Here is a 56289-nt window from a genome sequence, read left to right on the forward strand (position 1 = left end):
CAGCTCGAGCAGCTCGGCGTCGTCGACCATGTCAGCCTTGTTCAGGAACACGACGATGTACGGCACGCCGACCTGACGCGACAGCAGGATGTGCTCGCGGGTCTGCGGCATCGGGCCGTCAGCGGCCGAGCAGACCAGGATCGCGCCATCCATCTGCGCAGCACCGGTGATCATGTTCTTGACGTAGTCGGCGTGGCCGGGGCAGTCAACGTGGGCGTAGTGACGGGTGGTGGATTCGTATTCGACGTGCGCGGTCGAGATCGTGATACCACGAGCCTTTTCTTCCGGCGCGGCGTCGATCGCCGAGTAGTCCTTGAACTCACCACCGAAACGCTCGGCACCGATCTTGGTCAGTGCGGCGGTCAGCGTGGTCTTGCCGTGGTCGACGTGACCGATGGTGCCGACGTTGACGTGCGGCTTGGTGCGCTCGAACTTACCCTTGGCCATGGCTGCTTATCTCGAATTCGTCTGATGTGGTGCTGAAGATGGTGCTCACGAAAGGAATCGAACCTTCGACCTCTTCCTTACCAAGGAAGTGCTCTACCGACTGAGCTACGTGAGCCAAGTTTTGCATTATGGCATGAACTGGATAATATTCAAAGTTCACTCAATGGAGCGGGAGACGGGAATCGAACCCGCACCATCAGCTTGGAAGGCTGAGGTTCTACCATTGAACTACTCCCGCACCGGGAATGTGCCACAACATGAAACTGGTGGAGGGAGGTGGATTCGAACCACCGAAGGCGTAAGCCAGCAGATTTACAGTCTGCCCCCGTTGGCCGCTTGGGTATCCCTCCTTACCGCCCCGTTCCGAGCCGCCGAAGCGGTGCGTTGCGTGGTGGTGAGCCCGCAATTCTGCTGATCGGAGGGGGGTCTGTCAACACTCTTTTTCACTTTTTTCACGCGTCGTCGCAAAGCCATTGATACGCAAGGCGTTTGCGCTGGTACTGCCTGGTCGACCGGGTCTGTCATCCGGCCCTCACCACTCTGACTGCGCGGAATCCGGGAAGATATCCGGCGTCCTGACGCATGCGGGGTGGTGGTGGCGCGGCGGACCGTCGTTGCTGCGCCGCGTACCGCCGTCCTCGCGGCTGGACATGGGGCCCGAGGCGATCCGCGTCACACGGCAAGCGCGGCGTGGTGCGCGCTACCCCCAGACCACGCTCACACTTGTCAGGAAATAGGCTGCGTCCGATAGGTGATTCACCGCCCCACTGTCGTGCTGCTTGATCGCCAACGATCATGGAGACCCGCTGCAATGCCCCTTCCCTGCCCCACCGGCCACACACTGAGGCCGCGCCCTGTCGTGCGCCTGTTGCCGCTCGCCCTGGCCATGGCGCTGCCCGCCGGCGCCGCCACCCATACCGGCCCGATCATCGTCGAAGAAGGCGAGCAGCGCCGCTTCGAGGGGGACCGTGTCGTGCTGGACCAGAACGGCACCGCGTTGCTCGTGCGCGGCGACGGCAGCCAGCTGACGCTGAGCACGTCCACCATCGCCGTTGGCGCCGAGGAGGGCGCGGCGCTGCGCGTGCACGCCGGGGCCGACGCTGCCCTGCAGGACACGGAGATCGACATGGGTACCAGCCGTGGCGCTGCGCTGCAGGTCAACGGTGCCGGCAGTACGCTGCGCGGCGAGGGCGTACGGATTCACGGCGGCACGGCGACCGGCAATGCACTGATCAGCGCCAGTGCCGGTGGTGTACTGAAGTTGCAGGGCAGCACGATTCACAGCGGTGGCCTGCTGCTGCAGGCGCTGGGTCAGGACAGCAGGCTGGGCCTGGACGGGGGTGCGATCACCGGCATCGGGGCCACCCGCCTGGAAGCCAGCAACGGCGGCGTGCTGGAGCTGCGCGACCTGGCCATTGACCTGGCCGGCAGTGGCCGCGAGCCGTTCAGCGGGCTCGCCGCCCGCAACGGCGGACGCATCGTGCTGGACAACGTACAGCACGCCAACGGCATGCTCAGCGTCAACGGTGGCGAGATCGTGCTGCAGAACAGCCAGGCGGAGCAGGCGGCCGCCGTGCTGCTGGGCAGCGCAGCGCAGCCGAGCACCCTGCGGCTGGAGAACAGCCGCCTGAGCAGCGACGCTGCCGATGTCGTCAACGTCAACAACCATGCGCAGCTGCTGGCGCGCGACAGTGTGATCAACCTGACGCCCGATGGCGCTTCTTACCTCCGTTTCCGCAGCGCGGTATGGCTGGCCGCCGACACCTCCCGCGCCGTCCTGGAGCGCAGCACCATCAACGTACACGACCGCGCGAACAGTGGCATACGCCTCTACGGCGGCGAGGCCACCCTCATTGACAGCACGATCGTGGTGCACGACCCGTGGAGCGACGGCATCGTCGCGACCGGCTCGACCGGGGCCACTGGCAGCCGCGTCAGCGTGGACGGCGGCCGTATCGAGCTGCGAGGCGAAGGCAACACCGGCGTCTTGATCGCCGGCAGCTCGACACGCGCGCGGCTGGACGGGCTACGTATCGAGGGCAGCGCTGCAGGCGGCACCGGGGTGTACCAGTTGAACGGTGCGACGGTCGAAACAAGCAGCGGTCTGGACATCGAACTGACGGGCACGGAGGCCGGCGGTTGGGATTCGTCCTACTCAGTGGCCGGTGACTTCATCAGCAACGCCACACTGGATGACGCTGACATCGATACGCCGCAAGGCGTCGCTTTCTTTGTGGACGGCAACAGCCATCGACTGGATCTGCGCGGCAGCCGGATCAATCAGCGAGGACGCCGTGGTGCGCTGCTGACAGTGGCCGATGGCCTCGCTGCCGATGACAGCATCATCCCGACCGACACGGTCGACTTCAACGCGTCCTCCAGCCAGCTCCTCGGTAACGTGTTTCTCGCCAGCGAGACGGCGGCACTGAACCTGCAGTTGACTGACGGCAGCCACTGGCAGGGCGCGCTGGTCAATCTGACCGACAACCGGAACAGCACGCTGACCATCTCGCGCGACAGCCGCTGGACACTGACGGGCGATTCGTCGGTGGGCACGCTCACCCATGCGGGGACGATCGATTTCGGCGCCGCGCACGATGCGCCGTTCCACCAGCTCACGGTGCACGGTGACTACCACGGCCAGGACGGCCTGCTGCTGCTCGACACCCGGTTGGAGGGCGACGACGCGCCCAGCAGTCGCCTGCACGTCGAAGGCGACAGCACGGGCAGCGCCCGTATCGGCATACGCAACGCCGGCGGCCGTGGCGCGGCCACGGTGGAAGGCCTGCGCGTGGTGCAGGTGGACGGCCGTTCCGATGCGACCTTCACCCTGCAGGGCCGCGCGGTGGCGGGTGCTTACGACTATTTCCTGCACCAGGGCAGCACCAGCGCACCACAGGATGGCCACTGGTACCTGCGGTCGTCGCTGGTCGATGAAGGGGGCGACAGCGGGCTGATCGAGCCACCAGAGGAACGTAATGGCGACAGTGGAATCCCGCCTGAGGGAGACACCATCGCCCCGCCGGACGACACCGGCAATGAAGAACGACCGACCCTGCCGCCCACCACCGGACAACCGCAGGTGCTGCGCCCCGAGGCCGGCGTATGGGCAGCCAATCTCGGCGCGGCGATGAGCCTGTTTGACCTCACCCTGCACGAGCGCAGCGGCGATGCCGACCTCGGTGAGCGGGGCCACACCGACGGCGACCGGCAGACGGCCAGCTGGGTACGCGGCTGGCAGCGCAACACCCGCAGTACGCTGGACAACCAGCTGCACAACCAGAGCCGACAGCACGTGCTGCAGGTCGGCACCGAGCTGCTGCGCTGGGGCAACGACGCGCGCAGCGGCGCCGGGGTGATGCTGGCCACCGCGCACAGCCAGCAGCAGGTGCGGTCCTCGGGCTCCGGCATTGGAGCGCAGGGACTGGTGCGAGGGCGCAGCGTCGGTGCCTACGCCACCTGGCGTGCCGATGCCGCCGCCAGCGACGGTCTGTATGTGGATGGCTGGGTGCAGGCGGCACAGCTGCGCAGCCGCGTGCAGGGCGACGCACTGCCCGCAGAGCAGACGCGCAGCCGCGGGCTGTTCGCGGCGATCGAAAGCGGACGCAGCGTGACCGTGCACGAGCGCGGCGCCCACGCGGTGTTCCTGCAACCACAGGTGCAGATGCTGTACGGGCAGCTGCGTCCGGCCCAGGAGAACCACGTGGAGGACAACGGCACCGTGGTGCGCCTGCGCACCGAGCGCCAGCTGCGCAGCCGGATCGGCCTGCGGCTGCATGGCCGCACCGCACTGGAGCAAGGCGCCATCGTGCAGCCGTTCCTCGCCTACGACTGGACGCGACGACATGGCAGCGCCGCAGGCGTATGGATGGACGAGGTGCAGATCACCGGTGGCCAGCCGCGCGACGTGCAGCGACTGCGCGCCGGTATGCAGGTGCAGGTGACCCCGCAGCTTGCCGGATGGGGCGAACTGCGGCTCGAACATGGCAGCGGCGGCCAGCGCGGCCAGGCCGCCCTGATCGGCGCCCGGTACAGCTGGTAGCCGACAGCCCACATCGGTAGGTGACGACCGTTGGTCGTCACGCCTCGGCGGCCCAGCGCGGCGTCATTGCGACCTGACCGTAGCGCCGGGCTCTGCCCGGCGAGCGCGCAGCGCGGCTTCATGCGATCTGGCCGGAGAGCTGCCGGGCAGAGCCCGGCACTACGCGGCGTCCCGGCATCGGGGTTTTCCACATCGGGCGTGGGCAGCGACGCGGACAACATGTGGATAAGCGGCGCAGAACGCTGCGCTGCAACCGATCCAATGACGTGGCTGTTTTTTCGCCATTGCCACTCCGTCCTGTGTCGGGCGGTTTTCCACACCCGGAGTGGACCGGCATGGGCATTACATGTGGACAACCGGGTGTAAACCTTGTGCGGCAACGCGCGCGCAGCATGGTGATTTTTTGTCCAGTTCAACCATCGCGCAAACATGGTGAAAAAAACACCATGGGTGGCAGACCTTGCCCACGCATGCTCTGCCCCGCTTATCCACAGTATTTCCGCGCGACACTCCACATGTCCTGTGGAGAACACCGGGCCAGGGCCAGAACGACGACGCCCCGCACGAAGGCGGGGCGTTGTGGACCACTGCAGCGTCGTGGATCAGACGTTGAAGCGGAAATGCAGAATGTCGCCTTCCTGCACGCGGTATTCCTTGCCTTCCAGACGCAGGCGACCTGCTTCCTTGGCGCCGGCTTCGCCCTTGTACTTGATGAAGTCGTCGTAGGCGATGGTTTCGGCGCGGATGAAGCCCTTTTCAAAATCGGTGTGAATCACCGCCGCGGCCTGCGGCGCCGTGGCGCCCTTGCGCACGGTCCAGGCACGCACTTCCTTGACGCCGGCCGTGAAGTAGGTCTGCAGGCCAAGCAGGCTGTAGGCGGCGTTGATCACGCGGTTCAAGCCCGGCTCGGTCAGGCCCAGATCGGCCAGGAAGGTATCGCGGTCTTCATCGTCCAGCTGCGACAGCTCTTCTTCGATCGCCGCCGACACCGGCACCACCTGCGCGCCTTCGGCAGCGGCACGGGCACGCACTGCGTCCAGATGCGGGTTGTTCTCGAACCCGTCTTCCAGCACGTTGGCGATGTACATCACCGGCTTCAGCGTCAGCAGGAACAGGTCGCGGACCAGCGCCTTCTCTTCGTCATCCAGACCCGCTGCGCGACCGGCCTTGCCGTCGGACAGCGCAGCCTGCAGCTTGGCCAGCACCGGCTTGCGCGCTGCTGCGTCCTTGTCACCGCCCTTGGCCGCGCGCTCGGCACGGTTGAGCGCCTTCTCCACGCTGTCCAGATCGGCCAGCGCCAGCTCGGTGTCGATGGTCTCGATGTCCGAGATCGGGTCGACCTTGTTGTTGACGTGGATCACATCGGCGTTTTCGAAGCAGCGCACCACGTGGGTGATCGCATCGACTTCGCGGATGTGGGCCAGGAACTTGTTGCCCAAGCCTTCGCCGCTGGCGGCACCGGCCACCAGGCCGGCGATGTCGACGAACTCCACCGCGGTCGGGATGACCTTCTGCGGGTTGATGATCGCCGCCAGCTCATTGAGGCGCGGGTCGGGCACCGGCACGATGCCGACATTCGGTTCGATGGTGCAGAACGGGAAGTTGGCCGCGGCGATACCCGCCTTGGTCAGTGCATTGAACAGGGTCGACTTGCCGACGTTGGGCAGACCGACGATGCCGCATTTGATACCCATGGTTGACAGCTCTCCGGGGTGAAAGTGATTGGTGAAGCAGCGCGCGCGCCGCTTGGCCAATCCGTCTCGGGTGACAGCACCGGCATTGCCGGGCAGAACGCACGCCTCAGGACGCCGGTCTATTTCGCGGTATGCAGGCGCTTCATTGCTTCGTTGAAATCACCCTGCACCGCCAGTGGCAGCACGTCGATCGCCTCGTCGATGGCGCGCTCGATCAGGATCTCATCGTCCTTCGAGGGCCGGCCGAGCACCCAGGGCACCACACGGTCCTTGTGACCGGGATGACCGATACCCACGCGCAGACGATGGAACCGACCATGACCCAGCAGGCGGATGGTATCGCGCAGTCCGTTCTGACCGCCGTGGCCACCATCGAACTTCAACCGGATGGTACCCGGCGCCAGATCCAGTTCGTCGTGGGCCAGCAGGGTTTGTTCCGGTTCGATCTTCCAGAAACGCTGGGCGGCGGTAACCGACTTGCCGCTGAGATTCATGAAGGTGGCGGGCTTGAGCAGCCACACCGGCTGGCCAGCGATCTCGACGCGGGCGGTTTCACCGAACAGCTTGCTGTCCAGGCTCCAGCGCGCACCGGCTTTTTCCGCCAGGGCCTCAACGAAATGAAACCCGGCATTGTGCCGGGTCCGGGCGTGTTCCGATCCGGGATTGCCCAGACCGACGATCAGTCGCAGTCCTGCCATTGCCTCTTCCTGCTACATGCAACAACGGCGCCTGCCCGGGGGCAGGCGCCGCGAGCGCATTACTCGGCAGCCGGTGCTTCTTCGGCGTCGGCAACGTCTTCCTTGCCATGCTTGGCGGTGACGATGGCGTCGTCGTGGTCCTTGCCCAGGGCCAGTGCCGGGATTTCAACACCCTTCGGCAGCTTGATGTTGGACAGGTACACGATGTCGCCGGCGTTCAGCTCGGCCAGGTCGACTTCGATCGACTCCGGCAGGTCCTTCGGCAGGCAGGTGATGGTCACTTCCTTCAGTTCGTGGGTGACCACGACGTCGGCAGCCTTGCCAGCCGGCGAGGTGTCTTCGTTGATGAAGTGCAGCGGCACCGAAGCGGTCAGGGCTTCGTTTTCGTTCACGCGCTGGAAGTCCAGGTGCATGATCAGCTGCTTGTACGGGTGACGCTGCAGGTCACGCAGCAGCACCTTCTGCACCTGGCCGTCCAGGTTCAGGGCCAGGATCGAGGAGTAGAACCACTCGTTCTGCTGGGCCAGCCAGATTTCGTTGTGGTCCAGGCTGATGGCCACCGGCTCGGCGTTGCCACCGTACACGATGGCCGGGATCACACCAGCGTGACGCAGGCGGCGGCTCGCACCCTTACGCTGCAGTTCACGCTTGGTGACCTTGATTTCATGGGTCTTCGACATTTTCGACTACTCAGGTTGTTGCCTCGCCCTGCGGCTTGGCGGTTGAAGATGCTTCCGCGACCAGAAGCACCCGGGATATGCCCCCCGCCGTTGCCGGCAGAGGGCAGTGAGATCAATCGACGTACAGCGAGCTGACCGACTCGCCGAAGGCGATGCGGCGCATCGTCTCGGCCAGCATTTCCGCCACGCTGAGCTGGCGGATCTTGCTGCAGAACCGCGCCGCGTCCTTGAGCGGAATGGTGTCGGTCACCACCAGTTCGTCGAGCTGGGAATTGGTGATGTTGTCCACCGCCGGGCCCGACAGCACCGCGTGGGTGCAGTAGGCGGCGACCTTGAGCGCACCGCGCGCCTTGAGGGCAGCGGCAGCGGCGCACAGGGTGCCGGCGGTATCGACGATGTCATCGACCATCACGCAGGTCTTGCCTTCCACGTCGCCGATGATGTTCATCACCGTGGAGACGTTGGCGCGCGGGCGGCGCTTGTCGATGATCGCCAGGTCGGCGTCGTCCAGGCGCTTGGCCACCGCACGGGCACGCACCACGCCACCCACGTCCGGCGACACCACGATCAGGTTCTCGGTGCCGTAGGCGCGCCAGATGTCGGCCAGCAGCAGCGGCGAGGCATACACGTTGTCGACCGGGATATCGAAGAAGCCCTGGATCTGGTCGGCATGCAGGTCGACCGTCAGCACGCGATCGGCACCGGCGGTGCTGAACATCTTGGCGGCCAGCTTGGCAGTGATCGGCACGCGCGAGGAGCGCATGCGGCGGTCCTGACGCGAGTAGCCGAAGTACGGCACCACGGCGGTGACGCTGGCCACCGATGCGCGCTTGAGCGCGTCGATCAGCACCAGCAGTTCCATCAGGTTCTCGGCGCTGGGCGCGCAGGTCGGCTGGATCACGAACACGTCCTGCTGGCGGACGTTCTCTTCGATCTCCACCTGCACTTCGCCGTCGGAGAACTGCGAGACCAGGCACTTGCCCGGGCGGACCCCCAGCTCCTTGCAGATGTTCTGTGCGAGGCGTTTGTTGGCGTTGCCGGAAAAGACCAGCAAATTGGGGGACTGTTGCATGTGGTGTGTCTCGGGCGGGGGCGAGTGGCGAATGATCTGGATTACAGCAGGGCCGATAACGGCAGGCGTCACCATGACCCCTGCTGCCGACAACAATGCAGTTGCCTGCGCATGCCACCCACGTCCCTGAACCACCGGGCGGGCCCGGTGCTTCCTGGGTTGCCAGGCCCGATGTCCCGGGTCCGGCACGGCTGGCACAGCCGCTAGTGGCAGGGGCGGTAGGATTCGAACCTACGAATGCCAGGATCAAAACCTGGTGCCTTGGGCCTCTTGGCGACGCCCCTGCATCGTTGAATCAGTGTCGCTCGAGTGCATCCAGCAGGGGCGAACGCGCAGCGCCCGCCACCACCCATGCCCGCAGCTCCTTCGGCAGCTTCGCCCTGCCCTGCTCGGCCGCAGCCAGCGAGGGAAACTCGACGAAACAACCTCCTCCAGACCCGGTCAGCCGCGCTGCACCAATGTCGCTCAACGCCCGGAGCACCGCCTCCACGGCAGGCTCCCGGCGGCGCAGCACCGGTTCAAACGCATTGCCGAGCAAGGACCCGGAAGCGAAGTCGGCTATTTTCGCCGCTGGGGTGTCCCGCGTCAAATCCGGCGATGCGAACAGCGCCGGCGTGGGTACGTGCACCCCCGGGTCGGCCAGCACATACCAGGCCGGTGGCAGGGCGATCGGCTGCAGCTGCTCGCCCACGCCCTCGGCCCAGGCATTGTGCCCACGCACGAACACCGGCACGTCCGCGCCCAGCTGCAGGCCCAGCGCCGCCAGCGCGTCCACATCCAGCCCGGCCTCCCACAGCCGGTTCAGCGCCACCAGTACGGTGGCTGCGTCGGATGAACCGCCGCCAAAGCCGCCACCGGCCGGAATGCACTTCTCGATGTGGATATCAACGCCGCGTTCAGCTCCACTCGCCTGCTGCAGCAACTGCGCGGCGCGCACGGTGAGGTCATCGGCCTCGGCCACGCCGGGCAGCGCCCCCCCTACCCTGCATACGCGCGCGTCGTCGCGCACGGCCAGACCGATCCGGTCGCCCCAGTCCAGCAAGCGGAACACGGTCTGCAGCAGGTGGTAGCCATCGGCACGACGGCCGGTGACGTGCAGGAACAGATTCAGCTTGGCCGGCGCCGGCCACCAGGACAACGAAGACGCACTCATGCCTGCGGCAGGTCCCACTGGTCGATGACCACACGCACCCGCGCGGCGCCGCGGCTGGCCTCCATCCGCCGCGGCAGTGCCGGGTTGCCATTCTGCGCCGGGTACCACTCCATGTACTGCACGTCCCAGCCATCCTGCTGCAGGTGGCGGGGACGGCCGTCGGCATCGCGCTGCAGGCCGTTCTCATCCACACCGGCCAGCACCAGGCCACGCACCCAGTCCGGCAGCTGCGCCACGGGCACGTCCCAGCCGGTGGCCTCCAGCAGCAGTTGGCGTGCATCGGCGCCGTCGCGGGGGCCGTCGCCGAGGCCGTCCAGACGGCCGCCGCCGGCACCATCGCCCTGCAGCACCCAGCTCTGCCGGGTGACCGGCGCGCTCAACTGCACCTGGTACATCGGGCCCTGCTGGTCCCAGTCGATGCGGCCGCTGCCGCCCTGGCGGCCGTTGCTGACCGCCACCCGGCCCTGGAAGCGCCAGTCGGGCACAGCGCGCAGCGTCTGCACGCGGGCGGCTTCGGCGCGCTCGGCCGCCGGCGAGACACTGTAGGCCACGGCCGGCGGCGCGGTTTTCTGCGACCCCACCGAGGTGCAGCCGGCCAGGGCCAGGGCCAGCACCAGCAAGGCGGATGAACGAGTGAACGGCTGGGTCATGGATTGAAGGTCTCGCGGACGCGCTGCAGCGCGCGGTTGTCCGGCTCGAGCCGGTTGGATTGTTCGAAGTAGTCGCGGGCCTCATCCCTACGCCCCATCACCCACAGCACTTCGCCGACGTGGGCAGCCATTTCCGCATCCCTGGACAGCTGGTAGGCGCGCTTGAGCTGCACCAGCGCCTCCTCGTTGCGGCCCAGGCGGTACAGCACCCAGCCATGGCTGTCGATGATCGCCGGGTTGTCCGGCTCGGCCACCCGCGCCCGGTCGATCAGCTCCAGCGCCTCGCGGTAGCGGTGGGTGCGGTCGGCCAGGGTGTAGCCGAGCGCGTTCAGCGCGGCCACGTTTTCCGGCTCGGTGACCAGGATCTTGCGCAGGTCGGCCTCGGCACGCGGAATGTCATCGCGCCGTTCCCAGGCCAGTGCGCGGGCGTACAGCAGCGCGTTCTCGTCCGGGTAGGCGGCCAGTCCGCGCGCCAGTGCATCCAGCTCGCCAGCGGCATCGTCGGCGCGCAGGCGCAGCTCGGCCTCCAGCAGATAGGCATCGCGACGCACCTCATCATCGACGCTGGCGTCGGACTGCATTGCATGCACTTCGGACAGGGCCAGATCCTGCCGGCCCAGCAGCGCCTGCGCATTGGCCGCGCGCAGGCGCGCCTCGCTGCGCTCCTCGCCGCCCGGCACGCTGTGGTACCAGTCCACCGCCTCGGCATAGCGCTTGAGATACTCGGCGATCTTGCCCAACAACAGGCGCTGGGCCGGGTCGGGCTTGCTGGCGGTGCGCGAGAACTCGCTGTACAAGGCCGCCAGACCTGCAGTGTCGCCCTGTTTGGCCAGCAGCGAAGCCCGCATGCCGAAGCTCTGCACGTCCTGCGGCCCAGTGGACAGCACGCGCTCGGCGGCACTGGGCTCGTTCATGCTGTCGTAGGCGATGGCCAGTGCGTTGCGCAGGTCGACATCACCGCGCACGCGCGGCTCCAGCCCGGCAAGCAACGCGCGCGCCTCATCGCCGCGCCCGGCCTGCTGCAGCTGGCTGGCGTGCAGCAGCGCCACCCGCGGCTCGTCAGGGAAACGGCGCACCACCTCATCCACCATGCGCCGCGCCAGCGCCGGGCGCTCCATCCGCAGCGCCAGCCGCCCGAACTCCTGCCACGCCTCGATCTGCGGCGGAATCGCATCGGCAGTGACCAGCGCATCGAGCACGTCGGCCGGCGTCGCCGGGTCCTGGCCGCCGCCAATGAGTGCGGCCAGCGCGAACTTCCAGCCGCGCGGGTCGGGATCGCGCAACAGCGCCTCGAGCTCACGCTCGGCCTGGTCGACCTTGCCCTGGCGTATGGCCAACGCCCCGGCGGCACTGCGCATGGCCAGCGAGCGCGGGGCGCGCTGCTGCCACAGCGCCAGACCCTGCACCGCACGGACATCGTCATTGGCGAGCATGGCGATGCGGGTGGCCCGTTCGGCCAGGCCGGCATCGTCGGTGCTGGCTTGAGCGGCGCGCAGGTAGTCCGCCGCCGCCTGTTCCAGCTTGCCCGCCTGCAGGGCAAACTCACCGGCGAGCGCAGGCTCGAGCGAAGGCTCCAGCGCGGCCTCCGCCTGGGTCAGCGCGCGGGCAGCTTCCTGCCCGGTCACAGGGGCGGCGGAGGCCGACAGGGCGGCCATTCCCAGCAACAGAACACTGGGGATGCGAATCAATGCGGGCATCGGCGGCATTGGGGCCTTAAAATGTCTTCCAATGGCCAGCAGCTTATCGCAAGCAACTGAACAATGACCCTGTGGGTGCTCGGACTGAATCACCAGACGGCGCCGGTGGAGCTGCGCGAACGCGCGGCCTTCGCCGGTGACGCATTGCCGCGCGCGCTCGGTTCGCTGCGCGATACGCCGCAGATCGCAGAGGCCGTGCTGCTGTCCACCTGCAACCGCACCGAGCTGTATGCCGTGGCCGACGACGCGCAGACGCTCAACGCCTGGCTGCGCAGCCAGGCGGGCGAGCTGGACGGCTACCTGTACCAGCATGCCGACGCCGAGGCCGTGCGCCACCTGTTCCGGGTGGCTACCGGGCTGGACTCGATGGTGCTGGGCGAGCCGCAGATCCTGGGCCAGGTAAAGGATGCCTGGTCCACCGCGCGAGGACATGGCCTGCTCGGCCAGCGCCTGGACCGCCTGTTCCAGCAGACCTTCTCGGTGGCCAAGCGCGCCCGCACGGATACCCAGGTCGGTGCCAACCCGGTGTCGGTGGCTTCGGCCGCCGTGCGCCTTGCACAGAACGCCTTTGCCCGGCTGGATGATTCCACCGTGCTGCTGGTCGGTGCCGGCGAGACCATCGAGCTGGCCGCACGCCACCTCAGCGAAGGCAAGGTGCGCCGCCTGCTGGTGGCCAACCGCACGCTGGCCAACGCGCAGGAGCTGGCCAGCCGCCATGGCGGCGTCGCGCTGCCGCTGGCCGAACTGGACCGGCATCTGGCCGAAGCCGATGTGGTGTTCTCGGCCACGGCCGCGCGCGAGCCGGTGATTCACCGTGACACCGTGGCGGCCGCGCTGCGCGCACGCCGGCACAAGCCGATGCTGCTGTTCGACCTGGCCGTACCCCGCGACATCGAAGCCAGCGTCGCCGAGCTGTCCGACGCGTTCCTGTATACGGTGGACGACCTTGAGCGGGCCGTCGAAGACAATCGTCGCGGACGCCGCCAGGCCGCCGAAGAGGCCGAAGCGATCATCGACCTGCAGGTCGCGCGTTTCGTCGAGACCCTGCACGCCGATGCACACCAGGCGCCGCTGCGGCAGCTGCGGGCCTTTGGCGAGGCCACCCGCGCCGAGCTGCTCGAGCGCGCCCGCCAGCAGCTGGCCAACGGCAAGCCGGCCGAGGAAGTGCTCGACCAGCTGGCGCACGGCCTGACCAACCGCCTGCTGCACCCGCCGACCGCCGCCCTGCGCGCCGCCGCACTGAGCGGCGACGCTGAACTGACCCGCGCCGCCGAGCGCCTGTTCCCGGCCACGCCGGGCTACCGACACCGCACTGTGAGAGCCGATGACGCCGACCCTGCGCCGTAAGCTGGAAGCGCTGGCCGAGCGCCGCGAAGAACTGCAGCACCTGCTGGCCGATCCCGAGGTGGTGGCGGACAACGGCCGTTTCCGCGATCTTTCCCGCGAGTTCGCCCAGCTCGAACCGGTGGCGGCCGCGCTGGCCGACGAAGCCCGTGCCAAGGCAGATCTCGCCGCTGCGCTGAGCCTGCGTGACGACCCCGAACTGGCGGACATGGCAGAGGAAGAAATCGCCAGCGCCACCGCGCGGCTGCTCGAGCTGGAGAACACCCTGGCCCTGCTGCTGGTGCCGCGCGACCCGCGCGATGAGGCCAACCTCTTTCTGGAAGTGCGCGCCGGCACCGGCGGCGACGAAGCGGCGATTTTCGCCGGGGATCTGTTCCGCATGTACGCCCGCTATGCCGAGCGTCAGGGCTGGAAGGTCGAAATCGAGTCCGACAGCCCCGGCGAACACGGCGGCTACAAGGAAATCGTGGCCCGCGTGGTCGGCCGTGGCGCGTTCTCGCGCCTGAAGTTCGAGTCGGGCACCCATCGTGTCCAGCGCGTGCCGGCCACCGAGTCGCAGGGCCGCATCCACACCTCGGCGGCGACGGTGGCGATCATTCCCGAAGCCGAAGAAATCGACGACATCCAGATCAACCCGGCCGAGCTCAAGGTCGACACGTTCCGCTCCTCCGGCGCCGGTGGCCAGCACGTCAACAAGACCGAATCGGCCATCCGCATCACTCACCTGCCGACCGGCGTAGTGGTGGAATGCCAGACCGAGCGCAGCCAGCACGCCAACCGCGACAAGGCGATGAAGCGGCTGAAGGCGCAGCTGCTGGAGGCGCAGCGGCAGCGTCAGGATGCGGCGCAGGCCGAATCGCGCCGGCTGCAGGTCGGCAGCGGCGACCGCAGCCAGCGCATCCGCACCTACAACTTCCCGCAGGGGCGGATCACCGACCACCGGGTAGAGGGTCTGACCCTGTACGACCTGCCCAACGTGATGACCGGTGACCTTGATGCCCTGCTGCAGCGGCTGACCCAGGAACACCAGGCCGATGCGCTGGCTGCGCTGGCCAACGGCGCATGAGCCTGTTGGCCGGCACCTCACAGCGGCATCAGCTGCAGCAGGCGGTCCGCCGCCAGCCCGGCGACTTCATTGCCTGGGTGATGCTGGCCGATGCCGAACTCGAAGCGGGCGATCTGCGCGCCGGCGAGCAGGCCGCGCGCCGCGCCCTGCAGCTGCGTCCACATCATCCCGAGGCGCTGGCCCGGCTGGGCCGGGTGGCCTGGATGGCCGGCGTGCATGCCGATGCGGTGCAGCTGCTGCGGCAGGCGGCGGCGGCGGCGCCGCAGCACCCCGGGATCGCGCTGTGGCTGGGGCATGTGCTGGAGGACGCCGGCCAGCCCGAGGAGGCCGCGCGGGCTTACCGCCGTGCCAACACGCTGCAGCCCGACCAACCCTATATCGCCGCCCAGCGTCTGGCCTGGCAGCGCCGGCTGTGCGACTGGCACGAGGTGGACCGCCTGTCCGGGCAGGTGCGCGCGGCGGTGAGCGCTGGCCAGGGCGCGGTCGAACCGTTCGCCTTCCTCAGCGAAGACGCCAGCGCGGCCGAGCAGCTCGCCTGCGCGCGGCTGCGGGCCCAGCAGCTGGCCGGGGTGCGCGCGCTGCCGCCCGCCTCGGTGCGCGCCAGCGGCCGCCTGCGCATCGGTTTTCTGTCCAACGGTTTCGCCGCCCACCCCACCGGTCTGTTGACGGTAGCCCTGTTCGAACAACTGCAGCACGATCCGCTGCTGGATGTGCACCTGTTCGCTCTCAACGCCGACGATGGCAGCCGCATCAGCCAGCGGCTGGCGGCAAGCACCACCCTGCATCGGGTCGATGGGCTGCGGCATGCCGAGGTCGCGGCCCGCATCCGTGGTACCGGCATCGACATCCTGTTCGACCTGCGTGGCTGGGGCGGCGGTGGCGCGCCGGAAGTGCTGGCCCAGCGCCCTGCCCCGCTGCAGGTGAACTGGCTGGCCTACCCGGGCACGTCCGGTGCGCCGTGGATCGGTGTGGTCCTGGCCGATGCGTTCGTGCTGCCGGCCGCGATGGAACCCCATTTCAGCGAGCGCGTGCTGCGCCTGCCGCGCGCGTTCCAGCCGTCGGACACCACCCGTGTGCTTGAGCCGCCACCGAGCCGCGCCGAGTGCGGCCTGCCGGCGCAGGGCGTGGTGTTCTGCTGTTTCAACAACAGTTACAAGCTCAACGCGCACAGCATGGGACGTGCCTTCGCCGTGCTGCACGGCGTACCCGGCAGTGTGCTATGGCTGCTGTCCGGACCCGGCAACGCCGACCAGCGCCTGCGCGAGGCGGCCGCTGCCGCGGGCCTGGACCCGGCACGGCTGGTGTTCATGGCCAAGCTGCCACACCCGCAGTACCTGGCACGCTATGCATTGGCCGACCTGTTCCTCGACACCCACCCCTACAACGCCCACACCACCGCCTCGGACGCGCTGTGGGCCGGATGTCCGGTGCTGACCTGCCCGGGTGCGACGTTTGCCTCACGCGTGGCGGGCAGCCTCAACCACCATCTCGGCATGACGCACATGAACGTGACTGATGATGCGGCCTTCATCGCGCACGCCACCGAGCTGGGCAATGCGCCTGCGGCGTTGCAGGCGGTACGCGCCGAGCTTGCGCAGGCGCGCGCCGACAGCAGTGTGTTCGACATGGCCGGCTTTGCCCGCGATCTGTCGGCGCTGCTTCAGCAGCTGGCCGGCGAGCATGGCTGGACGCGCGCCGTCCCGCACTGACGGTCAGGGCCAGCAGCGGTAGAGCCGACCCCACGGTCGGCTCCGCGCGCAGCGCCGCCGGTGGCACGACCGAAGAGCGCGCCCGTCTTATCTGGCCGCGATCTGCGCTTCGATCTCGGCGGCGGTCACCGGGCCCAGGAAGGTGTGTGCCACCTTGCCTTGCGGGTCGATCAGGTAGGTCAGCGGCAGGCCGCGCGGGGTCGCAAAGTCAGCTGGCGGGTCGTAAGGGTCGACGATGATGATCGGGTAGGTCACCGGCCGCTCGGCCAGAAATGCCTTCATCTCGTCCGGCTCGATCTCTTCGTAGGCCAGCCCCACCACCTCGATCGGGTCACGCAACGCGTGCAGCGCCGACAGTTCCGGCATTTCCTTGCGGCACGGCGCGCACCAGGTGGCCCAGAAGTTCACCACCACCCATTTGCCCCGGTGCGCGGCCAGGTCGTAGTCACTGCCATCGAGCGCCTTCATCTTCAGTGTCGGCTGCTCGGCCGTCACCTTCTCCGCCGTACCCTGGTCGCTGGTGGGCGCGTCCGCAGGCGCCGTGCCGGTTGCTGCGGCGGGGCCCGCCGGGTCAGCCGGGCTGGTGGTCGGCTCAGGCTTGCTGCAGGCCGCAAGCAGCAGGCTGGCCACCAGCAACAGGGGAACGGAACGCTTCATCGGGTGTCTCCAGTAGACGGGTAGATATCACTGACGCGACGCTTGAGCCGGTCACGCAGCGGCAGACGCAGCTCATCCAGAGCCGCCAGTGCGGCCTTGCCCAGGCTGTCTTCGTGGCAGGGCAGATACTGCTCGGCCACCGGAATACGCAGCTGAGTGCATTCGTAGAGGTCGGCCAGGCTGACCTTGTCCAGGTCGCGGGCCAGCAGCCATTCGCCACGCTCGTCACGGCGCAGCAGCGCGATGCGCTCCAGATCACAGGTCAACTCATGCAGCAGCGAGTCGGTCAGCAGCGGCTCCAACTGCAGGATCTCATCATCATCGAGCCCCTTGCCCTGGGCCCGCGCCTGCTGGAAACGGCCAAGCAGACGCAGCAGCCCGTAGAACTCGAAACCTGAGGGCAGACGCAGGTCGGCCGGCTGATAGCGGAAGGCTGCCATCGACGAGGCCAGCGAAGCCCCCAAAAGGACCGATATCCAGCACAGGTAGATCCACAGCAGCAGAATCGGTACGAACGCCACGGTGCCGTAGAGCTTCTGGTAGGACTGGAAACTGCCCAGGTAGGCGCCGATGCCCCACTTCACCAGCTCCAGCATCACCGCAGCCAGAATGGCACCGGGAATGGCGTGGCGCCATTTCACCGTGTGGTGCGGCACCACGCGGTACACCAGCGTGATGCAGACGAACTCGATCAATACCGGCGCCAACCGCAGTGACAGGTCAGCCAGCCAGCGCCCCTCCTGGGTGCCGAACAGTGGCAGCGCCAGCACGCGTGCGGACACCGCCAGCGAGGCGGCCGCGAGCATCGCGCCCAAGGTCAGCACGGTCCAGTAGACCAGGAAGCGGGTCAGTTTGGGCCGGCTGGAAGCCACGCGCCATATCTGGTTGAAGGTCTCTTCCACGCTGTTGAGGGTGATCAGCAGCGAGATGACCAAGGCAATGAAGCCGGCGGCGGTCAGCTGCCCGGCACTGGCACTGAACTGCCGCAGGTAGCCTTCGGCAGCGCGCGCGGCATTGGGCACGAAGTTGGAGAACACATAGTCGCTGAGCTGGTCGCTCCAGCGGTCGAACACCGGGAACGCCGAGAGCACACCGAACACCACGATGGCCAGCGGCACCAGCGCGAACACGGTGGTGTAGGCCAACGCCGCCGCCGCCTGGAACAGCCGGTCGTCGAGGAAGCGACGCCAGAGGAAGCGGCCGAAACTGGTGACCCGCGCCCGGTCGCGGGCGCGCTCCATCCACAGATTGAGCGTATTCAATGGTTCCATCGGCGAAAGGGTACCCGATGCGCAATCTGCGCAGGATAGCCATACTGATGTCCCCTGGATGAAAAGACCTGCACGCGATGGCCGAGATTCTGGTGCTTTACTACAGCCGCGGCGGCTCGGTGGCCCGCCTGGCGCGCCAGATCGCCCGTGGTATCGGCGAGGTGCCGGGCATGAGTGCGCGGCTGCGCACGGTGCCGCCGGTTGCCGCCGTCACCCAGGCGGCGCAGCCGCCGGTTCCCGACGAAGGCGCACCTTACGTCACCGCGCAGGATCTGGCCGACTGTGCCGGACTGCTGCTGGGCAGCCCGACGCGCTTCGGCAACATGGCCGCGCCGATGAAGCATTTCCTTGATGGTCTGGGCGCCGAGTGGGCCAGCGGCACCCTGGCAGGCAAACCGGCGGGTGTGTTCACCTCGACCGCGTCGATGCACGGCGGGCAGGAGGCGACCTTGTTGAGCATGCAGTTGCCGCTGCTGCACCACGGCTGCCTGATTGTCGGCATTCCCTTCACCGAACCGGCGCTGAGCCATACCACCAGCGGTGGCACCCCCTACGGTGCCAGCCATGTATCGGGTGCCGCCGACGATCCGCAGCCGAGCGAAGACGAAACCGTGCTCGCCCGCGCGCTGGGCCGGCGCGTGGCTGACATCGCCCAGCGACTGGCCCGATGAGCACACGCCGGCGGCATACCACGTTGATGCTGGCACTGATGGCGCTGGCCGCGCTGTATGCCGGCTGGTTCATCAACGACCGTCACTGGCTGGCGACCCAGCTGGTTTTCACTGTCCCGCCACTGGCATTGGCCATCGCGCTGCGGCTGGGCTGGCACAAGGCGGCATTCTGGTCAGGCGTGCTGGCGCTGGCCTGGTTCAGCCATGGGGTGATGAGCGCATGGACCCATCCTGGCACGCGCATGCTGGCGCTGCTGGAGGTTGGTCTGGCGCTGCTGGTGATCCTGTGCGTGAGCCTGCCCGGCCTGCGCGCGCGCTTTGCCCGGCGCAGGCACTGACGACCCACCGCCCAGCGCCGTATCATCTGCGCAGGTGGCGGGTGCAGCCTGGCCCGCCCGTTTTCTGCCCCGTTTCGCGTCCGTACCGCTACAAGCAGGTTTCTCGACAATGCACATGATGGAAGAGCTCCTGATCGTCACCACCGGTGGCACGATCGACAAGATCTACTTCGACGACAAGTCGGACTATCAGATCGGTGATCCACAGATCGGCATGATCCTGCGCGAGCTGGGCGTGACGTTCCGCTTCAACGTCATTCCGATCCTGCGCAAGGACTCGCTGCACATCAGCGACGAGGACCGCGAACTGATCCGCGCCACCATTGCAGCGCAGCCGACCCGGCATGTGCTGGTCACGCACGGCACCGATTCGATGGTGCAGACCGGCAAGGTACTGTCCACCATCGCCGACAAGACCATCGTGATGACCGGCGCGCTCAGCCCGGCCCGGTTCCGCGGCTCGGACGCCGAGTTCAACATCGGTTGCGCGATCGGCGCCGTGCAGTCGCTGCCCTCGGGCGTCTACATCGCGATGAACGGACGCATCTGGAACCCCGAACAGGTGCGCAAGAACGTGGCCGCCAACCGCTTCGAACCTGCCTGACGCCCAGCGGATCTCATCGTGCAGGAGCGATCCTTCGCCCCTGCACGTCGGCATGGCGCGCGCCATGCCCTGGTGCATCAACGTACGCTGGCCGTCAGGCTGACGCCGGAAAATGCCGTGGTGCCTCTGACACGTACGTGCCAGATGCCGAAGTCCGGGAACAGCCGGATGCAGCTTTTGCTGGTTCCGGTGCCCTTCGGCCTGCAGTTGAACTCGGTATCGGTCGGCGCCAGCTCGTAACGGGTAGCAAGATCGACATCGCCGTAGCCGCCACCCATCACGATGCTGAGCTGCTGCATGCCTGCCGGCACTTTGAAGGTGAAGGCAAACGTCTGGCCAGCTCCACCCTGCAGAGAGACCGGCACGCCCGGCTGCAGCTCGGTCGCACCGGGTTCCGGCGACGGATCCGGGTCCGGCTCGCTGCCCCCGCCCTGCGCCTTCACCACCGCCGCATACGCATCGACGATGCCTGCCCCGCAGCCGCCGGTGCAGGCGCCGGGCAGCGGCCGTGCGGTGTCTTTCAGAACCCCGGCCACAGCGGCCGGTGACAGCGGCCTGGGCGCGGCCGACTGGATCAACGCAACGACCCCGGCCACGTGCGGGGATGCCATCGAGGTGCCGCTCATTGCAGCGTAGCTCGGCGATGCGGGACGCTGCGTGCCGCTGTTATGGGTAGACAGGATATTCGTCCCGGGCGCGGACACCGTGATGCCCTGCCCGTAGTTGGAGAAGCCGGCACGACTTCCCGCTTCGGTTGTCGCCGCCACGGCGATGACCCCCGGGCAGTTGGCCGGCGTGAAGCGGCTCACCTCCATGTTGGAGTTGCCCGCAGCCACCACCACGGTCGCGCCATTGGCGGTGGCCATCGACACCGCGCGCCGGTACAGACTGTCACAGGTGCCCTGCCGACCCAGCGAAAGATTGATGACCTTGGCCGGGGTACGGTTTTCGGGCAGGCCTGCCAACGGCACGCCGGCCGCCCACACGATCGCATCGGCAATGTCGGAACCGAAGCCGCCGCCACGACCGAGCACCCGCACTGGCTGGATTTTCGCCTTGAACGCAGTACCGGCGCCCCCGGCGCCATTGCCGGTGACTGCGGCAACGGTGCCAGCGACATGCGTGCCGTGCCAGCTGGACCCCCTCCAACCTTCATGGTCGCCTTCATCGGACGGATCGGGGTCGCGCCCATCACCGTCGCCCGCCATCGAGCCGCTGCTGATGAAGTCGTACCCCGGCACCACGTTGGCATCCAGGTCGGGGTGACGCGTGATGCCGGTGTCCAGAACGGCCACCACGACGCCCTCACCGGCAGCCTTGTCCCAGGCCTTGCGGATGTTCATCGCCCCCGGACCGTTGCCGAAGCCCCACTGCTCGCCCAGCCGCGGATCGTCCGGTACCAGCGTCGGCTGCATCAACAGGTCCGGTGCGGCGAACTCGATCTCCGGTCCCGACGCCAGCGCGCGCAGCAACATTCCCGCTTCACTCTGGTCCAGTCCGCGGTCTGCACGCACCACCCATGCACCGAGTGCCGTCTGCCGCACCACCTGCAGCCGCAGTGAAGGGTCGCCCAGCGTCGACACCGCCGCCTGCAGCCGGTCCGGAAGCTGGGTGGAGGCACGCATCGCGCCGGGCTGGTAGCTGACGATGAACTGCTGGTGTTCCTGTTGTGCCGCCAGACCGGCCAGTTCTGCGGTGCCTGCCTGGGCCAACGGTGCCAGACCAAGGCTTATCGCCGTGCACAGCGTGCGCAGACGAGCGTTGGCGTTGATTGCAAGAATCATTGGGGTAATCTCCAGATGTGGACGTGTCCGCTCCCGCGGTTGCGCGCTGTACGCGGCCAGGCTTGCTGGCAGGGAGCGCTCTGCCCGCCCGCGTTGGGCTTGGGCTTGGGCAGCGCGGCATGGTCGCAACCAGTCGCCACCGTCACTATCGGGAAAACGGCAGGCCCGGCCCGGGAAACCTTCCTTTCTGTCACGATCTGCAAGTGGGCTCCCACCCTGCAGCTGATCCTGCGCACGCGTCTTCCAAAAAAAAACCCGCCACGAAGGCGGGTCTCTCTGCTGCGCGCACCCCGGTCGATAGGGCGCGTGCGGCGGTGGCTCAGTACAGGCGCACCAGCCAGCCATGGCGGTCGGGTGCACGGCCGTACTGGATGTCGGTCAGCTCCTTGCGCAGCGACAGGGTCACTTCGCCGGCCGGTGCGTTGATGTCACCTACCGAGAAGCCCTCGCCCTTGAGCTGGCCGATCGGGGTCACCACCGCGGCGGTACCGCAGGCGAACACCTCGGTGATCTCACCGGATGCCACACCGTCCTTCCACTCGTCGATGCTGACCTGGCGCTCGACCACATTCATGCCACGATCGCGCGCCAGCTGCAGGATGCTTTCGCGAGTGATGCCCTCCAGAATACTGCCCGACAGCGCCGGGGTGACCAGGGTGCCATCCTTGTAGACCAGGAACACATTCATGCCACCCAGCTCTTCCAGGTAGCGGCCCTCCACCGGATCGAGGAACAGGACCTGCGAGCAGCCCTGGGCCTGCGCTTTCTGCTGTGGCAGCAGCGAGGCCGCATAGTTGCCCCCGCACTTGGCGGCACCGGTACCGCCCTTGGCAGCGCGCGCATATTCGGTGGACAGCCAGATCGACACCGGCGCAACGCCCTTTGCGAAATAGGGACCGGCCGGGCTGGCGATCACGTAGTAGCCGGCCTTGTGCGCGCCACGCACGCCGAGGAAGGCCTCATCGCCGATCATGAACGGACGGAAATACAGGCTCGACTCTTCCGCCGACGGGACCCAGTCGTGGTCCAGCGCGACCAGCTGCCTGAGCGACTCGACGAAGATATCCACTGGCAGCTCCGGCAGCGCCAGACGCTGGGCCGAACGCTGAAGACGGCGGCCGTTGGCCTCCGGCCGGAAGGTCCAGACCGAACCATCGGCATGGCGGTAGGCCTTGATGCCCTCGAAGATTTCCTGGCCGTAGTGCAGGACGGCGGCGGCCGGGTCCAGCTGCAGCGGGCCGTAGGCACGCACGTTGGCGTTGTGCCAACCCGCATCCTTGTCCCAGCGCACTTCCACCATGTGGTCGGTGAAATGCAGGCCGAAGCCGGGCTTTTCCAGGATGCTGGCCCGTTCCTGCGCGCTGCGCGGATGATCGGACGGAGTGACGGCGAAGCTGGGGTTGGACTGGGACACCGGTGTGATCCTGTTCTGGGTTGCGAGGGTTGCAGGAGGCGCGGTGGGGGGCGCGCTGGAGCGTAAGGCGTGCCGGGGTTCAGAGCATGCCGGTCTCGAGGCGCGCGGCCTCGGACATCATGTGCCGACCCCACGGCGGGTCGAACACCAGCTCGACGTCGGCCTCGGCCACGGTCGGGATGATTTCCAGCTTGCTGCGCACGTCATCGACAAGAATCTCGCCCATGCCACAGCCGGGTGCGGTCAGGGTCATCTTGACCTCGACCTCGCGGCGACCATCGTCGAGGTGCTTCAGGTCGACTTCGTAGACCAGACCCAGGTCGACGATGTTGAACGGAATCTCCGGGTCGAAGCAGGTCCGCAGCTGCTGCCACACCAGCTGCTCGACCTGCTCATCGCTGGCGTCAGCGGGCAGTTCGAGCGGCGCCGGTGCCTCCTTGCCGATGGCATCACCATCTTTGCCGGCGATGCGGAACAGGTTGCCTTCGACGAATACGGTATAGCTGCCACCCAGCGCCTGGGTGATGTAGCCATAGCTGCCGGCGGGCAGGGTCACCGTTTCGCCCTGCGGGACCATGACGGCCTCACAGTCGCGTTCGAAGTGGACAGGTTCACTGCTGCGGGAATACATGGGACTCGATATGGGGGCCGCGACGGGACGCGCAAGCGGCTATTTTAGCCCAGCGCGCCCGGAGCCGCCCGTGCACTGCGGCAAACCACAGTATCCTGTGGGTGAACCAAGGAGTCCGAATGCGCCCCACCTCCGTACCTGCCAGAACCCTGATTTGGCTGTGGCCCCTGATGCTGGCACTGGGCGCTGTCACCGCTCTGCTTGCCTGGGTCTTCCTGGCGCTGCTCACCGGACGCCAGCTTGGCTGGATGGCCGTGCTGGTCGCATTGGAACTGTTGTTCATGCTGCGTCTGGGAACGCTGCGGGGCGGCCCCTTGCGCGTGGTGCTGGTCAGCGCGGGGACGGTACTGATCACCCTGCTGGCCTGGTGGAGCATCGCCAGCGCCTGGCTGGGCGGCTCGATGGGGCTGGCGCCGTGGGAGTCCGCACTGCGCATGGGACCGCATCTGGCCTGGACGCTGGTATCGCTGGCCAACAGCCCGATGGACTGGATCTGGCTGGGCGTTGCGACCGTGCTTGGAGCCTGGCTGGCGCGCTGAGCGCAGCCGTCCTGTTTTCCGAGACCAGCTGCCGACCGTCAGGTCCGGCCGAAGCGCAGCCGGGCAACGCCCGGCCACCGGCAGGTGCCGGCATTGCCGGCGGCGGGTTCATACGGCATCAGTGACCGCCCTCCAGAGCCTTCAGTTCGCTCACCAGCGCACCGGCGGCGTCGGCGCCGTCGGCATAAAGCATGCGGGTGTTGTCCGCGTAGAACAGCGCATTCTCGATGCCGGCAAAACCGGTTCCCCGCCCGCGCTTGATCACCACGACATTGCGGGCGTTCACCACGTCCAGCACCGGCATGCCATGGATGGGACTGGCCGGATCGGTGCGCGCGGCGGGGTTGACCACATCGTTGGCGCCGATCACCAGCACCACGTCGGTGGTGGCGAACGCAGGATTGATGTCGTCCATGTCCGCGATCAGGTCATACGGCACCCCGGCCTCGGCCAGAAGCACGTTCATGTGCCCCGGCATGCGCCCGGCCACTGGATGGATCGCGAAGGCCACTTTGACCCCCCGCGCGAGCAGGCGCTGGGCCAGTTCCCAGATCCGGTGCTGGGCCTGCGCCACCGCCATGCCATAGCCCGGCACCACCACCACGCGCTCGGCGTAGGCCATCATCGCGGCCACGTCGGCCGCATCGATCGGCTTCTGCGACCCGGTGATCGCCTGCGCCTGGCCGCCTGCCCCGCCGCCGAAGTTGGAGAACAACACGTTGCGCACCGGTCGGTTCATCGCCTTTGCCATCAACCGCGTCAGCAGGATGCCGGCAGCGCCGACCATCATGCCGGCGATGATCAGCGCTTCGTTGCCCAGCACATAGCCTTCAAAGGACACTGCCAACCCGGTAAACGCGTTGTACAGCGAAATCACCACCGGCATGTCGGCGCCGCCGATCGGCAGGGTCATCAGCACGCCAAGAGCCAGCGCCAGCGCGAAGAACGCAATGATCGCCGCATGCGACAGCGTGGTGGCGGCGACGATGCCGAGGACCACTACCGCTGCGGCGACCAGCAGGTTGAGCGCCTGCTGGCCGGGCCAGGTGATCCGCCTGTCCAGACGCCCATCGAGCTTGGCCCAGGCGATCACCGAGCCCGACAGGGACACCGCGCCGATCGCTGCGCCGACCACCGCCAGCGCCAGCACGGTTGCCGAGGGCTGCCGCGCTGCCAGGTCGGCCAGCGCCTGCTCGCTCCAATGCCGCGTGTCACGGTGCGCCAGGAAGGCATAACGCAACAGCTCGACCGCACCGATCGCGGCCGCCGAGCCACCGCCCATGCCGTTGTACAGGGCGACCATCTGCGGCATGTCGGTGACCGCGACCCTGCCCGCCGACCACCACGCCAGCCCCGCACCGAGCACCAGCGCCACCAGGATCAGCGGCACGTTGTGCAGCTCGGGCAGCAGGAAGGTCGCCAGCGTGGCCAGCAGCATGCCTGCCCCCGCCCAGCGGATGCCGCTGCGGGCAGTGAGCGGTGAGGCCATGCGCTGCAGCCCCAGCAGGAACAATGTGGCAGCCCCCAGATAGCTGGCCTTGACCAGCCAGTCGAGCAGCGCAGCGGTGCTGATGTTCATGGCTGCGACTCCCCGGGTTGCGGTTCCGGCGAGGCCGGCGGCTTCGGCGCGCTGGGTCTGAACATCTCCAGCATGCGTGCGGTCACTACGTAACCGCCTACTGCGTTGCCTGCGCCCAGCACCACAGCGACGAAGCCAAGCACCTTTTCCAGCGGTGTCTGCGCATGGCCGAGCACCACCATCGCCCCGATCAGGACGATGCCGTGGATGAAGTTCGACCCGGACATCAGAGGCGTATGCAGGATCACCGGCACCCGCGCGATGATGACGTGGCCGGCGATGGCCGCCAGCATGAAGATGTACAGCGCTACGAATCCGTCACTCACCGGCAACGCTCCTGCTCTGTCTTCGTGGATGCATCTTAACCAGCCCGGCACGCGATGCGCCGCTCTTCACTTCCGCTCAGGTCTCGGCGGCTGCAGGCTGCCAGCGCGTGCGAGCCAGCAGTTCGTCTTCCCAGTCGAACGCGATGGCGCCATCGCGCAGGAACAACGCGGTGAAATTGAGCAGATTGCGCGCGTACATCTCGCTGGCCTGGGTCGCGCCCAGGCTGGCCAGATCCACGGGGCCGTCGATGACCACACCGGCATGCTCGATGCACTGGCCGGGCCGGGTGAGCGCACAGTTGCCCCCGCTCTCTGCAGCCAGGTCGATGATCACGCTGCCAGCGGCCATGCCTTCCACCATCGCGGCGGTCACCAGAGTGGGTGCCTGTCGGCCGGGCACCGCTGCCGTGCAGATCACCACATCCACGCCGCGCAGATGGGCAGCCAGACGTGCCTGCTGCGCACTGCGCTCCTGATCGGTCAGCGCGCGCGCATAGCCACCCTCGCCGGCCGCGCTCACGCCCAGGTCGAGAAAGCGCGCGCCCAGCGACTGGATCTGTTCGCGGGTTTCCGGCCGGACGTCGAAGCCCTCTACCTGCGCACCGAGCCGACGCGCGGTGGCGATCGCCTGCAGACCGGCGACGCCGGCGCCCATCACCAGCACCCTGGCCGGTCGCACTGTCCCGGCGGCGGTGGTCAGCATCGGGAAAAAGCGCGGCGCCCGCGTAGCGGCGATCAAGGTGGCCTTGTAGCCGGCCATGCCGGCCTGCGAACTGAGCACGTCCATCGCCTGCGCGCGGGTGGTGCGCGGCAGCTGCTGCAGTGGAAACACCTGCAGTGTCTGCGCCAGCGCAGCGAGGGCGGCATCGGCCTCCGGCCGCAGCAGGCCGATCACACTGGCGCCCGGCTTGAGCCGGGCCAGCTGCGCTGCCGCAGGCGCCTGCACGCACAGCAGCACATCGACCTCGGCCCAGCGGCTGTCCTCACAGGGCAGCGCGCCAGCCTCCAGATAGGCCTGGTCGGCAAAGCCAGCCTGCTGGCCGGCCCCCGCCTCGAACCACACGGTGGCGCCCAGCGCGACCAGTTTCCGGCTCGTCTCCGGGGTCAGCGCGACGCGGCGCTCACCTGGTGCAGTCTCCTTTACTCCCAGCAACGCCACGGCCATGTGCTTGTCCGTCGTTCGGTGTGGGTCCGATCTTAGCGCTGCGGCCGCGCCGATGGCAGCCGTGGCGTGCCATCGCTCAGTGCAGGGTGCTGTTGCCCGGGTCCAGCCGGTCGATGACGCCCTGCATGGCGCTGTCGAAGGCGCCGTCGTCAACGTGCGGCCGCAGCCGTCCCAACCGCACCATCACCGCCAGTTCTTCGGGCGAAGCCACGCAGAAGCGCACGCCGCGGCGGTTGACGAACAGCAGACGCGAGGAGATCGGGCTGATCCACGACAGCTTGCCTGCCTGCACCTTGCCGTCCTTGTCGACAAAGTCCAGCCAGCTGCCGATCTCCATGCGCGCAAAACGCTCTGCCTCGCCATTGTCGAAGTCCTCCTGGCGCACGGTCGCACCCAGTTCCACCGGTGGCAGCTCCTGTGCGGGCGGCGCTGGCAGCGCCACCTGTGGCAGCTCCGGCAGATCGCGCTGCAGTTCCGGCCGCGATTCGGCGATGCCCTGCAGCGTGTCGTGCAGTGCATCGATGGCGCGGCTGGCGGCATCACCGTGCACACCGACGCTGGCGAACACGCGGGTCAGGCCGACCTGCCAGGCCTGCAACCACGGCTTGCCGACAATATGGCGGCGCGCCTGCGCCACCTCGTCGAGCATGCCGTCGGCCAACGCGAGTGCCTCGCTTACCGACGCTCCGTCCTCACCCTCACGCAGCAGGGCCAGGGTCAGGTGATGCTGCCAGGGCTGGCGCAGGAACTCGGCCACCGCGGCCGGAAGGGTGGCATCGGCGATGCGCCGGTCGAGCTCGGCGCCGGCGCGCTTGCGGGCCATTTCCAGTTTTTCCTGCCCACGCTGCGTTTCGGCCGCACGGCGTTCGGCGATCTCGATGCGCCGGCGGTGCTGGACCAGAAAATCGCGGAACTCTTCTTCGAGCGTGAGGAAGATGGCCAGGTTTTCGTTGAACTCTGCCACCAGACGGTCGATGACCTCCTCGACCTTGCCCATCAGCACGCGCTCGGCCTGGCTCTCGCCGGTGTTGCCCTCGCAGGCTTCGGCCAATGAATTGAGCAGCTTGCGTGCGGGGTGGGTCTTCTGCACGAACATCCGGCGGTCCAGCAGGGCAACCTTGACGAACGGCACCACCAGGCGGCCGATCAGCTCGCGCGAGCGCCCTTCCAGTTCGCGCTCGTCGAGCATCACATCAAACAGCATGCCCACCAGGTCGATCGCATCCTCGTCCTGCGGGTCGAGCCGCGCCTGGCTCGGGTCAACGCCCAGCCGTGTCGCGCCTGAAAGCACTTCGCTCTTCAGTCGCTGCGCCAGCGATTCGCCGTCCTCGCCGATGGCTGCACGCAGCGTGGCACTCGGCGTGGCCTGCAGCAGCGACAGGACCGACATCATTTCGCGCTGGCTCAACGGCCGCTGCTGCCCCACCGCCACCTGCGCGGCCGAGGTGACATCCTCACGCGCGTTGCGGGTCTGTCGCAGCAGCTCGTGCAGGGCATCGAGCAGCATGCCCTGCTCACCGCCGCTGTGCGCCGGTTCGGCGCCATGCTGCAACTGACCACGCTGCTGCGCCCAACGCTCGGTGAAACGCTGCGCCCAGGCCGGCGACGACGACGGTCCGGGCTGTTCGAATTCTTCTTCCTGCGGCTGGCCCTGCGCGTCCAGCTCGCGCGGCGGCGGCGGTGGCGGCCGCGAGGGCGTGGGACGGCGCGGCGCCGACATCTGCGGCATCACGCCGGCCTTGGCCAGCTGCTCGTCCAGCCCCTCGTAGATCTTGCTGATCGGGCCGGCCAGGTCACGCTCGCACAGCTTGATCACCAGCAGACGCACTTCCGGCGCCATCTCGCAGGTGGCAAAGCCAGCGTGCAGGGCCACGCCCAGATGCTCCGGACTGATCGGGTTGGTGTCCGCATCCAACGGCAGGTTGCCGCCGATCCAGCCCAACCGCCGGTCCAATCGCGACAGCACGGCCTTGCAATCACGCAGCAGCACCGACGCGAACTGGCGTACAGCCAGCCGTGATTCGAGCTCGTGCTCAGACAACAGGCTCAGCCCGTCCTCAACCTGGCCGGACAGCGTGGCCTCGGCCGAGAGCGGCACAGCGGCCTCCAGTGCCTGCCAGGCGTGCTGCAGGTGCGCAGTGAACCCTTCGCCGATCTGCTCCCTGCGACGGCGCAGCTCGCGCATGCCATCCAGAAACAGCAGCTGCGACGCGCCGGCGGTGGCGGCGCGATCGAAAAGCACATCGTCAAACCGTGCCAGCACGGTTGCAAACGCCTGCGCCAGCGCGGGCAGGACGCCCTCGCGCGCGCGCATCAGCAAGGACAGGTCACGTCCCGGCAATCCCTGTGGATCGGACGCAGTCACCATGCGTGAAGGCTCCCCGCCTTCGCAGACACTCGAAGCTTGATTGATGGCACGACAACAAACGCCTCCCCAGCGCCTGTGTATCGATCGTAAACCGACCGGAACCCAACGGACAGTGAAACAGTCCTCACTTCCAAACCTCGAAACCGGTCGTCCGGCAAGGCTCGTATCCTAAGGCCTGCGGGGCCTGCAGTGCGAGTAGCTGCGCCACTGCACGTGCAGGGAGGGGCTGGATGATCATCACACTTCTGCAGGCATTGAAGGAGGCAATGGCGGGCCGGGCCGCGGCCGGTCGACTATAGCGGGACCATCGTGAGCATCCGTTCAGCCCCAGCGGCGGCCGGGCCCGACCGGTGCGGGCACTGCGCCTATACTGCACTACCCTTGTTGCTTCCCGGCCGCCGCATGCCAGACCCCGCCGCCCTGCTCGCCCTTGATGCCCGCCGCTCGGTGCCGTCGCGCCAGCTCGGCGAACCCGGTCCCGACGCCGCCACCCTGCTGCGCATGCTCACCTCGGCGGTCCGCGTACCGGACCATGGCAAGCGTGTGCCGTTCCGCTTCCTGACCCTCCGTGGCGACGCCCGGCACCGCTTCGGCGAGTTCCTGGCCGAACGCGCGCAGCAGCGCGAGCCCGGCATCTCCCAGGCGCAGCTGGACAAGGACCGCCAGCGCTTTTCCCATGCACCGCTGGTAGTCACCGTGGTGGCCAGCCTGCGTCCTGACCCGAAGGTGCCCGAGCAGGAGCAGCTGATGACCGCCGGCTGCGTGTGCTTTGCGCTGCTGCAGGCCGCGCAGGCGCTGGGTTTCGGTGCCCAGTGGCTGACCGCCTGGATGGCCTTCGACCCGGCGGTGCATGCCCACCTGGGCCTGGCCGCAGGCGAACAGATTGCCGGCTTCATCCATATCGGCACGCCCCGCACGGTCGTGCCGGAGCGCGAGCGACCCGACCCGGCTGCCCTGCTGCAGGACTGGAACGGCCCGCTGTGAGTGCACTGCCGCCGTTGCAGCCGATGACACGCCGTCCGCCGCCGCCGCTGTACCTGGTGGATGCCAGCATCTACGTGTTCCGGGCCTGGCATTCACTGCCCGACCAGTTCCAGGACGCCCAGGGTTGGCCGACCAACGCCGTGCACGGCTTTGCCCGGTTCCTGCTGGAACTGCTGGAGCGCGAGCGTCCGCAGCACATCGCCATCGCCTTCGACGAAGCCCTCGACAGCGGCTATCGGCACCGCCTGTATCCGGCCTACAAGGCCAACCGCGAGCCGGCACCGGAAGCCCTGCGCCGCCAGTTCATCCACTGCAAGGCCCTGTGCGCCGCGCTTGGCCTGACCGTGCTCGCCCACCATGACTACGAGGCCGACGACCTGATCGGCAGCGCCCTGCATCACCACCGTGCCGCCGGCTACCGCGGCGTCATCGTGTCGGCCGACAAGGACCTGTCCCAGCTGCTGTCCACCCATGACGAGCAGTGGGACTACGCACGCAACCAACGCTGGGGCATGGACGGAGTCAAGGCCCGCCACGGCGTGCATGCGCACCAGATCGCCGATTACCTGGCCCTGTGTGGCGATGCAGTGGACAACATACCCGGCATCAGCGGCGTGGGCTGCAAATCGGCGGCGATCCTGCTGGCCCACTTCGGCAGCATGGACGCGCTGTATGCGCGCCTGGACGAAGTGCCCTTCCTGCGTCTGCGTGGCGCGGCACAGATGGCCGTACGCCTGCGCGAGCAGCGCGAGCATGCCCAGCTGTGGCGGGAGCTGACCACGATCGCACTGGATGCACCGCTGGATGGCGCGCCCATCACCCGCGGCGCGGTTGACGCCCAGCTGCTCGACGGCCTGTGCCAGACGTTGCGCTTCGGCCCGCTGACCCGGCGACGGCTGTTCGCCGCAGCCGGCCTGGACGATGCCGTGCCCTCGCCGTCTTCTTCCTCCCTGTCAGCGAGCCCTCATGAGCAAGCCCGTATCTGAAGCACCCCGCGTCGTCTTTGAAGGCAAGTACCAGCGCATGGTCGTGCGCGGCACCTGGGAGTACAGCGAGCGCACCCATGCCGGCGGCCTGGCCGCCATCATCATCGCGGTCACGCCGGACGATGAGGTGCTGTTCGTCGAACAGTTCCGCGTGCCCCTGCAGGCGCGCACCATCGAAATGCCCGCCGGTCTGGTCGGCGACATCAACACGGGCGAGTCGGTCGAAGCCTCGGCCATCCGCGAGCTGGAAGAAGAGACCGGCTGGACCGCCGCGCATGCCGAAGTGCTGATGACCGGCCCGACCTCCTCCGGTGCCAGCAGCGAGAAGATCGCCTTCGTGCTGGCCACAGACCTGCGCAGGGTCGGCGCGGGCGGCGGTGATGACAGCGAAGACATCACCGTGCACGCAATCCCACGCCGGCAGGCCGCGGCCTGGCTGGTACAGAAGATCGGCGAGGGCTACGAGCTGGATGCCAAGCTCTGGGCCGGCCTGTGGATGATCGAGCACCATCTGGATGGCACCCCGCGTGGCTGAGCGTGACCTGCCAGCACTGCTGGACAAGGACGATCCGGCGGTGTTCCGCGTCCACCAACCGCACGGGCGCTCGCCGTACGTGCTGCTGGCCGACCATGCCGGCCAGCGGATACCGCAGGCACTGGACGGCCTGGGCATCGCGCAGGCCGAGCGCGACCGGCATATCGGCTGGGACATCGGCATCGCCGGCACCACCCTGGCATTGGCCCACCAGCTCGATGCATGGGCCATCGAGCAGACCTACTCGCGGCTGGTCATCGACTGCAACCGGCCACTGGCCTCGCCCACGCTGATTCCTGCCGTGAGCGACCACACGCCGATTCCCGGCAACACCGGCTTGACCGCCGCGCAGCGTCAGCAGCGCATCGACGCCATCCACACCCCTTACCATCAGCGCATCGCCGCCGAACTCGATGCACGCGCGGCCGCCGCGCGACCGACCCTGCTGGTGATGATGCACAGCTTCACCCCACAGATGAACGGTCACCCGCGGCCCTGGCATGCCGGCGTGCTGTATCACCGCGACACCCGCTTTGCTGCCCTGCTGCTGCAGGCGCTGGCCGATGAAGGCGACCTGGTGGTCGGCGACAACCAGCCCTACTCGGTGTCCAGCAGCAGCGACTATGCGGTACCCGTGCATGGCGAAGGACGCGGCCTGGTGCACGTGGAGCTGGAAATCCGCCAGGATCTGATCGCCGATGCCGCCGGCCAGCAGGCCTGGGCCGAACGCTTGGCACGCATTTTCACCCGGCTGCAGCCGGACCTGCTGGCGCTGACCACGTAGTGCCGGGCTCTGCCCGGCATCAGCCACAGGACGAGGCGACCGTGCTGCTCCGTCGCAGGCTGAGTGCGATGAGCACACCGAGCACTGCGAACACGGCCGCGCCGTACTGCGCATGGACCATGCCCTGCAGGGCCGGTGCGCTATCGGCCGGGGCGCTGCCGCGTGCGGCATTGGCCACCATCACCAGCACCGCCAGCCCCAGCGCGGCGCCGATCTGCTGCGCGGTGGCAGCCATGCCAGACGCCACCCCCTGCTGCGCGGCCGGTACACCCTGCCCGGCGACAATCCACATCGCCGTCCAGCTCATGCCCTGTCCCAGGCTGAGCACCATGATGCCGGGCACCAGCGGCCAGTACTCGGCCCCCTGCGGCAGGGCCATCGCAACGGCTGCGATGCCCAGCGCACCGGCGCCGAAGCCCAGGACAAGCACGTGGCGCAGCGAGCGTGTGGCCAGCATCCGTTCGGCCACACCGATGCCGAGGGTGCACACCACGGTGGGCAGCAGGAAGGCCAGGCCCGCCTGCATCGGGTTCCAGCCGTAGCCGTCCTGGAAGTACAGCGCCAGAAAGTAGTACTGCACACCGAAGCTGCTCATGAACGCAAAGGTCAGCCCCAGCGCTGCACGTAGGCCGGACAGACGCAGCAGGGCAAACTGCATCAGCGGGTCGGCGCTGCGTGTTTCGATCCGCACGAACGCGGCCAGCAGCAGCATCGCCAGCAGCAGGCAGCCCAGGGTGGCCGGCGCCAGCCAGCCCCACTCCGGGCCCTGCACGAACGCGGTGACCAGCAGGCTGGCGCCGCCGGTCACGGCCAGGCACCCGGCCAGATCAAAGCGCCGGCCGCGCAGGCGCGGGCCATCGGCGGGCAGCCATGCCCCGGCCCCCAGCGCACACGCACCGGCCAGCGGCACGATCACCGCCAGCACCGCCTGCCAGCCCAGCGTCTGGGTCAAAACGCCGCCCAGCAGCGTGCCCAGCGCCAGGCCCGCCGCGCTGGCCATGCTCCAGATGGCCAGCGCGCGATTGCGTGCGGGGCCTTCGGCATAAAGCGTGTTGATCAGCGACAGCGTGGCGGGGAACAGCAGCGCCGCGCCGATACCCTGCGCGGCGCGGGCCAACACCAGCAGGCCGGCGTGCGGGGCCAGCGCCCCGAGCAGCGACGCCAGCGCGAAGACCAGCATTCCGGCCCGGTAGACACGCCTGCGGCCCAGCAGGTCGGCGGCGCGACCGCCCAGCAGCAGACAACCGCCGAAGGCCACGGTGTAGGCGCTGACCACCCACTGCAGCTGCTGCGCGTTGATCTGCAGCGCGCGGCCCATCTCGTGCAGGGCGACAAAAATGATCGTGGAGTCGAGCGCGATGATCAGCTGGGCAGTGGCCAGCAGCGTCAGGGCCAGACGGGGAAAGCGGAGCGATGACATGCGGAACATCCGGTGCAGCGTGGGGAGCGCAGTCTCATTGATGCACTGGCGCATTTGAAGCCCCTTGCCGTGAGATCTGTCATGCTCATATGCATGAGTAGCCCTGCAATGGACCTTAACGCCGTGCGCATGCTGGTGCAGGTGGCCAAGGCGCGCAGCTTCACCCGTGCGGCAGCGCAGCTCGGGGTCAGTCAACCCGGGCTGTCACGCGCCATCAGCCGGCTCGAATCCGGACTCGGTGTGCGCCTGTTGCAGCGGAACACCCGCAATGTTGCGTTGACCGCAGACGGCCGTCAGTTTGTCGAGCAGGTGGCGCCGTTGCTGGCCGGGCTTGAAGATGCCGAGCGGCAGCTGGCTGACCGGCCCGCCATGCCGTCAGGCACGCTGCGTATCAGCGCGCCCTCCCTGTTCGGGCGCAAGGTACTGGTGCCCCTGCTGGGCGGACTGATGCAGCGCCATCCCCAGCTGCAGGTCGACGCCGTGCTCAGTGACCGCGTGGTCGACCTGGTCGAAGAAGGGTTTGATGCGGCGCTGCGCACCGGGACGCCAAGCGATGTGCGCATGATCGCGCGACCATTGCGGCCCCTGCGCTGGGTCACCGTTGCAGCGCCCGGCTATCTGCAGCGCCACGGTATACCGGCCACGCCCGCCGCGCTGGCCACCCACACCTGCCTGGCGATGCGCAACCTGCGCAGCGGACGACTGGTGGACTGGGAGTTCGTCGGCGCCGATGGCGCGCAGCAGGATTACACGCCAACGGCACGGATGGTGTTCGACAGCGGTGATCCGCTGGTGGAAGCGGCGCTGGCGGGTATCGGCATCGTCCAGGTGATGGAGTTCGCCGTGCGTGACGCGTTGGCCGACGGCCGCCTGCAGCGCGTGCTGCAGAACTGCGAGGGCCGCGAGCGCGCCTTCTCGCTGCTCTACCCACCTGCGCGCCAGCGTTCGCCCAAGCTGCAGGCGCTGGCCGACACCCTGCTGGCCGGCGACTGGTAGGCAGCCTGCCATGTCTGCTCTGGCAGGTGACGACCGTTGGTCGTCACGCTTCGGCTCCGGCAAAATGCCGCCGCGCTTTGCGCGGTGAGCCGACCATGGGTCGGCTCTACCCTGCATATGCCGGTGCTCAGGCGAAGCTGTCGGTGGCGCGCACCAGCGCGTCGATGTTCTGTGCTTCGAATGCGGAGTGGCCCGAGGCCGGGGTGATCTCCAGCGTGGCGCGCGGCCAGACCTTGGCCAGGTCCCAGGCATTGGCCAGCGGGCACACCACATCATAGCGCCCGTGCACGATCACACCGGGAATGTCGGCAATCCTGTGCGCGTCACGCAGCAGCTGGTCTTCAACCTCGAAGAAACCGCCGTTGACGAAGTAGTGGTTCTCGATGCGGGCGAAGGCCAGCGCGAAGTGCGGGTCTTCGTGGCTGTTGATGAAGTCATCGTCCACGTGCAGGAAGCTGGTGGCGCCTTCCCACACGCTCCATGCCTTGGCTGCGGCCAACCGGGTGGCCTCGTCCTCGCTGGTCAGGCGGCGATGGAAGGCGGAGATCAGGTCATGCCGTTCCACCAGCGGAATCGGCTGGAGGTAGTGTTCCCAGGCATCCGGGAACAGGCGGTTGGCACCTTCCTGGTAGAACCATTCCAGCTCCCACCGACGCAGCATGAAGATGCCGCGCAACACCAGCTCGGTCACCCGCTGCGGATGGGTCTGTGCGTAGGCCAGCGCCAGCGTGGAGCCCCAGCTGCCACCGAACACCTGCCAGCGCTCGACGCCCAGGTGGGTGCGCAGCTTCTCGATGTCTTCAACCAGGTCCCACGTGGTGTTGTCCACCAGGTCGGCGTGCGGGGTGGAACGACCGGCGCCGCGCTGGTCGAACAGGATGATGCGGTACCTGGCCGGGTCGTGGAACTGGCGCATCTTGTCGCTGCACCCGCCACCGGGACCGCCGTGCAGCATCACCACCGGCTTGCCCTCGGGGTTGCCGCACTGTTCGAAGTACAGGGTGTGGCGGTCATCGACCTTCAGGGTGCCCTGTTCGTACGGGGCGATCTCGGGGTACAGCGTGCGCATGCGTGCGGCTCCATGGTGGTGCCCTGCCTCGGCAGGAGAACCCCCATTCTAGGCCGCGCGGCGCCCCAGCGTGACCCGGTCACGCTGCTCCAGATCCTGTTCGGTGCGCACGTCCTGCAGGCCGGCATGCTCAAGCAGTGCGCGGATGGCCGCGCCCTGGTCCCAACCGTGTTCAAGCAGCAGCCAGCCCCCCGGCTGCAGATGCGGCAGCGCGCCTGCAGCGATCAGGCGGATGTCATCGAGTCCATCAAGTCCGGAGGCCAACGCGGTCGGCGGCTCGAAGCGCAGGTCGCCCGCGTGCAGATGGGGATCGACGCTGGCGATGTAGGGCGGATTGCTGGCAATCAGTGCGAACTGTCGGCCCTGCAGGGGGGCGAACCAGTCGCTGCTGCCCAGCGCGAAGCGCACGTTGCCGAGCTGGTGACGCTGCGCATTGGCCCGCGCCATAGCCAGCGCACCGGCGCTGGCGTCGGTGGCCAGCACCTCCGCCTGCGGCCGTTCGCTGGCCAGGGCCAGTGCGATGGCGCCGCTGCCGGTGCCGAGGTCGGCTACCGTCAGCGGCTGGTCCGGCGGCAGGCGCTGCAAGGCCAGCTCGACCAGCAGCTCGGTTTCCGGGCGCGGTATCAGCGTGGTGCTGTCCACCTGCAGATCCAGTGTCCAGAACCCACGGTGGCCGGTCAGATAGGCTACTGGCTCCCCGGCCAGCCGCCGTGCCAGCAGTGACGCGAATGCCTGTTGCTGGGCCGGCGCAACGACGTCGGTGGCATGGCTGAACAGCCAGCTGCGCGGACGTTGCACCACGTGCAGCAGCAGCAGCTCAGCGTCGAAGCGGGCCATCTCGCCGCCCAGCTGCCGGGCAGCATCGGCGAGCAGGTGGCGGACGTCGGGATCGGATGCGGCGCTCATCGGAAGGCCTGGATGCGGGGGCCGCAGCTTACCGCTGCAGCGGCGGCGCGCTGCACCCTTGGCGCGACGCAATCCGCCTACAGATATAGGAATGCTATCGACCGGCTCAGCGCGCCTTACCGCAAGTCACTGATTCTGTTGGCTCTTCGACCGCAGCCATGAACAGTTAATCCATCAGACCATGGATTTTGATAGCCTCTATCTATCGAAGTTATGCAATCAATGGATTGTTCTTATCTCGGCAAGGTCTGTAACCTAGCTCCTGTCGATTCACCCACTCCCCCAGCCCAGAGGAAAACAGATGTCGCTCATCAACACCAAGGTCCAGCCGTTCGAAGCCAATGCGTTCCACAACGGCGAATTCATCAAGGTTTCCGATGCCAGCCTGAAGGGCCAGTGGTCCGTGCTGATCTTCATGCCGGCTGCCTTCACCTTCAACTGCCCGACCGAGATCGAAGACGCGGCCGATCATTACGCCGAGTTCAAGAAGGCCGGTGCCGAGGTCTACATCGTCACCACCGATACGCACTTCTCGCACAAGGTGTGGCACGAAACCTCGCCGGCCGTCGGCAAGGCCCAGTTCCCGCTGGTCGGCGACCCGACCCATCAGCTGACCAACGCCTTCGGCGTGCATATCGCTGAAGAAGGCCTGGCCCTGCGCGGCACCTTCATCATCGACCCGGCCGGCACGATCAAGACCCTGGAGATCCACTCCAACGAGATCGCCCGTGACGTCGCCGAGACCCTGCGCAAGCTGAAGGCTGCCCAGTTCACCGCCGCCAACCCGAACCAGGTCTGCCCGGCCAAGTGGAAGGAAGGCGAGAAGACCCTGACCCCGTCGCTGGACCTGGTTGGCAAAATCTAAGTCGCATCTGCAGGCCGCTGCCCCACGTGGCGGCCCGTCCATCCCCATGCCGGCCTGGCCGGCGTGGGGGTGAACCCAAGGGCGTCGTAGGTGCATTCCGTCCTTGGGTTCACCCCTACCCACCGCTGGTCCGTGATGTCTGATCGCGGTGCCACGCCCCCGTTTTGTCTTGAGCCCGGAGATGACCATGTTGGACGCGAACCTGCAGTCGCAGTTGAAGACCTACCTGGAGCGCGTGACCCGCCCGATCCAGATCACGGCCCGTGCCGACGACGGCGCCAGGTCGCAGGAGATGCTGGAGCTGCTGCAGACCCTTGATGGGCTGTCGCCGATGATCTCGCTGCAGGTGCTGCGCGACGGACAGGGCCGCGTGCCTTCGTTCGACCTGGGCACGCCGGGGCAGGAGATCCATCTGACCTTCGCCGGCCTGCCGATGGGCCACGAGTTCACTTCGCTGGTGCTGGCCCTGCTGCAGGTGGGCGGCCATCCCTCCAAGGCCACCGCCGAGCTGATCGAGCAGGTGCAGAACCTGGAAGGCGACTATCGCTTTGAGACCTATTTCTCGCTGTCCTGCCAGAACTGCCCCGATGTCGTGCAGGCCCTCAACCTGGCCGCCGTACTCAACCCGCGCATCCAGCACGTGGCCATCGACGGCGCCCTGTTCCAGGACGAGGTGGAGCAACGCCAGATCATGTCGGTGCCAACCGTCTATCTCAACGGCGAAGTCTTCGACCAGGGCCGGATGAGCCTGGAGCAGATCGTGGCCAAGCTTGATACCAACGCCGGCAAGCGCGATGCGGAGAAGATCGCGGCCAAGGAAGCGTTTGACGTGCTGGTGGTCGGCGGCGGTCCGGCGGGCGCTGCCGCTGCGATCTACGCCGCGCGCAAGGGCATCCGCACCGGCATCGCCGCTGAGCGTTTCGGTGGCCAGGTGCTGGACACGATGGCCATCGAGAACTTCATCTCGGTACCGGAGACCGAGGGCCCGAAGCTGGCAGCGGCGCTGGAGCAGCATGTGCGCGAGTACGACGTGGACATCATGAACCTGCAGCGCGCCAGCGCCCTGCACCCCGCCGGCGAGGATGGTCTGCTGAAGGTCGAGCTGGAGAATGGTGCGGTGCTCAGGTCACGCTCGGTGATCCTCTCCACCGGTGCCCGCTGGCGCCAGATGAACGTGCCCGGCGAAGACCAGTACCGCAACAAGGGCGTGGCCTACTGCCCGCATTGCGATGGCCCGTTGTTCAAGGGCAAGCGCGTGGCGGTCGTCGGCGGCGGCAACTCGGGCGTGGAGGCAGCCATCGACCTGGCCGGGCTGGTAGCACATGTCACGCTGCTGGAATTCGACACTGCGCTGCGCGCAGACGAAGTGCTGCAGAAGAAACTGCGCAGCCTGCCCAACGTCACCGTGCTCACCAATGCCCAGACCACCGAGGTGCTGGGCGATGGCCAGAAGGTCACCGGCCTGGTCTATAGCGACCGCGTGGGCGGCGATTCTCATCGCGTGGAACTGGAAGGCATCTTCGTTCAGATTGGCTTGCTGCCAAATACGGAATGGTTGCGCGACGTGATCACCCTGTCGCCCCGGGGCGAAATCGTCATCGACGACCGGGGCCAGACCAGTATTCCGGGCGTTTTCGCCGCCGGTGATTGCACTACCGTACCGTACAAGCAGATCATCATTGCCATGGGCGCCGGATCGACTGCCGCACTGAGTGCGTTTGACCACCTGATCCGTTCGTCCATCACTGACAAGAGCAGCGGTGCTGTCGCCCAAGCTGCCTGACAAGGAGCTCCCGCCTACACCGCAGGAGCAGCGTAAGCCAACTGGGTAAGCCACGCCGTCACCCGGTCCGTTACCCATGAGGTCCCAGGATGAACCTACGTGATCTGAAGTACCTGGTGGCGCTAGCCGAACACAGGCACTTTGGCCGCGCCGCAGCCGCCTGTTTCGTTAGCCAGCCCACACTTTCCACACAGATCCGCAAACTGGAGGAAGAGCTCGGCCTGCCCTTGGTGGAGCGCGCTCCGCGCAAGGTCATGCTGACCCCTGCCGGGCAGGATGCCGCTGCCCGGGCCCGGGTGATCGTCGCCGAAGTCGAGCAGATGAAGGAAGCTGCCCGGCGCAGCCGGGACCCGGAAGCGGGAACGGTGAGGCTGGGAATTTTCCCGACGCTCGGCCCTTACCTTCTGCCGCACGTGATTCCGCGCATCCGTGACCGCTTCCCGCAGTTGGAACTGCTGCTGGTGGAGGAGAAAAGCGATGTGCTTCTGAGCCGGCTGCGTGAGGGGAAGTTGGACGCGGCGTTGCTGGCCCTGCCGGTCATCGACGACCAGCTGCATGCCGAGTTCCTGTTCGAAGAGCCGTTTCTGCTGGCGGTGTCGGCCCAACATCCATTGGCACGACGCGCGCGTCTGGATGTACAGGAGCTGTCGGCGCAGCGGCTGCTGCTGCTCGAAGACGGTCATTGCCTGCGTGACCAAGCGCTGGAAGTGTGCCGCCTGTTCGGTGCCAACGAAAAATCGGAGTTCCGGGCGACGAGCCTGGAGACGCTGCGTCAAATGGTCGCTGCCGACGTGGGCATCACGCTGCTGCCCTCGCTGTCGGTGCAACCGCCGGTACCCCGCTCCGACAGCATCCATCTGCTCGATTTCGTCGGCGAAGGCCAGCCCAGCCGACGCATCGCCATGGCGTGGCGCCGCAGCTCGGCGATGAACGGCTTTCTGCTTGAGTTTTCCGAACAGTTCAAACATCTCCCTGCCGGGTTGTTCCAGTTGCGTGCCGCAGCGCCGCCACCGCAGCGTCCTCCCTCCCGCCGCAGCGCGGCTTCCGTGCGGGACTGAGCCAGAGCACAATGTCAGCTGTGGCAGGTCAAGGCCCGGGTCGATTCCCGGGCAGTTTGTCCCCACAATAGGATCAGGCGGCGCCGACAGGCGCCGCCTTTTGCTTGGCCCTCATTCAACAAGGAGCACCACCTGTGACCAGTGCCAGCGGCCTGCCGCCGTCCATCACCGTTTCCACCCTCGACCTCAACAGGCTCGATGCCATCCTCGAGTCGCCGGCATTGAGCCAGACGCCAGCGGCGCTTGCCCTGGCCGATGAACTGAACCGAGCCACCGTGCTCGACCCCAAGGACATGCCGGAAGGCATCGTCATGATGCATTCGCGCGTGGAATGCGAAGATGAGGTCTCTGGCGAGACGCACGTGCTGACCCTGGTCTTCCCCCGCGAAGCCAATGTCGATGAGGGCAAGGTGTCGGTACTGGCGCCTGTCGGCAGTGCCCTGCTGGGCCTGGCCGTCGGCCAGAGCATCGACTGGACCGCCCCGGGTGGTCGCAAGCTGCGCCTGCGGGTGACCGCGGTGCACAACGACCCGGCCTGAGCGACCCTGTATTCCTGGCGCTGCGCGCTCGACCGCGCGCGCCCAGCCTCAACCTCTGGAGCTGCAATGAGCACCACCCCGTCCAAACTCTCCCAGCTGCGCGAACTGTCCGTAGTGGTAGCCGACACCGGCGACTACGAGGCGATCAAACGCCTGCAGCCGGTGGACTGCACGACCAATCCGACCCTGGTGAAGAAGGCGCTGGACCTGCCGGTCTATGCCGAGCTGATCACGCGCGAGCTGGCCTGGGGCCGGCAGCAGGGCGGCGACCGCGAGACCGTGGTAAGCGCTGTTGCCGACCGCCTGACGGTAGGCGTGGGCGCGCTGTTGAGCACCCTGGTGCCGGGACGGGTCTCCACTGAAGTGGACGCCGACCTTTCCGAGGACACCGCCGCCACGGTGGCCAAGGCGCGCCGGTTCGTGCAGATGTATGCCGATGCAGGGGTACCGCGCGAGAAGATCCTGATCAAGATCGCGGCCACCTGGGCCGGTATCGAGGCTGCGCGCGTGCTGCAGGCCGAAGGCATCGACTGCAACCTGACGCTGATCTTCAATCAGACCCAGGCGCTGGCCTGCAGTGAAGCCGGCGCCTTCCTGATTTCGCCATTCGTGGGGCGCATTCTGGACTGGTACGTGGCCAATGGTCAGACCCCGGCCAGCATCGACGAAGATCCTGGCGTGAAATTCGTGCGCGGTGTCTATGCCGAGTTCAAGCGCCGCGGCTCGCCGACCGTGGTGATGGGTGCCTCGTTCCGTTCCACCGCGCAGATCGAGGCGCTGGCCGGCTGTGACCGCCTGACCATTTCGCCGGATCTGCTGGAAAAGCTCGACGCCGACCACGGTGACCTGCCCCGCAGGTTGAGCGCCGGTGCGAGCGAAGCATTCGACGGCGCGCCGATCGATGCTGCACGGTTTGCCAGCGATCTGGCGGCAGACCCGATGGCAACGGAAAAGCTGAGCACCGGCATCGAGTCGTTCACCAAGGACCTCAACGCACTTCGCGACCGGATCCGCGCCGAACTCTGAGGCGGGCGGGCCGGTAGAGCCAACCCGCGGCCGGCGTGCCGCGCAAAGGCGCGGCGGCATTCCGCGCACATCAACAGCGTGACGACCAACGGTCGTCACCTGCCAGAGCAGGGCCGCCCAACAGCGGCGCGGCGCCTGCGCGCTCACACGGCCAGGCCGATCGGGCAGCTCACCCCGGTACCACCGATGCCGCAGTACCCGTTGGGGTTCTTGGCCAGATACTGCTGGTGATAGTCCTCGGCGTAGTAATACGGCGGTGCCGGATGGACGATCTCCGTTGTGATCGGCCCGTAGCCGGCCGCCTTCAACTGCGCCTGGTAGGCGTCCCTGCTGGTCACCGCCAACGCCAACTGCTGCTCGTCGGTGACATGGATCGCCGAACGATACTGCGTACCGGTGTCGTTGCCCTGGCGCATGCCCTGCGTCGGATCGTGGCTTTCCCAGAACACCTTCAGCAGGGTCTCCAGACTCACGACCGCCGGGTCGAACACCACCTGCACGACCTCGGTATGCCCCGTCAGCCCTGAACACACCTCCTCATAGGTCGGATTCGGCGTGATGCCCCCGGCGTAGCCGACCGAGGTGCTGTACACGCCCGGCAGGGTCCAGAACATGCGCTCTGCGCCCCAGAAGCAGCCCATCGCGAATCGCACCTGCTGCAGCCCGGCAAAGCGATCCTTCAGCGGGTGGCTGTTCACGTAATGCTGGTTGCTGTGCAGCGGCAATGGCTGCTCCCGCCCAGGCAGTGCCTCCTCGGCCCGTGGCAGACGCTGCTTGAAGGCACCAATGCCCAGCATGCCCTGTCCAAGTCCCAACATATACGCTCCTATGCCGGCAGACCGGCCATGTCATCTGCATCGGAAATGGGGTCGGACGGGCCCTGGCCCAAGTCAAGTCCGCCCACGATCTGCTCGGCCTGCGTACGCGCTGCATCGGGGATGCCCACGCGCAGCACCCCGAACAGCGGCAACTCGCCCATGCCGCCGAGCAGCTGCTCGCCAAACACGAAGGCCGGAATGCCTGCATCCTCCAACGCGTGCTTGACCAGATGGGCATCAAAGAGATTGTCGGCCTTGTACACGATGTACATCAGCGGGCTCCATGGGACAGGCCTGCAGCATACGCCGGCCGGTGCAACGCCGCCGCAACGCCGCGCCGGTGCGCCCCCCGGCGGCAACCGGCCCCCTTACGCGCTAGACTGGTGGCCTTTCTGCCCTTCTTCTGCGCCGCATCATGTCCGAGCACACCCCCGCCAGTTCCGAGACCCCCGTCGACAGCCACGAAAAGCGCGATTTCATCCGCCAGATCGTGCGCGAGGACCTGGCCAGCGGGAAGCATCAGGCGATCAAGACCCGTTTTCCGCCGGAGCCCAACGGCTACCTGCACATCGGCCACGCCAAGTCGATCTGCCTGAATTTCGGCATTGCCGGCGAGTTCAATGGCGTATGCAACCTGCGCCTTGATGACACCAACCCGGCCAAGGAGGATCCCGAGTACGTGGCCGCCATCCAGGACGACGTGCGCTGGCTGGGCTTCCGCTGGAACGAACTGCGGCATGCCTCGGACTACTTCCAGGCCTATTACCTGGCCGCCGAGAAACTGATCGGCGCCGGCAAGGCCTACGTCTGCGACCTCTCGGCCGAGGAGGTGCGGGCCTACCGTGGCACCCTGACCGAACCGGGCCGTCCCTCCCCTTGGCGCGAGCGCAGCGTCGAGGAAAATCTGGACCTGTTCCGCCGCATGCGCGCCGGTGAGTTCGCCGATGGCACGCGCACGCTGCGTGCGAAGATCGACATGGCCAGCGGCAACATCAACCTGCGCGACCCCGCGCTGTACCGCATCAAGCACGTCGAGCACCAGAACACCGGCAACGCCTGGCCGATCTACCCGATGTACGACTTCGCCCATGCGCTGGGCGATTCGCTGGAAGGCATCACCCACTCGCTGTGCACGCTGGAGTTCGAGGATCATCGCCCGCTCTACGACTGGTGCGTGGACAACGTCGATTTCGCTAACGACCAGGCGCTGACCGCGCCGCTGGTCGAAGCCGGTCTGCCACGCGAGGCCGCCAAACCGCGCCAGATCGAGTTCTCGCGCCTGAACATCAACTACACGGTGATGAGCAAGCGCAAGCTGATGGCGCTGGTCACCGAACAGCTGGTGGACGGCTGGGACGATCCGCGCATGCCGACCCTGCAGGGCCTGCGCCGCCGTGGCTACACGCCGGCGGCAATGCGCCTGTTCGCCGAACGCGTGGGCATCAGCAAGCAGAACTCGATGATCGACTTCAGCGTGCTCGAAGGCGCACTGCGTGAGGACCTGGACAGCGCCGCACCGCGCCGCATGGCCGTGATCGATCCGATCCGGCTGGAATTGACCAACCTGCCCGAAGGCCATGAGGAGCTGCTGAGCTTCAGCAACCACCCCAAGGACGAGCGCTTCGGCAGCCGCCAGGTGCCGTTCGCCCGCGAGCTGTGGATCGAGCGTGAGGACTTTGCCGAGGTGCCGCCCAAGGGCTGGAAGCGCCTGGTGCCCGGTGGTGAAGTCCGCCTGCGTGGCGCCGGCATCATCCGCTGCGACGAGGTGATCAAGGACGCCGACGGCACCGTCACCGGCCTGCGCGGCTGGCTGGACCCCGAGTCGCGCCCCGGCATGGAAGGCGCCAACCGCAAGGTCAAGGGCACCATCCACTGGGTCAGCGCCGTGCATGCGGTGCCGGCCGAAGTTCGCCTGTACGACCGGCTGTTCTCGGTGGCCAACCCGGACGACGAGTCCGAGGGCAGGACCTACCGTGATTACCTCAACCCGGCGTCGCGCCGCGTGGTCACCGGCTATGTTGAACCTGCCGCAGCCTGCGCCGAGCCAGAGCAGGCGTTCCAGTTCGAGCGTACGGGCTATTTCGTTGCCGACCGTCGCGAACACACGCCGGCAAAGCCGGTGTTCAACCGCAGCGTGACCCTGCGCGATACCTGGTCAGCCTGACCCCGCAACACCGCTGCATGACGGCGGTGACTGTACCTGGCGCCACATGACCGCCCCTGTCACCGGGGGCGGGCTACACTGCGCGCCGTTCTTTCCGCAATTCCGATGACGAGGCCCCCGCGATGCTGTATGCGCAAGTCCACCTGACCCTTCCCGCCTGGATCCACGACCAGATCGATCTGGACCGTCGCTATCCGGGCGACGAAGCCAAGGTCGCACTGGCCATCGCGCTCTCGCGCCTGAATGTGGATCATGCCAGCGGCGGGCCGTTCGGCGCCGTGGTGTTCGGCCCGGAAGACAAGGTCATCGCCGCTGCCGTCAATCGCGTGGTGCCGCACACCACCTCGCTGGCGCACGCCGAGAACATGGCCTACATGCTGGCCCAGCAGCGCCTGCAGACCCCGCGCCTGAACGCGGTGCTCTCCCCGGTCACGCTGGCCACCAGCTCACAGCCGTGCTGCCAGTGCTTTGGCGCCACGGTATGGGCCGGCATCGACCGTCTGCTGATCGGCGCCAGCGCCGCCGATGTCGAAGCCCTGACCGAGTTCGACGAGGGCCCGCTGCCGGCCGACTGGGTGGGGGAGCTGAACAAGCGCGGCATCGAGGTGGTGCAGGGACTGCACCGCGAGGACGCGCGCGCGGTGCTGCGCGCTTATGGGGAAGGCAATGGCGCCCGCTACTGAGTCCGGCATCGGCCTGCTGTGTCTATGCCGGCAGGGGTTTGAACCCGAGCTGGCCGGCGAACTGCAGTACCGCGCCGGGCAGGCCGGGGTGGCCGGTTACGCCCGTACCCAGCGCAACGACGGCTACGTGTTGTTCATGTGTGACGAGGCGGCCGCGTTGGCGCCTCGGCTGCCCTGGCGCGAGCTGATCTTCGCGCGGCAGAAACTGCTGGTGCTGGCCGAGCTGCCGCAGCTGGACCCCACCGATCGCATCACCCCCATCGTGCAGGTCCTCGAAGGCCTGCCGCGGTTTGGCGACCTGTGGGTCGAACATCCCGATTCGGACGCCGGCAAGCCGCTGTCCGGGCTGGCACGCGCGTTCGGCAATGCGCTGCGCCCGGCACTGCGCAAAGCCGGCCTGCTCACCGACAAGCCGCAGGCGCGCCTGCCGCGCCTGCATGTGGTCTTCGTCGATGGCACACACGCCTTTGTCTGCATCGCCGACCCGGCCGACAGCGCACCGTGGGCGCTGGGCATTCCGCGGCTGAAGCTGTTGCCCGAAGCACCATCGCGCTCCGCGCTGAAGCTGGACGAGGCCCTGCTGACCCTGCTGGCCGCCGACGAGCGCGAGGCGCTGGTGCGGCCGGGCATGCGCGCGGCCGACCTGGGCGCCGCGCCCGGCGGCTGGACCTGGGTGCTCACCCGCCAGCACATGCAGGTGCTCAGCATCGACAACGGACCGCTGCGCCAGCATGTTCTGGACACCGGGCTGGTCGAGCACCTGCGCGCCGATGGGTTCCACTGGCAGCCGGAGCAGCCGCTGGACTGGATGGTGTGCGACATGGTCGAACAGCCGCGCCGCGTTGCCGAGCGCATGGCCACCTGGTTCCGCGAAGGCTGGTGCCGCCACGCGATCTTCAACCTCAAGCTGCCGATGAAGAAGCGCTGGGAAGAAACCCGCCTGTGCCTGGAGCTGTTCGAGCAGCAGGCCGGCAAGGCGCTGGTGGTACGTGCAAAACAGCTGTACCACGACCGCGAGGAAATCACCGTGCTGGCCTCGCCGCTGCGCTAGCCAGCCTGTCCCACCGACGGCATCATGGCGATCGTCGTCGTTCATGCTGCAGGAATGCCATGCCTCACCTCCGCCACGCCTTGTTTGCTGCCAGCGTGCTGCTGGCGCTTCCCCTGCAGGCGCAGCCTGTGCGGCCGCTGCCCAGCCCCGCGCAGAGCCAGCCGTTGACTGATGACAGCGGCGTGGTAAGGCAGCAGTCGCTGTCCAGCGGCCGGGTCACCGGCAGCGTGGACATCGCAGTGCCACTGGGCCAGACCCCGGTCACCGTGCGCTCGATCAGCCCAACCAGCATCGTCGGTCGGTACCGCGTTGATTTCGATGCGCTGGACATGGACGGCGACGGTTTCATCAGCCAGGAGGAAGCCGCGGCGAACCCGGCGCTGGCCGACGAGTTCCGCTCGCTGGACCGCCAGCGGCGTGGCAAGCTCGACCGCGCTGACCTGGCCGGCTGGCTGATTGACTGAACTGGCCTGCCTTGCCGCCGCTACCGATCGGCGGGGCTGAATCCAGCAACCGCGTATCGCCGCCGCTGAAGGCAGCATTCAGCGGCGTGCCTGCAGCCCCACGCATCTGCAGCTGTCGACATGGCGTGGCCGCCAGGTCGCCGCCGACGCAGGGAGCTGGGCGCGCTGTCGCCGCGTGCACGTCCGCGCCGGAGGCAACGCTGAACCAGCGGACAGGCCACGGCGCGCCCCACGGTACGGTCAAAGCCTGCCCTCGCAGGCCAGGCCATGACCGCCCGCACGTCCCGCACTCACCCACTGGCTGTGCTTGCCATGCTGATGGCCATCGCGGGCTGGACCGTGCTGCCGGTCATCGGCAGCCTGATGGCGTTGCGCTGTGCACAGGCAGCGGCGCGCGCGATCGCGCGCGACCCGGCGTTTGACGACGGCGAGGGATTGCTGGGAGTGGCTGTGCTGCTGGCCTGGGCCGCGCTCATCGCCGGCGCACTGGCGGCAACGGCGCTGGCGGTGTGGACGCTGGCGAGCCGCTGAAACGGCCGCAGCAGGGCAGCGCCCTGCGTCAGGCGACGCCGGCGGCGCGTTTCCAGAAGGCCTGCACCAGCGGCGGCCACTTGCCCACGCACCCCAGCGCGCGACCCCGGGTCAGGGTCAGGTGCATTTCGTCATTGGAGAACAGGCGGTTGATGGCATCGAAGCTGTAGGCGGCCACCTGGGTGTCGCTGCGGCGTTCGCGCGCCCAGCGCTGCAGACGCTGCGGCGACAGGGGCGGCTGACCACGGCGTGAGGCTGCCGGTGCCAGCCAACGCTGCAGGGCTGCGACATCGCGCAGGCCCAGGTTCACGCCCTGCCCGGCCAGCGGATGCACCACGTGCGCCGCATCACCCAGCGCCACCACCCGCCCGGCCACGTAGTGCCGCGCAAGCTGCCGGCGCAGCGGGAAAGCAGCCCGCGCCGAGGCCAGCTGCAGTTCGCCCAGCCGACCGCCGAAGGCGCGGGTCAGCTCGCGCTCGAACACCGCCGCATCCACTTCCAGCATGCGCTGGGCCTGGGTGTCGGGCAGCGTCCAGACAATGGAGCTGCGGCATTCGGCAACGGGCAGCAGCGCCAGCGGCCCACCCGGCAGGAAGCGCTGCCACGCCGTGGCCTGGTTGGGCCGTTCGCTGTCCACGTAGGCCACCACGCCACGCTGCTGGTAATCGTGGGTGTCCACCTCGATGCCAGCCAGGCGCCGCAGCGTCGAATCGGCGCCATCAGCGGCTACCGCGAGCGTCGCTTCGATACGGCGACCGTCATCCAGCCGCAGCCGCACCCCGTCATCGTCCTGCTCAAGCGTTTCCACCCGGGCCGGGCAATGCAGCTGCACGCCGGCGGCTGGCAGCGCGGACCACAGGCGGTCCTGCAGCAGGCTGTTTTCCACGATGAAGCCCAGCTCGCTGCGTCCGAAGCGGTCCGCGTCGAACACCAGATCGTCGCCACCGGCGGCATCCCAGACCTGCATGCGCCGGTACGGCCAGGCGCGCGCGGCAGCGACCTGCGGCCAGACCCCGAGCGACTGCAGCAGCCGTACGTTGTCAGCGGCGAAGGCAAACACCCGCAGGTCCGGGTGCCCGGCCTGCCAGCGCGTCGGCTCGCGACCTTCCACCAGCACTACCTGCAGACCCGCCATGGCGAGCGCAAGCGCGCAGCTGGCGCCGACCACGCCGCCGCCCACCACCACCACATCCGAGCGTGCGCGGCGGTTCATGCCGCCACTCCACGGCACAGCCGTGGCACATCGCCGCGGAAGCCCATCGCCCCGCCCACCAGCAGTGACTGCACCGCCGGTGCCTGCGTGGCCAGCAGGCCCAGGCTGCGCAGTGGCCGCAGCAACGGCGCCGCGTTGCTGGTCAGCCGTGCCAGCCCACCGGAGAACGCGATGGTCTGCCGACGGTCTTCGGCACGCCGCTGCACATAGGCCTGCAGCAGCGCATCGGCGCCGGCATCACCGGCCGGTTCGAGCAGTTCGGCCAGGGTCAGCGCGTCGCGCAGGCCAAGGTTGAAACCCTGTGCGCCCAGCGGATGAATGGTCTGCGCGGCATTGCCGAGCAGCACGGCGCGTTGGCCGACCACGTCCTGGGCCAGCACCTGGCGCAGCGGGTAGGCACTGCGCGGCCCGGAGCCGAGCAGACGACCGGCACGCCAGCCGATCGCCTGCTGCAGGCGCTGCAGCCATGCCGCATCGTCCAGTGCGAGCACGGCCTCGGCCTGATCACCCGGCACGCCATGGACCACACCGTAATGTCGGTCCCCGCGCGGCAGCAGCGCCGTGGGGCCATTGTCAGTGAACCGTTCCCAGGCCGTGCCATCGGGCGCACGCTGGCTGCGCAGCCGGGCCACCAGCAGGGTCTGCTGGAAATCATGGGTGTCCACCGCGATACCCAGCGCCTGGCGTACGCCACTGCGGGTGCCGTCAGCGCCGACCACCAGCCGCGCCTGCAGCGTGCGCTCGCCATCGGCATCGGCCACCCGCACCTGGCGGTAGCCGTCCACGACCTCGCCCAGGCCGACAAACCGCATCGGCCGGTAGCGCCGCACCACCGGCAGCTCCTGCAGCCTCGCCTCCAATGCATTGCCGAAATCGCGCGCCACCACCACCTGCCCGAAATACGGGCGGTCATAATCGGCGGCGGCCAGCTGCACCCGGCCGAAATCTCCGGCGCGGCTGACATGGATGCGGGTGATCGGCCCGGGCGGTGATACGAGCTTCTGCATGACCCCCAGCGCAGTCAGTGCATTGACCGTGGCTGCGGCAAAGCTCAGGTTGCGCTGGTCGAACACCGCCGGCAGGCTGTCGCCCGCGGTGGCCTCCAGCAGCGCGACATCGCGGCCGTGGCCATGCAGGGCAATGGCCAGGCTGGCGCCAACCAGGCCGCCGCCGACGATCAGGACATCATGACGTTCACTCATGCGCGCCATGATACTCCCTGCCCCAGGCGGCCTGCGTCGCAACGCCGCAGTCAGCCGTCTAGAATGGTCCACGTCCTTCCACTGTGACCCGCCACGCTGATGACCACCCGAACCCACAATCTGCTGGTGTTGGCCCTGCTGGCATTGGTGATGGCTGCCACCCGCATCCACCATTTCAATGCCGTGCCGGACGCCTCGTGGGCATTGTTCTTCATCGGCGGCTTCTACCTGCGAAGCTGGACACGGCTCGCCTTCCCCCTGCTGATGGGCTTGGCGGTGGTGCTGGACTGGCTGGTGATCAGCCGCAGCGGCCTGGATTTCTGGCAGCACTACTGCGTCTCGCCGGGCTACTGGATGCTGCTGCCGGCACACTTCGCGATGTGGGCTGGCGGCATGTTGGTGGCCCAGGGCTATGAAGGAGCCCGCTGGTCCACCCTGGCACGCGGCAGCGTGCTGCTGGTGGCCGCCACTGCCGTGTGCCACCTGTTCGCGCAGGGTGGCTTCTACTGGGCCAGCCACAGCGTGCCCGCACCGACGCTGGCCGGCTGGTGGAAGAACTACAGCGACTGGTTCGGCCCCTACCTCGGCGTCACCGCCCTGTACGTGGGCCTTGCCGCAGCGCTGCAGCTGGCCAGCGAACAGGCCCGCAAGCTGGCGCAGGCGCGCCGCGACCTGCAGCGCTGAGGCCTCGACGATGGGCAACCGCTTGTCGCGCATCTACACCCGCACCGGCGACGACGGCAGCACGGGGCTGGGTGACGGCAGCCGGGTCGACAAGGATGACGTGCGTGTTGACGCCTTCGGCACAGTCGACGAAGCCAACTCGGCCCTTGGCGTGCTGCTGGCAGTGGCCCTGCCTGATGACATCCGCGCCCTGCTGACCACGGTGCAGCATCAGCTGTTCGACCTCGGCGGTGAACTGTGCATTCCCGGCCATGCCGCCATCACCGAGGCCGACGTGCTGGCGCTGGAGCAGCAGCTGGACCACTACAACGCCGATCTGCCTGCGCTGCGGGAGTTCATCCTGCCCGCCGGGGGCGAAGCGGCCGCGCGCTGCCATCTGGCCCGTGCCATCGTGCGTCGCGCCGAGCGCTGCACGGTACGACTGGCGCGCCAGCAAGCGGTTCGCGCGCCGGCCCTGCAGTACCTCAACCGGCTGTCAGACCTGCTGTTCGTGCTGGCCCGCGTGCTCGCCCGAGCCGATGGCCACGGCGAAGTGTTCTGGCAGCATGCCCGGCGCCACCGCTGACGCCCTACCGGACGCCCTGCCCCATGCTGGCCTATACCCATCCCTCCTGCCTGCTGCATGATCCCGGCCCCGATCACCCCGAGAGCCCGCAGCGGCTGCAGGTCGTGCTCGATGCGCTGCACGCGCGGTTCCCCGGCCAGCTGCAGTGGCGCCCGGCCCCACCGGCCAAGCTGGGCGACCTGGCGCGGGTGCACGAGACCGAGCTGATCGATCTGGTGCTGCAGGCGCAGACGGCCCCGCTGCGGCAGCTGGACATGGACACCCGGACCTCACCCGGCTCGGCCAGCGCCGCCTTGCATGCGGCAGGGGCCGGCATTGCCGCAGTCGATGCGGTGATGCTGGGCGACGATCCACTGGCCTTCTGCGCGGTGCGCCCGCCCGGCCACCATGCCACCGTCACCAGCGCGATGGGCTTCTGCCTGCTCAACAATGTGGCCGTGGCCGCCGCCCATGCGCGCGACCGCCATGGCCTTGAACGGATCGCCGTGGTCGACTTCGACGTCCACCACGGCAATGGCACCCAGGACATCTTCCAGCACGACCCGCGGGTGGCCTACTACAGCACCCACCAGGCCGGGCTGTTCCCCAACTCCGGCCTGCGCCGTGACCGCGGCGCGGGCAACCTGCTCAACATCCTGCTGCCGCCGGGCAGCGACGGGCTGCGCTTCCGCAACGTCTGGGCCGACGAGATGCTGCCGGCCATCGATGACTTCCGGCCACAGCTGGTGCTGGTCTCGGCCGGCTTCGATGGCCACCTGCGTGATCCGCAGGCCGACCTGATGCTGGAGGCCGACGACTTCGCCTGGCTGACCGCGCAGCTGCACCAGCTGGCGCGGCGGCATGCGCAGGGCCGGCTGGTCTCCACCCTGGAGGGCGGCTACGACCTGCAGGCGCTGGCCGAGTGCAGCGTGGCCCACGTTGGTGCCCTGCTTGAGGATGCGCCCGTTACCCCCGGCGGATGAACCCAAGCCGCGACCTGTCGGCGACCTTCATTGCCCCTATGCAAGGGATGGGGCAAGCTACCGTCCGTTTTCGCCTGAATGTCATCACGCGTGCGCCATACCCTTCGCCTGCTGCCTCTCCCGCTGGGCATTGCCCTGTGCCTGCCCGCATTTGCCGATGACAAGCCACTCAACTGGGGGCTTTGCCCGGCAACCGACGTGCTGCCTGCGTTCACCGATGCGCCCCCGGCGGACAAAGCCGCGGTGGCCACCCGTGACCAGCAGCCCACCGACATCGAGGGTGACCAGCTGTATGGCACCTCGACCGTGCCCCAGTACGAGGGCAATGTGGCGCTCAAGCGTGGTGACCAGTTCCTGGGCACCGACCACCTGAGCTTTGACACCGATACCGGCAACTACCGGGCCGAAGGCAATGTCCGCTACCAGGACTCCTCGATCCGCATGGTCGCCCAGCGGGCCGAGGGCAACCAGGAAAGCGATACCCACAAGATCAGCGACATCCAGTACCAGCTGGTGTCGCGCCGCGGCAACGGCGGGGCGGAGTCGATCGACCTGCAGGGTGCCGTCGGCCAGATGCACCGCTCGACCTACACCACCTGCGACCCTTCGCAGCCGGTGTGGAAGCTGTCTGCGCCGCAGATCGAAGTGGACAACGATGAAGGCTTCGGTACCGCGCGCAACGCCGTGCTGCGCATCGGCAAGGTGCCGGTGCTGTGGGCGCCGTACTTCAAGTTCCCGATCGACGACCGTCGCCAGACCGGCCTGCTCTACCCCGAGCTCAAGGTGTCCGGCCGCAACGGCTTCGACTACACCCAGCCGATCTACCTGAACCTGGCGCCGAACTTCGACGACACCCTGATGCCGCGCTACATGAGCAAGCGCGGGCTGATGCTGGACAACGAGTTCCGCTACCTCTACCGCGGTGGCCGTGGCGAACTGCTGACTGCCTACATGCCCAGCGACAAGCTGCGCGACCGCGACCGCGGCCGCGTGGAGTACAGCGGCTTCCACAACATCAACAGCCAGTGGCAGGCGCGCGCCAACATTGCCTGGGTCAGTGACGAGCGTTACGTGGAGGACTTCTCCAATCGCCTGCTTGGCGTCACCGCGTCCAACCTGCAGAGTCAGGCCGGCATCTACGGCACCGGCGAGAACTGGAGTGGCGGTCTGATGGCCGACTACTGGCAGCTGACCGACTACACCCTCACCGAGCAGTCGCTGCCGTACAACCGCCAGCCGCGTCTGTTCGGCACCTGGGACAAGCCGGTGCTGCCGTGGCTGGACGTGGGCGTCTACGCCGAAGCCGTGCGCTTCACCCATGACGACGTCAACTACAAGACCCGCACGCCCGAGGGCGAGTACATCCGCAACGGGCAGGTCAAGACCTCCGGCATCGGCGTCGACGGTGGTTCGCGCCTGGACATCAAGCCGTACGTCAGCCTGCCGTTCACCGGCGCGTCCTGGTATGTGACCCCCACCCTGGCGTGGCGCTACACCGCCTACGACCTGGAACAGGGCCTGGCCGATGAGATCCGCCAGACCAATCTGGCGGCGGCCGGCATCACCAACCCGACCCCTGAGCAGCTGCGCGGCAACACCTCGCCCTCGCGCAGCGTGCCCATCGCCAGCCTGGATGCCGGTCTGTTCTTCGACCGCGAGACCACCATCGGCGACAAGCCCTACCTGCATACGCTGGAGCCGCGTCTGTTCTACCTGCGCACGCCGTACCGCGACCAGGACGAGCTGCCGGTGTTCGACACCCGCGACTTCACCTTCAGCTGGGGCCAGCTGTTCCGCGACTCGCGCTACTCCGGTCCGGACCGTCAGAACGACGCCAACCAGCTCACCCTGGCGGTCAGCACCCGCTTCATCGACCAGAACAGCGGTCGCGAGCGCTTCTCGGCCAGCATTGGCCAGATCCTGTATTTCGACGACTCGCGCGTCAGCATCAGCCCGTACTCGATCCCGGTCGAAAAGGGCAAGTCGGCCTGGATCGCCGATTCGAACTGGCAGATCAACGACCGCTGGAACCTCGGCGCGACCTACCAGTGGGACCCCAAGTACAAGCGCGAGGACCTGGCCAGCCTGCGCGCGCGCTACCTGATGTCCAACGACGGCATCGTCAACCTGACCTACCGCCACCGCCTCAATCCCAACGGCAGCGAGCTGCTCGAGCAGGCCGACCTGTCGTTCCTGTACCCGATCAGCCCCAGCTGGAGCCTGGTCGGCCGCTACTACTACTCCATCCAGGACGCCAAGCCGCTGGAGGTCATCGGTGGCGTGCAGTGGGACAGCTGCTGCCTGGCGGTCCGCGCCATCGCCCGCCGCTACGTGCGCAACCGGGAAGGCGACCTGAACAATTCCTTCCAGATCGAGTTCGTGCTCAAGGGCCTGAGCTCCATCGGGCAGAACACGGACCGTACGCTGCGCCGTGCTATCCTCGGCTACAACCGCGACGACCTCTATCTGGTCCCGCCCAGCAACACCGGCGCCAGCCGCGACGACTACGATCCGAACCAGATCCCATGACCAAGACCTTCCCTGTCCTACTCGCATCGCTGCTGGCCGTTTCCAGCGTCTCCGCCCCGCTGCAGGCGCTTGCCCAGCAGACCCAGGCCCTGGACCGGATCGCGGCGATCGTCGATGAAGACGTGATCCTGCAGAGCGAGCTGGACCGTGCCCTGGCCAACATCCGCAGCCAGTACGCCGGCCGCGAGAACCAGCTGCCGCCGGAAGACGTGCTGGCCCGCCAGGTGCTCGAGCGTCTGGTGCTGGTCAAGCTGCAGGTCGCCCGTGCTGAAAGCAGCGGCATCCGCATTGGTGACCAGGAGCTGACCCAGGCCATCAACGCCATCGCGCAGCAGAATGGCGCCAGCGTTGACCAGCTGCGCCAGCGTCTGGCCGAGGACGGGATCGATTTCGAGGACTTCCGCCGTTCGGTGCGCGAGGAAATCACCGTGCAGCGTCTGCGCCAGAGCTTCGCCCAGAGCCGGGTCAGCGTCAGCGAGGGTGAGGTCGACGCCGCGCTGAAGCAGGAAGCCACCGTGGGCACCCAGTACCACCTGGCCCATATCCTGATCGCCACGCCCGACGGTGCCACGGCCGAGCAGATCGCCACCGGCCAGCAGAAGGCTGATGGTGTGAAGTCGCTGCTGGACAAGGGCGAGCTGGACTTCAACGCGGCCGCCGTGCGCTATTCGGACAGCCCCAACGCCCTGGAAGGCGGCGACCTCGGCTGGCGAACCGCCGATGAGATCCCCAACGCCTTCGCCCAGCTGATGAAGGACATGAAGCCGGGTGACGTGGTCGGCCCGCTGCGCGGCCCGAGTGGCTTCCAGCTGCTGAAGCTGATCGAAGTGCGCGACACCAGCGCCTCGGCGACCGGCCAGACCGTCACCGAGT

At 67.7% G+C, this 56289-nt stretch carries 51 protein-coding genes, 4 tRNA genes and 1 pseudogene (2 of these 56 cut by a window edge); 28 read left to right on the forward strand and 28 right to left on the reverse strand.

Annotation, left to right across the window (positions count from 1 at the left end):
- The 4 genes from tuf to RZA67_RS12350 all read right to left on the reverse strand — a co-directional run.
- Positions 1-447, reverse strand: the 5' portion of a protein-coding gene (gene tuf, locus RZA67_RS12335) for an elongation factor Tu (RefSeq protein ID WP_317213023.1). It extends 744 nt beyond the left edge of the window; only the first 447 of its 1191 coding nucleotides appear in the window; it begins with the start codon at positions 445-447; the stop codon falls past the left edge of the window.
- Positions 448-486: 39 nt separating this feature from the next.
- Positions 487-562 (reverse strand) — tRNA-Thr (locus tag RZA67_RS12340).
- A gap of 49 nt (positions 563-611) precedes the next feature.
- Positions 612-685 (reverse strand) — tRNA-Gly (locus tag RZA67_RS12345).
- A gap of 26 nt (positions 686-711) precedes the next feature.
- Positions 712-797, reverse strand: a tRNA-Tyr gene (locus RZA67_RS12350).
- A gap of 461 nt (positions 798-1258) precedes the next feature.
- Here RZA67_RS12350 and RZA67_RS12355 point away from each other — a divergent pair.
- A complete protein-coding gene (locus RZA67_RS12355; protein WP_317213024.1) occupies positions 1259-4489 on the forward strand; it encodes an autotransporter outer membrane beta-barrel domain-containing protein in 3231 nt (1076 codons plus the stop codon).
- A 602-nt stretch (positions 4490-5091) separates the two neighbouring features.
- On the opposite strand, the gene ychF is transcribed toward RZA67_RS12355, so the two are convergent.
- The 8 genes from ychF to RZA67_RS12395 all read right to left on the reverse strand — a co-directional run bounded on the left by ychF (position 5092) and on the right by RZA67_RS12395 (position 12133).
- Entirely contained in the window at positions 5092-6183 is a 1092-nt protein-coding gene (gene ychF, locus RZA67_RS12360) for a redox-regulated ATPase YchF (RefSeq protein WP_317213025.1), read from the reverse strand.
- A gap of 119 nt (positions 6184-6302) precedes the next feature.
- Complete coding sequence (gene pth, locus RZA67_RS12365) at positions 6303-6881, reverse strand: aminoacyl-tRNA hydrolase (protein ID WP_317213026.1); 579 nt, start codon at positions 6879-6881, stop codon at positions 6303-6305.
- Positions 6882-6940: 59 nt separating this feature from the next.
- Entirely contained in the window at positions 6941-7561 is a 621-nt protein-coding gene (locus RZA67_RS12370; protein WP_317213027.1) for a 50S ribosomal protein L25/general stress protein Ctc, read from the reverse strand.
- A gap of 112 nt (positions 7562-7673) precedes the next feature.
- Positions 7674-8633, reverse strand: coding sequence for a ribose-phosphate diphosphokinase (locus tag RZA67_RS12375; protein ID WP_317213028.1), 960 nt, complete (start codon positions 8631-8633; stop codon positions 7674-7676).
- Between the two features lie 207 nt (positions 8634-8840).
- Positions 8841-8917, reverse strand: a tRNA-Gln gene (locus RZA67_RS12380).
- Between the two features lie 11 nt (positions 8918-8928).
- Complete coding sequence (gene ispE / locus RZA67_RS12385; RefSeq protein ID WP_317213029.1) at positions 8929-9786, reverse strand: 4-(cytidine 5'-diphospho)-2-C-methyl-D-erythritol kinase; 858 nt, start codon at positions 9784-9786, stop codon at positions 8929-8931.
- Positions 9783-10436 carry a lipoprotein insertase outer membrane protein LolB gene (gene lolB, locus RZA67_RS12390; protein WP_317213030.1) on the reverse strand — a complete coding sequence of 218 codons (654 nt, stop codon included), beginning with the start codon at positions 10434-10436 and terminating at the stop codon, positions 9783-9785. The genes ispE and lolB overlap by 4 nt, the downstream gene beginning before the upstream one ends.
- Entirely contained in the window at positions 10433-12133 is a 1701-nt protein-coding gene (locus tag RZA67_RS12395; RefSeq protein ID WP_317213031.1) for a tetratricopeptide repeat protein, read from the reverse strand. Before RZA67_RS12395 ends, lolB begins: the two co-directional genes overlap by 4 nt.
- A 63-nt stretch (positions 12134-12196) precedes the next feature.
- Here RZA67_RS12395 and hemA point away from each other — a divergent pair, with 63 nt between their 5' ends.
- From hemA to RZA67_RS12410, 3 genes are read left to right on the forward strand one after another with little or no spacing between them, the layout of a single operon-like run.
- Positions 12197-13480 carry a glutamyl-tRNA reductase gene (gene hemA / locus RZA67_RS12400; RefSeq protein WP_317213032.1) on the forward strand — a complete coding sequence of 428 codons (1284 nt, stop codon included), beginning with the start codon at positions 12197-12199 and terminating at the stop codon, positions 13478-13480.
- Positions 13458-14543 (forward strand): peptide chain release factor 1, encoded by a 1086-nt coding sequence (prfA, locus tag RZA67_RS12405; protein WP_317213033.1) that lies wholly within the window; start codon positions 13458-13460, stop codon positions 14541-14543. The genes hemA and prfA overlap by 23 nt, the downstream gene beginning before the upstream one ends.
- Complete coding sequence (locus tag RZA67_RS12410; RefSeq protein ID WP_317213034.1) at positions 14540-16252, forward strand: tetratricopeptide repeat protein; 1713 nt, start codon at positions 14540-14542, stop codon at positions 16250-16252. Before prfA ends, RZA67_RS12410 begins: the two co-directional genes overlap by 4 nt.
- Positions 16253-16339: 87 nt before the next feature.
- Here the strand turns inward: RZA67_RS12410 and RZA67_RS12415 are convergent, their stop codons facing one another.
- Together RZA67_RS12415 and RZA67_RS12420 are read right to left on the reverse strand one after the other, a co-directional pair.
- Entirely contained in the window at positions 16340-16909 is a 570-nt protein-coding gene (locus tag RZA67_RS12415) for a TlpA disulfide reductase family protein (protein WP_317213035.1), read from the reverse strand.
- Positions 16906-18180, reverse strand: coding sequence for a YihY family inner membrane protein (locus RZA67_RS12420; protein WP_317213036.1), 1275 nt, complete (start codon positions 18178-18180; stop codon positions 16906-16908). Before RZA67_RS12420 ends, RZA67_RS12415 begins: the two co-directional genes overlap by 4 nt.
- Before the next feature lie 77 nt (positions 18181-18257).
- On the opposite strand from RZA67_RS12420, the gene wrbA reads away from it, so the two are divergent.
- The 3 genes from wrbA (at position 18258) to RZA67_RS12435 (ending at position 19793) form a co-directional block, all read left to right on the forward strand.
- Positions 18258-18851, forward strand: coding sequence for an NAD(P)H:quinone oxidoreductase (wrbA, locus tag RZA67_RS12425; RefSeq protein ID WP_317213037.1), 594 nt, complete (start codon positions 18258-18260; stop codon positions 18849-18851).
- Positions 18848-19189 carry a DUF2069 domain-containing protein gene (locus tag RZA67_RS12430; RefSeq protein WP_317213038.1) on the forward strand — a complete coding sequence of 114 codons (342 nt, stop codon included), beginning with the start codon at positions 18848-18850 and terminating at the stop codon, positions 19187-19189. Before wrbA ends, RZA67_RS12430 begins: the two co-directional genes overlap by 4 nt.
- Positions 19190-19307: 118 nt before the next feature.
- A complete protein-coding gene (locus RZA67_RS12435) occupies positions 19308-19793 on the forward strand; it encodes an asparaginase domain-containing protein (RefSeq protein WP_317214009.1) in 486 nt (161 codons plus the stop codon).
- Between the two features lie 77 nt (positions 19794-19870).
- Here RZA67_RS12435 and RZA67_RS12440 read toward each other — a convergent pair whose 3' ends face one another.
- From RZA67_RS12440 to sufT, 3 genes are all read right to left on the reverse strand, one after another.
- Entirely contained in the window at positions 19871-21577 is a 1707-nt protein-coding gene (locus RZA67_RS12440; protein ID WP_317213039.1) for a S8 family peptidase, read from the reverse strand.
- Positions 21578-21896: 319 nt separating this feature from the next.
- Positions 21897-22991 carry a branched-chain amino acid aminotransferase gene (locus tag RZA67_RS12445; protein ID WP_317213040.1) on the reverse strand — a complete coding sequence of 365 codons (1095 nt, stop codon included), beginning with the start codon at positions 22989-22991 and terminating at the stop codon, positions 21897-21899.
- Positions 22992-23070: 79 nt separating this feature from the next.
- Entirely contained in the window at positions 23071-23622 is a 552-nt protein-coding gene (gene sufT, locus RZA67_RS12450) for a putative Fe-S cluster assembly protein SufT (RefSeq protein WP_317213041.1), read from the reverse strand.
- Between the two features lie 119 nt (positions 23623-23741).
- Here sufT and RZA67_RS12455 point away from each other — a divergent pair, with 119 nt between their 5' ends.
- On the forward strand, positions 23742-24161 hold the full coding sequence (locus tag RZA67_RS12455; RefSeq protein ID WP_317213042.1) for a hypothetical protein: 420 nt from the start codon (positions 23742-23744) through the stop codon (positions 24159-24161).
- A 118-nt stretch (positions 24162-24279) separates the two neighbouring features.
- Here the strand turns inward: RZA67_RS12455 and RZA67_RS12460 are convergent, their stop codons facing one another.
- The 4 genes from RZA67_RS12460 to RZA67_RS12475 form a co-directional block, all read right to left on the reverse strand.
- Positions 24280-25740: an NAD(P)(+) transhydrogenase (Re/Si-specific) subunit beta gene (locus RZA67_RS12460; RefSeq protein ID WP_317213043.1), complete on the reverse strand. Its 1461-nt coding sequence runs from the start codon at positions 25738-25740 to the stop codon at positions 24280-24282.
- The gene (locus RZA67_RS12465) at positions 25737-26066 is read right to left on the reverse strand and encodes an NAD(P) transhydrogenase subunit alpha (protein WP_317213044.1); all 330 of its coding nucleotides are present in this window, start codon (positions 26064-26066) and stop codon (positions 25737-25739) included. Before RZA67_RS12465 ends, RZA67_RS12460 begins: the two co-directional genes overlap by 4 nt.
- 76 nt (positions 26067-26142) lie before the next feature.
- The gene (locus tag RZA67_RS12470; RefSeq protein ID WP_317213045.1) at positions 26143-27231 is read right to left on the reverse strand and encodes an NAD(P) transhydrogenase subunit alpha; all 1089 of its coding nucleotides are present in this window, start codon (positions 27229-27231) and stop codon (positions 26143-26145) included.
- Between the two features lie 76 nt (positions 27232-27307).
- Entirely contained in the window at positions 27308-29599 is a 2292-nt protein-coding gene (locus RZA67_RS12475) for a DUF1631 domain-containing protein (RefSeq protein ID WP_317213046.1), read from the reverse strand.
- Between the two features lie 402 nt (positions 29600-30001).
- On the opposite strand from RZA67_RS12475, the gene RZA67_RS12480 reads away from it, so the two are divergent.
- The 4 genes from RZA67_RS12480 to RZA67_RS12495 are packed head-to-tail and all read left to right on the forward strand — an operon-like array spanning position 30002 to position 32888.
- Positions 30002-30583 (forward strand): nitroreductase, encoded by a 582-nt coding sequence (locus RZA67_RS12480; RefSeq protein WP_317213047.1) that lies wholly within the window; start codon positions 30002-30004, stop codon positions 30581-30583.
- 23 nt (positions 30584-30606) lie between these two features.
- Positions 30607-31569 (forward strand): 5'-3' exonuclease H3TH domain-containing protein, encoded by a 963-nt coding sequence (locus tag RZA67_RS12485; protein WP_317214010.1) that lies wholly within the window; start codon positions 30607-30609, stop codon positions 31567-31569.
- Positions 31550-32104: an NUDIX hydrolase gene (locus RZA67_RS12490; RefSeq protein WP_317213048.1), complete on the forward strand. Its 555-nt coding sequence runs from the start codon at positions 31550-31552 to the stop codon at positions 32102-32104. The genes RZA67_RS12485 and RZA67_RS12490 overlap by 20 nt, the downstream gene beginning before the upstream one ends.
- Positions 32097-32888, forward strand: coding sequence for an N-formylglutamate amidohydrolase (locus RZA67_RS12495; protein WP_317213049.1), 792 nt, complete (start codon positions 32097-32099; stop codon positions 32886-32888). Before RZA67_RS12490 ends, RZA67_RS12495 begins: the two co-directional genes overlap by 8 nt.
- A 19-nt stretch (positions 32889-32907) precedes the next feature.
- Here RZA67_RS12495 and RZA67_RS12500 read toward each other — a convergent pair whose 3' ends face one another.
- Positions 32908-34308: an MFS transporter gene (locus RZA67_RS12500; protein WP_317213050.1), complete on the reverse strand. Its 1401-nt coding sequence runs from the start codon at positions 34306-34308 to the stop codon at positions 32908-32910.
- A gap of 108 nt (positions 34309-34416) precedes the next feature.
- Here RZA67_RS12500 and RZA67_RS12505 point away from each other — a divergent pair, with 108 nt between their 5' ends.
- Positions 34417-35304 (forward strand): LysR family transcriptional regulator, encoded by an 888-nt coding sequence (locus RZA67_RS12505; protein ID WP_317213051.1) that lies wholly within the window; start codon positions 34417-34419, stop codon positions 35302-35304.
- A gap of 127 nt (positions 35305-35431) precedes the next feature.
- Here the strand turns inward: RZA67_RS12505 and pip are convergent, their stop codons facing one another.
- Complete coding sequence (gene pip / locus RZA67_RS12510) at positions 35432-36373, reverse strand: prolyl aminopeptidase (RefSeq protein ID WP_317213052.1); 942 nt, start codon at positions 36371-36373, stop codon at positions 35432-35434.
- Positions 36374-36421: 48 nt separating this feature from the next.
- Positions 36422-37279 carry a peptide chain release factor N(5)-glutamine methyltransferase gene (prmC, locus tag RZA67_RS12515; RefSeq protein ID WP_317213053.1) on the reverse strand — a complete coding sequence of 286 codons (858 nt, stop codon included), beginning with the start codon at positions 37277-37279 and terminating at the stop codon, positions 36422-36424.
- Between the two features lie 301 nt (positions 37280-37580).
- On the opposite strand from prmC, the gene ahpC reads away from it, so the two are divergent.
- The 5 genes from ahpC to RZA67_RS12540 all read left to right on the forward strand — a co-directional run bounded on the left by ahpC (position 37581) and on the right by RZA67_RS12540 (position 42550).
- On the forward strand, positions 37581-38144 hold the full coding sequence (ahpC, locus tag RZA67_RS12520; protein ID WP_317213054.1) for an alkyl hydroperoxide reductase subunit C: 564 nt from the start codon (positions 37581-37583) through the stop codon (positions 38142-38144).
- Between the two features lie 187 nt (positions 38145-38331).
- Complete coding sequence (gene ahpF, locus RZA67_RS12525; protein ID WP_317213055.1) at positions 38332-39927, forward strand: alkyl hydroperoxide reductase subunit F; 1596 nt, start codon at positions 38332-38334, stop codon at positions 39925-39927.
- A gap of 89 nt (positions 39928-40016) precedes the next feature.
- Positions 40017-40985 (forward strand): LysR substrate-binding domain-containing protein, encoded by a 969-nt coding sequence (locus RZA67_RS12530; RefSeq protein ID WP_317213056.1) that lies wholly within the window; start codon positions 40017-40019, stop codon positions 40983-40985.
- 134 nt (positions 40986-41119) lie between these two features.
- Positions 41120-41524, forward strand: coding sequence for a nucleoside diphosphate kinase regulator (rnk, locus tag RZA67_RS12535; protein WP_317213057.1), 405 nt, complete (start codon positions 41120-41122; stop codon positions 41522-41524).
- Between the two features lie 66 nt (positions 41525-41590).
- Positions 41591-42550 carry a transaldolase gene (locus RZA67_RS12540; RefSeq protein ID WP_317213058.1) on the forward strand — a complete coding sequence of 320 codons (960 nt, stop codon included), beginning with the start codon at positions 41591-41593 and terminating at the stop codon, positions 42548-42550.
- Between the two features lie 143 nt (positions 42551-42693).
- Here RZA67_RS12540 and msrA read toward each other — a convergent pair whose 3' ends face one another.
- Together msrA and RZA67_RS12550 are read right to left on the reverse strand one after the other, a co-directional pair.
- Complete coding sequence (gene msrA, locus RZA67_RS12545) at positions 42694-43347, reverse strand: peptide-methionine (S)-S-oxide reductase MsrA (protein ID WP_317214011.1); 654 nt, start codon at positions 43345-43347, stop codon at positions 42694-42696.
- Between the two features lie 29 nt (positions 43348-43376).
- Positions 43377-43640 carry a DUF2007 domain-containing protein gene (locus tag RZA67_RS12550; protein ID WP_317213059.1) on the reverse strand — a complete coding sequence of 88 codons (264 nt, stop codon included), beginning with the start codon at positions 43638-43640 and terminating at the stop codon, positions 43377-43379.
- 143 nt (positions 43641-43783) lie between these two features.
- Between RZA67_RS12550 and RZA67_RS12555 the strand changes: the two genes are divergently transcribed.
- The 5 genes from RZA67_RS12555 (at position 43784) to RZA67_RS12575 (ending at position 48261) form a co-directional block, all read left to right on the forward strand.
- Positions 43784-45532 (forward strand): glutamine--tRNA ligase/YqeY domain fusion protein, encoded by a 1749-nt coding sequence (locus tag RZA67_RS12555; protein WP_317213060.1) that lies wholly within the window; start codon positions 43784-43786, stop codon positions 45530-45532.
- 122 nt (positions 45533-45654) lie between these two features.
- Positions 45655-46215: a nucleoside deaminase gene (locus RZA67_RS12560; protein ID WP_317213061.1), complete on the forward strand. Its 561-nt coding sequence runs from the start codon at positions 45655-45657 to the stop codon at positions 46213-46215.
- On the forward strand, positions 46199-47266 hold the full coding sequence (gene rlmM, locus RZA67_RS12565) for a 23S rRNA (cytidine(2498)-2'-O)-methyltransferase RlmM (RefSeq protein ID WP_317213063.1): 1068 nt from the start codon (positions 46199-46201) through the stop codon (positions 47264-47266). The genes RZA67_RS12560 and rlmM overlap by 17 nt, the downstream gene beginning before the upstream one ends.
- 59 nt (positions 47267-47325) lie before the next feature.
- Complete coding sequence (locus RZA67_RS12570; protein WP_317213064.1) at positions 47326-47730, forward strand: EF-hand domain-containing protein; 405 nt, start codon at positions 47326-47328, stop codon at positions 47728-47730.
- A 267-nt stretch (positions 47731-47997) separates the two neighbouring features.
- Positions 47998-48261 carry a hypothetical protein gene (locus RZA67_RS12575; protein ID WP_317213065.1) on the forward strand — a complete coding sequence of 88 codons (264 nt, stop codon included), beginning with the start codon at positions 47998-48000 and terminating at the stop codon, positions 48259-48261.
- Positions 48262-48289: 28 nt separating this feature from the next.
- Here the strand turns inward: RZA67_RS12575 and RZA67_RS12580 are convergent, their stop codons facing one another.
- Both RZA67_RS12580 and ubiH read right to left on the reverse strand, forming a co-directional pair.
- The gene (locus tag RZA67_RS12580) at positions 48290-49474 is read right to left on the reverse strand and encodes a UbiH/UbiF family hydroxylase (protein WP_317213066.1); all 1185 of its coding nucleotides are present in this window, start codon (positions 49472-49474) and stop codon (positions 48290-48292) included.
- The gene (ubiH, locus tag RZA67_RS12585) at positions 49471-50676 is read right to left on the reverse strand and encodes a 2-octaprenyl-6-methoxyphenyl hydroxylase (RefSeq protein WP_317213067.1); all 1206 of its coding nucleotides are present in this window, start codon (positions 50674-50676) and stop codon (positions 49471-49473) included. The genes RZA67_RS12580 and ubiH overlap by 4 nt, the downstream gene beginning before the upstream one ends.
- Positions 50677-50775: 99 nt before the next feature.
- Between ubiH and RZA67_RS12590 the strand changes: the two genes are divergently transcribed.
- The 5 genes and pseudogenes from RZA67_RS12590 to RZA67_RS12610 form a co-directional block, all read left to right on the forward strand.
- Positions 50776-51360, forward strand: coding sequence for a hypothetical protein (locus RZA67_RS12590; protein ID WP_317213068.1), 585 nt, complete (start codon positions 50776-50778; stop codon positions 51358-51360).
- 10 nt (positions 51361-51370) lie between these two features.
- On the forward strand, positions 51371-51925 hold the full coding sequence (locus RZA67_RS12595; RefSeq protein WP_317213069.1) for a cob(I)yrinic acid a,c-diamide adenosyltransferase: 555 nt from the start codon (positions 51371-51373) through the stop codon (positions 51923-51925).
- A 23-nt stretch (positions 51926-51948) separates the two neighbouring features.
- Positions 51949-52887 carry a histone deacetylase family protein gene (locus RZA67_RS12600; protein ID WP_317213070.1) on the forward strand — a complete coding sequence of 313 codons (939 nt, stop codon included), beginning with the start codon at positions 51949-51951 and terminating at the stop codon, positions 52885-52887.
- Between the two features lie 90 nt (positions 52888-52977).
- A complete protein-coding gene (lptD, locus tag RZA67_RS12605; protein ID WP_317213071.1) occupies positions 52978-55416 on the forward strand; it encodes an LPS-assembly protein LptD in 2439 nt (812 codons plus the stop codon).
- Positions 55413-56289: pseudogene (locus tag RZA67_RS12610) on the forward strand (peptidylprolyl isomerase) (its annotated part continues 440 nt past the right edge of the window); the annotation flags it as partial. The gene lptD and the pseudogene RZA67_RS12610, both read left to right, overlap by 4 nt.

This window comes from Stenotrophomonas sp. C3(2023) (assembly GCF_032911385.1).
In the GTDB taxonomy this organism is placed as follows: Bacteria; Pseudomonadota; Gammaproteobacteria; order Xanthomonadales; family Xanthomonadaceae; genus Stenotrophomonas.

Bases quoted from the DNA above. Each gene is read 5' to 3' on its own strand.
- RZA67_RS12395 (WP_317213031.1), bottom strand. From the start codon at position 12,133: ATGCCCGCATTGATTCGCATCCCCAGTGTTCTGTTGCTGGGAATGGCC.
- RZA67_RS12420 (WP_317213036.1), bottom strand. From the start codon at position 18,180: ATGGAACCATTGAATACGCTCAATCTGTGGATGGAGCGCGCCCGCGAC.
- RZA67_RS12410 (WP_317213034.1), top strand. From the start codon at position 14,540: ATGAGCCTGTTGGCCGGCACCTCACAGCGGCATCAGCTGCAGCAGGCG.
- RZA67_RS12485 (WP_317214010.1), top strand. From the start codon at position 30,607: ATGACACGCCGTCCGCCGCCGCCGCTGTACCTGGTGGATGCCAGCATC.
- prfA (WP_317213033.1), top strand. From the start codon at position 13,458: ATGACGCCGACCCTGCGCCGTAAGCTGGAAGCGCTGGCCGAGCGCCGC.
- RZA67_RS12475 (WP_317213046.1), bottom strand. From the start codon at position 29,599: ATGGTGACTGCGTCCGATCCACAGGGATTGCCGGGACGTGACCTGTCC.
- rlmM (WP_317213063.1), top strand. From the start codon at position 46,199: ATGGCGCCCGCTACTGAGTCCGGCATCGGCCTGCTGTGTCTATGCCGG.
- RZA67_RS12540 (WP_317213058.1), top strand. From the start codon at position 41,591: ATGAGCACCACCCCGTCCAAACTCTCCCAGCTGCGCGAACTGTCCGTA.
- RZA67_RS12490 (WP_317213048.1), top strand. From the start codon at position 31,550: ATGAGCAAGCCCGTATCTGAAGCACCCCGCGTCGTCTTTGAAGGCAAG.
- RZA67_RS12580 (WP_317213066.1), bottom strand. From the start codon at position 49,474: ATGAACCGCCGCGCACGCTCGGATGTGGTGGTGGTGGGCGGCGGCGTG.
- sufT (WP_317213041.1), bottom strand. From the start codon at position 23,622: ATGTATTCCCGCAGCAGTGAACCTGTCCACTTCGAACGCGACTGTGAG.
- pip (WP_317213052.1), bottom strand. From the start codon at position 36,373: ATGCGCACGCTGTACCCCGAGATCGCCCCGTACGAACAGGGCACCCTG.
- RZA67_RS12570 (WP_317213064.1), top strand. From the start codon at position 47,326: ATGCCTCACCTCCGCCACGCCTTGTTTGCTGCCAGCGTGCTGCTGGCG.
- ahpC (WP_317213054.1), top strand. From the start codon at position 37,581: ATGTCGCTCATCAACACCAAGGTCCAGCCGTTCGAAGCCAATGCGTTC.
- msrA (WP_317214011.1), bottom strand. From the start codon at position 43,347: ATGCTGGGCATTGGTGCCTTCAAGCAGCGTCTGCCACGGGCCGAGGAG.
- ychF (WP_317213025.1), bottom strand. From the start codon at position 6,183: ATGGGTATCAAATGCGGCATCGTCGGTCTGCCCAACGTCGGCAAGTCG.
- ispE (WP_317213029.1), bottom strand. From the start codon at position 9,786: ATGAGTGCGTCTTCGTTGTCCTGGTGGCCGGCGCCGGCCAAGCTGAAT.
- RZA67_RS12590 (WP_317213068.1), top strand. From the start codon at position 50,776: ATGACCACCCGAACCCACAATCTGCTGGTGTTGGCCCTGCTGGCATTG.
- RZA67_RS12470 (WP_317213045.1), bottom strand. From the start codon at position 27,231: ATGGCCGTGGCGTTGCTGGGAGTAAAGGAGACTGCACCAGGTGAGCGC.
- RZA67_RS12530 (WP_317213056.1), top strand. From the start codon at position 40,017: ATGAACCTACGTGATCTGAAGTACCTGGTGGCGCTAGCCGAACACAGG.
- RZA67_RS12560 (WP_317213061.1), top strand. From the start codon at position 45,655: ATGCTGTATGCGCAAGTCCACCTGACCCTTCCCGCCTGGATCCACGAC.
- RZA67_RS12355 (WP_317213024.1), top strand. From the start codon at position 1,259: ATGCCCCTTCCCTGCCCCACCGGCCACACACTGAGGCCGCGCCCTGTC.
- RZA67_RS12550 (WP_317213059.1), bottom strand. From the start codon at position 43,640: ATGTACATCGTGTACAAGGCCGACAATCTCTTTGATGCCCATCTGGTC.
- RZA67_RS12370 (WP_317213027.1), bottom strand. From the start codon at position 7,561: ATGTCGAAGACCCATGAAATCAAGGTCACCAAGCGTGAACTGCAGCGT.
- RZA67_RS12375 (WP_317213028.1), bottom strand. From the start codon at position 8,633: ATGCAACAGTCCCCCAATTTGCTGGTCTTTTCCGGCAACGCCAACAAA.
- RZA67_RS12500 (WP_317213050.1), bottom strand. From the start codon at position 34,308: ATGTCATCGCTCCGCTTTCCCCGTCTGGCCCTGACGCTGCTGGCCACT.
- RZA67_RS12480 (WP_317213047.1), top strand. From the start codon at position 30,002: ATGCCAGACCCCGCCGCCCTGCTCGCCCTTGATGCCCGCCGCTCGGTG.
- RZA67_RS12505 (WP_317213051.1), top strand. From the start codon at position 34,417: ATGGACCTTAACGCCGTGCGCATGCTGGTGCAGGTGGCCAAGGCGCGC.
- RZA67_RS12435 (WP_317214009.1), top strand. From the start codon at position 19,308: ATGGAAGAGCTCCTGATCGTCACCACCGGTGGCACGATCGACAAGATC.
- wrbA (WP_317213037.1), top strand. From the start codon at position 18,258: ATGGCCGAGATTCTGGTGCTTTACTACAGCCGCGGCGGCTCGGTGGCC.
- ubiH (WP_317213067.1), bottom strand. From the start codon at position 50,676: ATGAGTGAACGTCATGATGTCCTGATCGTCGGCGGCGGCCTGGTTGGC.
- lolB (WP_317213030.1), bottom strand. From the start codon at position 10,436: ATGACCCAGCCGTTCACTCGTTCATCCGCCTTGCTGGTGCTGGCCCTG.
- RZA67_RS12440 (WP_317213039.1), bottom strand. From the start codon at position 21,577: ATGATTCTTGCAATCAACGCCAACGCTCGTCTGCGCACGCTGTGCACG.
- RZA67_RS12460 (WP_317213043.1), bottom strand. From the start codon at position 25,740: ATGAACATCAGCACCGCTGCGCTGCTCGACTGGCTGGTCAAGGCCAGC.
- RZA67_RS12595 (WP_317213069.1), top strand. From the start codon at position 51,371: ATGGGCAACCGCTTGTCGCGCATCTACACCCGCACCGGCGACGACGGC.
- RZA67_RS12455 (WP_317213042.1), top strand. From the start codon at position 23,742: ATGCGCCCCACCTCCGTACCTGCCAGAACCCTGATTTGGCTGTGGCCC.
- RZA67_RS12575 (WP_317213065.1), top strand. From the start codon at position 47,998: ATGACCGCCCGCACGTCCCGCACTCACCCACTGGCTGTGCTTGCCATG.
- RZA67_RS12600 (WP_317213070.1), top strand. From the start codon at position 51,949: ATGCTGGCCTATACCCATCCCTCCTGCCTGCTGCATGATCCCGGCCCC.
- RZA67_RS12415 (WP_317213035.1), bottom strand. From the start codon at position 16,909: ATGAAGCGTTCCGTTCCCCTGTTGCTGGTGGCCAGCCTGCTGCTTGCG.
- RZA67_RS12555 (WP_317213060.1), top strand. From the start codon at position 43,784: ATGTCCGAGCACACCCCCGCCAGTTCCGAGACCCCCGTCGACAGCCAC.
- prmC (WP_317213053.1), bottom strand. From the start codon at position 37,279: ATGAGCGCCGCATCCGATCCCGACGTCCGCCACCTGCTCGCCGATGCT.
- pth (WP_317213026.1), bottom strand. From the start codon at position 6,881: ATGGCAGGACTGCGACTGATCGTCGGTCTGGGCAATCCCGGATCGGAA.
- hemA (WP_317213032.1), top strand. From the start codon at position 12,197: ATGACCCTGTGGGTGCTCGGACTGAATCACCAGACGGCGCCGGTGGAG.
- RZA67_RS12430 (WP_317213038.1), top strand. From the start codon at position 18,848: ATGAGCACACGCCGGCGGCATACCACGTTGATGCTGGCACTGATGGCG.
- ahpF (WP_317213055.1), top strand. From the start codon at position 38,332: ATGTTGGACGCGAACCTGCAGTCGCAGTTGAAGACCTACCTGGAGCGC.